Here is a 56,747-nt window from a genome sequence, read left to right on the forward strand (position 1 = left end):
CACTGTCACTTTCAACTGATGAGTCGCCGTGTTGCAGTGCACGTCGATAAACCATGCTGACACGCTCAATGATCAAGTGCCGATCCGGATCAAGGCCTGTGAACGGTTCCCCGCCGCTGGCGCGCAGCGCGTCTTCGAGTTGTTGATATTTCTGGGCCAGCTCATGGGCCTGTTCGCGTTGCGCCTGAGATGTTTGCAGGGCATCGGCGATTGAACCTGCCAGGCGCTCAAGCGGCCCGGTGATGAGGTGTGACAGCTGTTGCGTGCGACGCTGATATTCAACGGCCTGGCTGCAAGCCTCATCAAGCTGCGATACCAGCACTTGCTCAAGTACCGCGGCCCATTGCCCGGGGTCGTGCGCGAGCGCTGCCCGCACGGCGTCGACCCCCGCCACGCACGTCGAATAGGTGATGAACGGCCTAAGCATCTGCGATGCCAGGGTCGCCTTGAGTGAGGTCCATTGCTGGGCTGTTTCGATCAGCGCGTTGGTGACTTCACTCACCGCCTGCAGCGACGGGGACGAATGGGGCGCATAGGGCCTCGACAGATCCGTCAGCGCACTGGCGTAGCCATCAAATGCCAGGAACGAGATATAAGCGTCGACAAGATTCTGCTGACCTGGAGAAGACATCATGATTGCTTGCTCCGAGAGCAGCGGCTCCTCGTTCCAGGAGCCACCATTCTGTTCTGAAATGCCCGGTGCTGTTCAACGATGTTCGGCAACCGGGCACTGGCTTTTGCCGATTCAGGCTGCCTGGATGTTGGCAACTTCACCGCCAACTTTCATCTCGCCTACTGCAACCTGGACATCAGCCATGGCTAATTGCTCAGCCATTTTGGTTGCCGCTTGCCATTCCTTGCTGGCCGAGGACGCGAAAGCCCCCTGGATAATTGCACTGACGCTCAGCTCTGCCTTTTCGAGTTTTTCACTGACGCCTTTGAGCTCTCCAGCAAAAATGCTCCAGATGGTCCTGAGGTCGGACAGTGCGTCCAGCGATGTCTTGACATGCTCTTTGGCCTGGGTTGTTGCCATGGACAGAGCATGCAAGGCAACGATTTGTCTTTGATCAGCCGAAAGTTGCGCCTGCTTCCTGGTGATCTCTTTCATTTGATCGTTGATCTTGCTCTGGGTTAATGCCCACAGGGTAATGCTTGCACCTGCTCCAATGAGGGCAGGGATGCCGACGGTCAGGGACCAGCCTAAGCTGATCGGCGCCAGTGCCAGGGCGATGACCCCGACAAACAGCGAGACGCCAAGGCCGCCAGCTTCATAGGCGATCTGCCGATTCTCGGCTGCGATCATGGCATTCAATCCGCTGATTGCAGCATTCAACTCTTGTACATGACCCAGCAGCTCGGTTTCCGCGTTTTGAATGCTGCTGACACTTGATACCAATTCATTGTGCGAACGCTGCATCTTGTTACCCCAGGCGCGCAGACGCTCGGCGGTTGTATCCGCTTTGTGAATAGCCTCCTGAACTTCGTCGTTGAGCATTTTCACCAGCAGCGAGATCTTCACCACTGTTGGATCGCTGGCCCCCATCGCTGACGGGTTCGACTCGACCTGCTTGACGATAAGCCCCATCACCGAGTCGAAGGTGGTTCCAAAGTCGATGACTTGCAGCGGCACACCGCCGGTGAGTTCGGGAGCCAGATCGTCGATCCATTCCTGAGCGTTCAGTTTGGCTTGATCCAGAGACTTGGACAGGCCATTGAACCAGCTGTAGTGCTTTTCCGGAGTTTCGATGTGCGTATTGAGCACGCCGTGACAGGCCTGGGTAATCAGATTGAGACTGAAAAAAGCGGCTTGGGTCTTACCCGATACAGCCTGGGTATTTTTCACCAGCGATTGCGTAGCCATGTAAGCACCCTCTTTAACCTGCAGTTAATGAAATGTTCTGACTCAAAGGCTCAATGACAACGGTTTGTCCACGATCAATTTTCAATCCCGCCAAGTGGCTGGCATAGGCTTCCAGTTTTTTCCAGGAAGCAGCCACCAATTGGTAATTGGATAAATACAAGTGAGCGTCGGGGTCGGCACCTGCATTAAGTGCTTCAATGACCTGGCGCACCGTATTGGTCTCTTCACGCCAAAGCTGAGTGATGGCTGGAAGTTTGTTTTCAATGCTCAGAAACTCGCGTTCGAGTCGATAAAGAAGACTCAGCACGTTTTTGGTGGCCGCCAGGGCCTGCGCGGTTTGATCCAGGCTGACTTGTAACTGGCTGATGTCACGCAGTAACTTGTAGATTCGCTCCGAGCGCGCCCAGTTTTCGTACACCGCGTAGCTGGCCGTGAGCACTGCAAGCGTCAAACCCACGTACGAGATCCCGTTGGCTATCGCGGCCCCCATCATGATGCCTCGGGTCGCTGCATCAATATTGGATGTTTGAATATCCACCAGTTTGTAAATGACCTTTCCGTGGTTGGTGACCAGGGTGCTGGTTTTGCTCAGTGTACCGACGGTGAGTTTTTCCTGTTGGGAGATCAGGGCGTCCTGTAGTTCTTGCATTTTTTGCGCAAGTTCATTGGACTTGGCTTCCTGCGCTCCCAGCGAGCGCCAGCCAGCCTGGATACTCTCGTCGAGGCGTTGGTGCGCGGCACTGAACTCCTTGCGTAACCCTTTGATTTTATCTTCGCACTCAATGGCCTGGCGCAAGCCTTTGTTCAGTTGTGGCATCACAACCTGGTTCAGCACAGCCACCCACTGCGTGCGCTCGTTCTTGACAGCCAGCCGCATCATGTCTTCCACGCCGGAAACACACGAAGCGTACTGGATGAACTGCTTTAATAGCCCTCCCAGAAAGTCAGGTTTTAATGTCGGCCATTCCTGTGCGGTATGATTGAGCAGTTCCAGACGATTTCTTACATCATTCAGCCAGTCCGGATCATTGATCAGCTTTCCTACTGTCAATGTCGTAACCGTATGGCTGTAAGCATCCAGCTCAATAAAAGAAACAAAAGCATCAGTCAATGTTTGTTTCAACAGATCGACACGAGGATAGATCACAGCCGTCACTCCCGGACCTAAAAGATTAAAAAGAGTAGTTTCGATTCCGGCAAGCCGAACACTTCAGGCCTGAGCACTTCGCCAGGACCGGCAAGTGCCGCACATTTATAAACGATGATTTCGCAGGGCGATAAGGCTGGGGCGTGAAGTGGGCTTGGTCACGGCGAGGGAGAGAAAGGTTGCATCCAGCATCGTCGTATCATCCTTTGCATATCGAAATTATGATATGTGGCGCAATAACATCGCTTCGCCAGCCTAAGCGATCTCGATTCGATAGTGCAATAGGCTTGCGTGATGTTCTGGCAGGGATGATTCGATTCTGTTTATTGTCCTGCGCGAGTGGCCGACAACGCGGGCGGGCGGGAGCCCCCCGCAAGCCGTTGCCCGACAGCGCTGTGCCGGGCGGCGGGCGGGTTTTGATCGGCGATGCGTATCAAGCCACCGCGAAGTAATGCTTCACAAAACTTTCGCTGAGCACTTCCCACAGCACGGGCGTGCCCTTGGTCACGAACCAGCTGTCGCCGGCCTTGTAGCGGCTCACCTGGCCGGTGCTCTCGTCGGTCAGTACCAGCTCGCCGGTGACCACGGTGGCGTGCTCATTGAACGGGTAGACCATGCGGAACTTGCCCTGGGTGGTGCCGAAGTAGGCGCTGCTGACCGGTTCGGTCGGGGCGCCGAAGGTCATCTTGCCGAAGGCGTTGACCTCGCCTTCGAGAATCTGCGAACCCAGGTCGGCCACGGTGCCCCAGGCATCAAGCTGGCTGAGTTGAACATCTTTGTTGATTACGGTCAGGGTCATGCGGCAGTGCTCCTAAAGGATGGAATGAAATCAGCGGCGACCATTGAAGTAGCCGGACAACTGGTGAAAGGTCTTGCCGCCGCTGAGCAGCAGCGGGCGGATCTGGTCTTTGCCGATGATGTTGGGGTGGCGCACTGAACTGAGCAGCTCATAGCGCGCCGAGCCTTCGCTCATGCCTTCAGCAAGGATCTTGCAAATGATGTGGCTGGGGGTGACGCCAAAGCCTGAATAGCCCTGCACATAGAACACGTTGCGCCGGCCATTGAGGGTGCCCAGTTGCGGGAACAAGGTGGCGCCGGTGGCCATCGGGCCGCCCCAGGCCAGGTCGATTTTCACGTCTTTGAGGTACGGGAACACCTTGAGCATCAGGCGCCGGTTCCAGGCTTTGAGGTCATTGGGGATATGCTCGACAAACGGGGTGGCAGAACCGAACAGCAAGCGGTTTTCGCGGGTCACCCGGTAGTAATCGATCACCGGCCGGATATCGCTGTAGGCACCCCGAATCGGGCTGATGCGCTGGATCAGTTCTTCCGGCAGCGGCTCGGTCACCATCTGGAATGCGTACGTATTGATGGTCTTGCAGTGCAACTGCGGTTCGAGCTTGTTGAGGAAACTGTCGCAAGCCCAGAGCAGTTTGCTGGCCTTGACCGAGCCACGGCCGGTGCGCACAGTGATGCGCTCGCCGTATTGCACCTCCAGCGCCGGGCTGTGTTCAAAGATCCGCACGCCCAGCTCGCTCAGGGCCTTGGCCTCGCCAAGCAGCAGGTTCAGCGAGTGCACATGGCCACCGCCCATGTGCAGCAGGGCACTGCTGTAAACGTCGGAGCCGATGATCTGTTTGACTTCGGAGCCTGCCAGAAAGCGAATCTCGTCTTTGCTGTTGATCGACTTGAAGTCGCGCTCCCAGTTGCGCAGGGTCTGTTCCTGACGTTTGTTGAAGCCCATGTAGCCATAGCCATGGCTGAAGTCGGCGTCGATGTTATAGCGGGCGATACGCTCTTTGATGATGCCGGCGCCCAGCTCGCTGATCTCGAAGATCTCGCGGATGCCGCTTTCTCCGACGCTGTTGCGGATCTTCTCCAGGTCGTGGCCGATGCCGGCCATGATCTGCCCACCGTTGCGCCCGGTGCCGCCGAAACCCAGGTAGCGGGCTTCGAGCACCACGATGTTGGTGATGCCTTTCTCGGCCAGCTCCAGCGCGGTGTTGATCCCGGAGAAGCCGCCGCCGATGACCGCGACATCGGCGTCTATGTCCTCCTCCAGGGTCGCAAAACTCAAATTGTACTTTTTGGTTGCTGAGTAGTACGTGGGCGTTTCGATATTGATCATGGTGGCGACCGGCTCATGATTCTTGTCAGTTGCTTCATTAAACGCCCGGTCGCCGCATGTCGTCTTGCCTTTGTGTGCCGCCGGACTTGTTCGGCACTGCCAGTCTCAAGTGAGCGAGGCGAGGGTCTCCGGCAGGGTGGCACCGCCATCGACAATAATCGTCTGGCCGGTGACATAGGCTGCCAGCTCCGAAGCCAGGTAGAGCATCGCCCCGGCGATGTCCGCCGGTTGCCCGAGACGGCCCAGCGGCACGCCTTGGGCGATGCGCTGGCTGAGGCCAGGATCGCCCAGGTTGCCCATCGCCGGGGTGGCGATCATGCCCGGTTCCACGCCATTGACCCGCACCCCCAGCGGCGCCAGTTCCAGCGCGGCGCTGCGGATGAAGCCGTTGACCCCGGCCTTGCTGGCGGCGTAGTGACTCAGGCCCGGAAACGCCACTCGCGGGCCGGTCACCGAAGACGTCACCAGCAGGTTGCCGCGACCTTGCTGCCTGAACAGCGGCAAGGCGGCCTGGGTCAGCCAGAACAACGCTGCCAGGTTGACGTCCAGAGTCCGTTGCAAAATGGCCGGGGTGATCTGTTCCAGCGGCGTCAGTGGAAAGTAACCGGCGTTGTGCACCAGTACATCGAGGCGCGACAGGTCGCCGATCATGGCATTGATCGCGTCTCGGTCGGCCAGATCGATGCCCACCGCCTGCACATCCCGATTGAGCCGACTCAGCTCGCTGGCCAGGGCTTGGGCTTCAGGCAGGTTCAGGTCGGCGATCAGCACCCTGGCACCACGCTCGCTGAATGCCTCGACGATACCCCGGCCAATGCCTTGGGCGCCGCCGGTCACCAGTACGGTTTGTCCGTTGAAATCCAGCATCAGGCACCTTCCAGTTGTTCAAAGGCCAGGGTGGGCACGTCGACAATGCTCGATCCGCCATCGGCGACCAGGGTAGCGCCAGTGACGATGCTGGCCTCAGTGCTGATCAGAAACCGGCACAGGTTGGCGATTTCGTCGGGCAGCGCGGGCCTGCGCAACGGCACCGCGGCGGTGACCCGTGCATAAGCGGCGTCCAGGTCTTCTGCGTAATGCGCCATCAGTGGCTGCATCTCGGCATCGGCCATGGGCGTGCGCACCCAGCCGGGGCACACGCAGTTGACCCGTACACCCAGCGGGCCGTAGTCCTTTGCCAGTGAGCGGTTCAGGCCCAGCAGCGCGTGTTTGGCGGTGGTGTAGCCGCACACTTGTGGGCCTGCGGCCAAGGAGGCGATGGAGCCCAGCAGTACGATGCTGCCGCGCCGCTCGATCAGCAGCGGCAGGCAGGCCTGGGCGCTGAAAAAGGCGCTGTCCAGATTGCTGCGCAGCGCCGCCTGCCAGTCTGCGCTGCTGGTTTCGGTAGCGCTGCCCAGGCCATGCCCGCCTGCGCAGGTGAGCAGGGCATCAAGGCCGCCAAAGCGCTCGCGAACCTGCTCGATGAATTCGGCCCAGGTGTCGGCACAGGCGGCGTCGCCGACCAACACCAGGCCGCCGGTCTGGGCCGCGACCCGCTCCAGTGGCTCGCGGCGCCGGCCGACCAGCACCAGATTGGCGCCGTCGACCGCCAGGCGACGGGCGCAGGCTTCACCGATTCCGGTGCCGGCGCCGGTAATCAGTACGGTCTTACTCATCGCTGTCGTACTCGGTGACATTCAATACGCGGCAGTAGGAGGCCACCGGAAAATTGCTCAGCTCTTCGAAGCCGTCACCGGCATAGCCGAAGATCTTGCCGTCGCTGCGGTGCTGTTGCAGATCGATGACGATCAGGCCCAGGGTCGGCACGATCTTCTCGCGCCAGACGAACAGGTAGAGTTGTTCGGCGAGTTTGTAGTAGTGGGCCCGGTCGGTGTCGCACAGGCCCTGTTCCACCCCGCGCAGGCACTGCCAGCTGTAGTAGTCGCGGTTCAGATAGACATGCTCGTAAACTTCCGTGGGGCTGTAGCGGTACAGGTTGCGCAGGCCGACCAGTTCCTCGGTTGGCGCATGCGGGCAGGCGCCGTCTTGCCAGGGCTGGTCCAGGCTGCCGTGCAGGAACTCGACCTGGACACCGGTCAGTGGCTGGCCGGCCAGGGCACGATGATAAAGACCTTCATGGGTCTGGGCCTCGCCGGGCAGGCGGCCGATGACGGCCGTGAAGGCGCTGTTGAGTGTGTCGAGCACCAGGCTGATCGACCAGGCCTGGCCGGCTTCGTGTTTAACGAAATCCACCAGATAAATGCCGGCACGCAGTGACGTGGCGCGATAGGCTGCGCTGCCGCTGCTGTGGCCATCGGCGGCCTGCCAGTGCACCTGTTGGGCATCGAAGCGATGGCTGATCTGCCAGCCATTGGCAAAGTTCAGCTCGAAGCGCCGGTCTGCCAGATCGGCCAGGTTCGGCAAAATGAAAGACTCGGGGGCAAAACCGTCGGCCAGGGCGCCTACGGTGATCCAGTCGGACTGCTTGCTCATCGGGGTGTGCTCGTGTTGTGAGTGATGAGCACGATGGTGCGGCGCGGCGCGCCTGAGCGGTATCAACCAGATGGTTGAACCGGCTATAGAAACAGCCGGCTGACCAGCTCGGTACGGCTGCTGACCCCGACCTTGCGAAACAGGTTGATCAGGTGGGTCTTGACCGTGGGCAGGCCCAGGTCGAGCTGGCGGGCCAGTTGTTTGTTGCTGGCGCCGTCCTGCAACAACAGGGCGATTTGCCGTTCACGAGCGGTCAGCGTTTGCAGGCGGTCTGTTGGCGGCGCTGTCTGCAAGCCGGCGGCAGCCATTTGCATCAGCCCGTGTAAGGCCAGCAGGCTGTGCAGCTCATCAGGCTGGAATGGCTGCTGGCCCCGGCAGCGCAGCAATGACACGCCCAACGCCGGACGGCCGCCGAGGTGAGCGATGACCTCGACCACATCCACCACCTGATGGCGCTGCAGAAACCGGCGATATTCCTGGCTGCTGCCCGGGTCTTGATGCGCCAGCCCGTCGCGTAGAGCAATCACCGGCTGGTCGATGGCAGCGCAGAGTTTCGGTTGCAGAGGGTCGAGCCAGCGATAGTGCTCAAGGTAGGCGTCATGCATCGACGCCTGCATGCCCTGTAACTGGAAGTCGCAGGCCAGTAGCCCGGCGTCGATCCGGTAGAAGGCCGCCAGTGCGGCGGGGACCTGATGAGTGAAGGCACTCAGGCAGTGCCGGGCCAATTGATTGCTGTCGAGCATCACCACAACCTGCGTCTTTGCCCAATGGCTGCTCAGTATTGTCACGCAGTGCGTCCAGGTCTTGTCTGTGACTGCCAGCGATTGAATTGTTCCGGGTTGGTGGTTAACTTGTTAACGATGGCTTTTCAGCCTGCACACTCGATGTCTGTCGACCCTTTGGAGCTTGCGATGCCCGCCCCGCAACGTCTGATTGTCCTCTTGGCCATGCTGGTCGCATTCGGCCCACTGTCTATCGATATGTACCTGCCGAGCCTGCCCGCCATTGCCAATGATTTGCAGGCCAGCGAAGCGCAGGTGCAGATGACCATTGGGGTGTTTCTCGGCGGTCTGTGTCTGGGCATGCTCGTGTACGGCCCGCTGTCGGATCGCTTCGGACGTCGGCGGCTGTTGCTGGGCGGTATCGTGCTGTACCTGCTGGCCAGTGTCGGTTGCGCGCTGGCGTCGGCTGTCGAGCAGTTGCTGGTCTGGCGCTTTGTCCAGGCCCTGGGTGGCGCGGCGGCGGCGGTGCTGGCGCGAGCCATCGTACGTGATCTGTTTGCTCTGGAGGAGGCGGCCCGGGTGCTGTCACTGATGCATCTGGTGACCATGCTGGCAACGCTGGCGGCACCGTTGCTTGGCGGTTACCTGATGCTGCTGGCCGGCTGGCGCTCGCTGTTCGCGGCGCTGATCGGCTTTGCCGCTGTGTGCCTGATCGCGGTGGCCTGGAAAATCCCCGAAACCCTGGCACCGCACAAACGTGGCGAGTCGCTGGGCCAGGCACTTCGTGCCTACGCCCACATGGCAGTACAGCCGTTGGTGATCGGCTACAGCCTGTGCATGGGGCTGTGCTTTGCTGGCATGTTTGCCTTCATCACAGCATCGCCGTTCGTGTACATCGACTATTTCGGCGTTTCGCCGCTGGCTTACGGCTGGCTGTTTGCCCTGAATATCTTCGGCATCATCGTCACCACGCTGATCAATGCGCGGCTGGTCAGGCGGCTGGGGCCGGGGCCATTGCTCAACGCGGGCAGTGCCGTGGCGGCGCTGGCCGCAGTGTTGTTACTGCTGGTCGGGGCCAGTGGCTGGGGTGGTTTGCCGGCGGTAGTGGTGGGGGTGTTGCTGTACGTCAGTGTCACTGGGTTGCTGGGTGCCAATTGCTTGGCCAGCCTGCTGGCGGTGTATCCCCGCCAGGCCGGGGCGGTGGCGGGATTGGCGATATCAGGCCAGTTCGGCCTGGGGATGCTCAGCAGCGCCCTGGTGGGCCTGCTGTATGACGCCAGCCCCTTGCCGATGTGCCTGATCATGGGCGCTTGCGGCCTCGGTTCGTGGCTGGCGCTGCGCTTTGCCCGCAGCCGCAATTAGTTTCCATCGCTTTGGAGTGGGTACCCCTGTAGGAGCAGCTTTAGCTGCGAAGCCTTCGCAGCTAAAGCTGCTCCTACGGGGAGTGCGGCGCCGGTCTAACTGATCACTTTGCTATCAATGACCTCAAACTAACGGCGGCACACGCAACTGATTCGAGCACTCCAGCAACGAGCGGCGCTGGGTGTCGGCGTACAGTTGCAACTCGTTGATGGTTTCGCGGCCCAGGTCGTGCTGGAACTGCTGCTGGTTGGAGCTGGCGTTGTAGTGCGACTGCGCATCGTCACCGAGGTTGGACTGGAAGATCCCGGCAGCGCTGACCGGCAGGAAGTCTTCATAAACCAGCGGCTCGAAGTCGATGTGGCCCGCCTCGATCAGGGCTTCCAGATCCTTGAGCGGCAGCTCGCTGCTGCGCGCGGCGATGCCTTTATCGGTCGGCAAGTAACGGAAGTAGGCCAGGCCCTGCTGACGCATTGCCTGCAGGTCGTCCGGGAAGTCCTTGAATACCGCTTCCAGCAGTTCGGCGTAACGTACCGCGTTGGCTTCGTTGGGAAATTCCCCCAACTGCTCGCGGGCCGTGTTGAGCAATTGGTCATACAAGGCCCGGCCTTTGGGGGTCAACGCTGCGCCACGTTGTTCGATCTCGCCAAAGCGCGCCGAGTGGCTGCCCGATTCATTGGCGCCCTGGCCGACAAAGGTGATCGGCTCTTGCAGCGCCTTGAAGCTGGTCTGGCGCAGCAGGATCGGATGCTGGCGCCGTGGCGGGCCTTCGACCACCGCCTTGGGGGTAATGCCGCGCAGCGGCATGTTGCTTTGCACCGTATCGATGTCCAGCGTGCGCGGGGTCAGGTGGTTGATGTGCGGGCCACGGAAGGCCACCACATCGGCAATCAACCGGTGCTGGGCCAGCAGTTGCTGGTACTCGGCCAGCGACACCGTGGCGGTGTTGTGCCAGCGGAAGGTCTCCAGCGCCTGTTCGATGAACTCGTCGGCGTCGGCCTGGTTGAGTCCGCCATCACGCTCGCTTTGCTCAATCAGCTCCAGCACCCGTGGGGTGAAGATCGAGCGCTTGGCCAGTACTTGTTCGGCGAAGGCGCGCAGCGCGGCGTTGTCGATCAGTTCCAGGCGCAGCAGCGAAGTGAACACCCGGAATGGGCTGACCTGCAGCGAGTCTTCATGGACCGCGCGAAACGCCGTGGAGTGCACCGGCACGCCGGCCGGAGTCAGGTCGTAGTAACCCACCGGCTGCATGCCCATCACCGCAAACAGTCGTGCCAGGGTGGCCAGTTCCAGTGGTGTACCGACGCGAATCGCGCCATGACGTTCCATGTCCAGGCGTTCGATCTCGCCGGTTTTGTTCAGGCTGTCGAGCACCTGCGGGCTGTGCTTGAACACGCCCTCGTTGGTTTCGGCGACCAGTTCCATCAAGGTGCCGTACAGCGGGACTTCTTGCTGATACATGTGGGACATGGCGCGGGAAAAGCCGGCGCGAATCTGGTCGCGATTGGCGAAGCTTGCAGTGCTCATCTGGATCGGTTCTCCGAACAATTTCCAGTCAATCAACGGTGTCTTTTCAGTCCAGCGCGGCCAGGCAGCGCTCGAAAATATCCAGGCCCTGTTCAAGAATCTCGGGCTCGGTGGTCAGTGGTGGCAGCAGGCGGATGATGTGCCGCGACTTGCCGCTGGGCATCAGCAGCAGGCCGGCATCCCGGGCGCTGCCCAGCAGTTGCGCCAGTTGCCCTGTGGCCGGGTTGCCTTGCGGGGTCATCAGCTCGATGCCGCGCATGCAACCCACTCCGGTCAGACGCCCCAGATAGGGCGACAGGCGGGTTTCCTGCCAGTGCCGGTAACGGTTGACGATGGCCTTTTCCTGACGCTGACCCCAGTGGGCGAGATTGTCATCGCTCATCTGCGCCAGCGAAGCGATGCCTGCCGCACAGCCGATCGGGTTGCCCGAATAGGTGCCGCCCAAGCCGCCTTTAGGCAGGGTGTCGAGCAGCGTCTTGCGACCGACTACTGCGCCCAGCGGAATGCCGCCAGCGATGCTTTTACCCAGCAAGATCAGATCCGGCTCGATGCCCAGCCGGGTAAAACCGAAGCGTTGGCCGGTGCGCCCAAAACCGGACTGGATTTCGTCGGCGATCAACACAATGCCGTGCTGGTCGCACAGCGCGCGCAGCGCCACGGCGAACTCCGGCTCAAGCGCCAGGAAGCCGCCTTCGCCCTGTACCGGCTCGACGATGAAACAGCCAACCTCGTTAACGTCGATCTCGACGCTGAACAGCCGCTCGATGGCCTTGAGCGCTTGCTCGGTGGTCACCCCGGTGTCCTTGCTCGGGTAGGGCACATGAAACACCGGGCCCGGCAGCACGCCGATGCGTTGCTTGTAAGGCGCGACCTTGCCGTTGAGGTTCAGGGTTGCCAGAGTCCGACCGTGAAAGCCGCCATCGAAAGCGATCACCGCAGTACGACCGGTCGCGCCCCGGACGATCTTCAGGGCATTTTCCGCCGCTTCCGCACCGCTGTTGGTGAGCATGCCACTGAGTGGGTAGCTGACCGGCATGAAGGCTTCCAGGCGGTCCATGAACTGGATATACGGGTCATGGGGCACGGCATTGAAGGCATAGTGGGTGAGCTTTTCGGCCTGGGCCTGGATGGCCCTGACCACCGCCGGGTTGCAGTGCCCCAGGTTGAGTACGCCGATGCCGCCCATGAAGTCGATGTAGCGTTTGCCCGCAGTGTCCCAGACTTCAGCGTTACGGCCGTGGGACAGGGTGATCGGATGCACCGCCGAGATCGACTGGCTGATGTTCTCGCGGCTCATGGACGGCACCCCGCTACACGGCAGGGCAAAGGTTGCGAAGCAAAGGCACACGGGCCGGTCGGCAGAGGCATGGGGGCATCCTGAGGGGTGGACGTTTTGCACTATCTAAACGAACAACCGGTGCCCCCCGCAAACGAAATAAAATCGCCGTGTCATTCCATTAATTCTGGATGTGGCGTTGTGCCGGGTAGCAGGAATCAGGCGTTGGTCTGGCTCAGGCGCCCCTTGATCCATTCCACAAACGCTTTGACCTTGGGGACTTGTGCGGCATGTTCGGCGTGCGCAAGAAAATGCGAGCCGTCGCTTTGCAATGGATGATTCCACGGAATCACCAGCTTGCCCTCGGCCAGTTCTTCGTTGACCAGATACCGTGGCACCAAGGCAATGCCGCAGCCGGCCTGGGCGGCCCGGATGCACATATAGAAGGTGTCGAAGCGCGGTCCGTGGTAGCTGTTGTGCGAGTGCAGGTCCTGCTCCAGAAACCACTCATGCCAGGCTTCGGGGCGCGAGGTGCATTGCAGCAGGATATGCCCGCTCAGCGCCTCGGCGTTCTCGAATACGTGACGGGCCATGATTTCTGGCGCGCAGACCGGCACCACCTGTTCCTTGAACAACTCGATGCAGGTGGCGCCAGGCCAGGTGCCCTGGCCGAAGAAGAACGCCACGTCGGCCTTGGCCCGGACCAGATCGAAGGGCTCCAGCTCGCTGCGGATGTCCAGGTGAATGCCTGGATTCATGGCGCTGAAACCCTTGAGGTTGGGCACCAGCCAGCGATCGCCGAAGGTTGGCTGGGTGGCGATTTTCAAGACTTCGGTTTCACCGCCATAGGTGAGGATGTAGCGGCTGGAGATATCGACCTGGGTGAGGATCTTGTTCACCTCGGTCATGTACAACTCGCCGGCCGGGGTCAGGTGCAGGCGGCGGCGGATGCGCTGGAATAGCGGATGGCAGAGCATCTCTTCAAGTTGCGCGACCTGTTTGCTGACTGCGCTCTGGGTCAGGTGCAGCTCCTGGGCGGCGCGAGTAAAGCTCAGATGCCGGGCGGCGGCCTCAAAGCATTGCAGGGCGGTGGTCGAAGGCATCAGTCGCTTGGACATCGGGAGATTCCTGCCAGGATCGATAGAGGTCGAGAAAAAAACTACAGAGCCTATGCTGGTATTGGAACGTCGTCGAGCCTGCACGCTGATGCGCTTGATACATTCCAAAACGGAATCATGTTTTTCTAAATCGTCGTTTGTGGGGCTGGCCGATGCAGGTCAATACTGACCGGCATCAATGTTTTGAACCCGTATAGACGCAGGAGAATAAAAGTGGTTGCCAAACTGTTGGAAAGCCTGGGCGTAGACAAGAGTGCTTATACGGGCGGCAACCATGCCGTCTACACCCCCATCGATGGCAGCCAGATCGGTGCCGTCACCCTGGAGAGCAAGGAACAGGTCGCTGCCCGTGTGCAGAGCGCCCATCAAGCCTTCCTCAAATGGCGCAGCGTTCCGGCCCCACGCCGTGGCGAGCTGGTGCGTATTTTTGGTGAAGTGCTGCGTGAGCACAAAGCCGAGCTGGGCGAGCTGGTATCGATCGAGGCTGGCAAGATCACTCAGGAAGGTCTGGGTGAAGTGCAGGAAATGATCGACATCTGCGACTTCGCCGTTGGCCTGTCGCGTCAACTGTACGGTCTGACCATCGCCTCCGAGCGCCCTGGTCACCACATGCGTGAAACCTGGCACCCGCTGGGTGTGGTGGGGGTGATCAGCGCCTTTAACTTCCCGGTCGCGGTCTGGGCCTGGAACACCGCCCTGGCGCTGGTAGCCGGTAACGCCGTGCTGTGGAAACCGTCCGAGAAAACCCCGTTGACCGCCCTGGCTTCCCAGGCGCTGTTCGACAAAGCCCTGAAAATCTTTGGCAGCGATGCCCCTGAAGGCCTGGCGCAGTTGATCATTGGTGACCGTGAGGCCGGCGAGGTACTGGTCGATGACCCGCGCGTACCACTGGTCAGCGCCACCGGCAGCACCCGCATGGGCCGTGAAGTCGGCCCGCGTGTCGCGGCACGTTTTGGGCGCAGCATTCTTGAGCTGGGTGGCAACAACGCGATGATCCTGGCGCCGAGTGCCGACCTGGACCTGGCCGTGCGCGGCATCCTGTTCAGCGCCGTCGGCACCGCCGGCCAGCGTTGTACCACGCTGCGCCGCCTGATCGTGCATCGCTCGATCAAGGACGAGGTGGTGGCTCGGGTCAAAGCTGCGTACGGCAAAGTCCGGATCGGTGACCCGCGTGAAGGCAACCTGATCGGCCCGCTGATCGACAAACAGGCTTTTACCGCCATGCAAGACGCGCTGACCAAGGCTCGCGACGAAGGCGGCCAGGTGTTCGGCGGCGAGCGGCAACTGGCCGAGCAATTTCCGAACGGCTACTACGTCACTCCGGCCATCGCTGAAATGCCTGGGCAAAGCGATGTGGTGCTTCACGAGACCTTCGCACCGATCCTTTACGTGCTGGCCTATGACGAGTTTGAAGAAGCGCTGCGCCTGAACAACGAGGTGCCGCAAGGCCTGTCGTCGTGCATCTTCACCACCGACATTCGCGAAGCCGAAGCCTTCCAGAGCGCGGCCGGCAGCGACTGCGGCATTGCCAACGTCAACATCGGCACCAGCGGTGCAGAAATCGGCGGCGCGTTCGGTGGCGAGAAAGAAACCGGTGGCGGCCGCGAGTCCGGCTCCGATGCCTGGAAAGGCTACATGCGCCGCCAGACCAACACGGTCAACTACTCCCGCGAACTGCCGCTGGCCCAAGGCATCGTGTTTGATTGACAGGTGCTGGCTGTTCGCGGCTAACGCCGCTCCTGCCTTGCAGGAGCGACCTTGGTCGCGAAAGGACCGGTAAAACCACACCCTATGCTGTGACTCTACCGGCCTCTTCGCGAGCGAGCTCGCTCCTACAGTATCTCGCCGGGCCCGCAGGCGCGGCCGGGCGACAATTTGTTCCAGCCACGAAATCGATCACCTGATTCGTGCTTTTTCCAGCCATCGTTCTGGAGTTCTTGAATGGCGCAATTACAACAAGGGTGTCTCTGGGAACAACTCACCCCACAGCGCCCGATTCATCCGCCATTGATTGGCGAGCGCAGTGCCCAGGTGTGCATCATCGGTGCCGGCTTTACCGGTCTGTCCGCTGCCCTGCAATTGCTTGAAGGCGGCAAGTCGGTGGTGATCGTCGAGGCCCATCAGGTCGGCCATGGTGGTTCCGGGCGCAATGTCGGTCTGGTCAATGCCGGCACCTGGGTCGCTCCCGATGAACTGGAAAAGGTCCTCGGTACTGCCGAGGCGACCCGGCTGAACACCGCGTTGGGCGCAGCCCCGGCACTGGTGTTCGCGACCATCGACAAGTACGGCATCGATTGCCAGGACACCCGCACCGGCACCCTGCACATGGCGCACAACGCCAAGGGCCTGGCGGACCTGCGCAGCCGGGTCGAGCAGTGGCAGCGGCGTGGCGCGCCGGTTGAACTGCTGACCGGCAAGGCCTGTGCAGACGCCTGCGGTACTGACAAGGTCGCCGGCGCCGTGCTTGACCATCGTGCCGGTACGGTCAACCCCATGGCTTATGCCTCGGGCATGGCAGTCAATGTGGTCAACAACGGCGGCGAGCTGTACGGCGAGTCGCCGGTGACCGGCCTCAAGCGTACTGCCGATGGCTGGCAGGTGACCACCGAGCGGGGCAGCGTGCGCGCCGAGCAGGTGATTATCGCCTCCAACGCCTACACCGAGGGGCAGTGGACCGAGGTCAAGGATCACATCTTTGCCGGCTACTACTACCAAGTGGCATCGGTGCCGCTGTCAGGCGCCGAACAGGCCGAAATCCTCAAGGGCGGTCAGGGCTCCTGGGACACCCGAACCGTGCTGAGCAGCATTCGCCGCGATGCACACGGACGTCTGATCCTGGGCAGCCTGGGCAATGCCGGTCACTACCCGCTGTGGTTCATCCGCCAATGGGCCGACCGGATCCAGCAGCACTACTTCCCGCAACTGGGCAACAAGGTCGAGTGGGAATGCACCTGGACCGGCCGGATCGGCTTCACCCCTGACCATCTGCTGCGCCTGCTGGAACCGGCACCGGGGTTGCTGGCCGCGACCGGCTTCAACGGCCGGGGCGTGACCACCGGCACGCTGGTGGGCAAATGCTTCGCCGATTACCTGCTCAGTGGCAACGATGCCAAGGCCTTGCCGGTGTCGTTTTCCACCAGTGCGCCTGCGACCGGTAATGGTCTGCGCAGTCTGGGTTATGAGGCGGGTTTTACCCTGTATCACGCAGGGCAATGCTTGCGTGTAGTGCTCTGAGCGATTGAAAAACTACCTGCGTTGCCATTGCTACGTTAAAAACGGGCTCACAATGCTCATTGACCACTAGTCAACTCCGCTTGCTCGCTCGTTTTTGTGGGGCCGCCGTCGGTATTGCACTGGCTGCCTCGCCAACGTTTTTCAAAGGCTGGTTTTGGGCACTCACAACCCGGCCATACAACAATAAATCTCCATAACGTCGTTTTGAGGCGCGGCCTCGTGCTGCCCGCAAGATGGCGTTGACCTTGAGGGACACCCATGGCTACAGACAAGAAAAACGAGCACCGCTCACTCAAGCACGGCCTGACTTCACGTCAGGTATCAATGATTTCCATCGCCGGGATCATCGGCGCGGGACTGTTTATCGGCTCCTCCAATGCCATCGCCAAGGCAGGTCCCGCGATCCTGATTTCCTACCTGATCGCCGGTACGCTGGTCCTGCTGGTGATGCGTATGCTCGGCGAAATGGCCATCGCCAACCCGGACAGCGGTTCATTCTCGACCTACGCCGCGCGCGCCATCGGTCCACGGGCAGGCTTTACCATTGGCTGGTTGTACTGGTGGTTCTGGGTGCTGATCATTCCGGTGGAAGCGATTGCCGGCGCTGACATCCTGCACGCCTGGATGCCTTCGATACCGTCCTGGGCGTTGGCCTTTTTGATCATGATCGTGCTGTCGGCCACCAACCTGATCAGCGTGAAAAACTTCGGCGAGTTCGAATACTGGTTCGCGCTGGTCAAGGTCGTGGCGATCCTCGCGTTCATCGCTGTATGTTCGGCCGCCGTGCTGGGCTTCTGGCCGCTGGCCGAGGTCTCGGGTGTGCAGCACCTGTGGAACAGCGGCGGCTTCATGCCCAATGGCTTTGGCGCGGTGCTCGGTGGTGTGCTGGTGACCATCTTCTCGTTCTTTGGTGCCGAGATCGTCACCATCGCCGCCGATGAAACCGCCAACCCCAAGGAAAAGATCCGCCGCGCGACCAACCTGGTGGTCTACCGGATTGCGATTTTCTACCTCTTCTCGATCTTCTTCATCGTTTCTCTGGTGGCCTGGAACGACCCGCAACTGGTCAAGGTCGGCTCGTTCCAGCGCGTGCTGGAAGTGCTGAACGTGCCAGGTGCCAAGCTGGTGGTCGACATCGTGGTGTTCGTGGCGGTGACCAGTTGCATGAACTCGGGGCTGTATACCGCCTCAAGGATGCTTTACTCGCTGGCCGCCCGTGGCGAAGCGCCGGAGCCGGTGCGCCGGGTGTCCGGCAGCGGCGTACCGACCATCGCTGTGCTGCTGTCGACCCTGGCCGGCTTCGTGGGCTGCTTCGTCAACTACGCCTTTCCGGGCCAGGTATTCGGCTTCCTGCTGTCCACCACCGGCGCCATCGCCTTGCTGGTGTACCTGGTGATCGCCATTTCCCAACTGCGCATGCGCGCAATCATGGTCAGGGAAGGCACTGCGATCGAGTTCAAAATGTGGCTGTTCCCCTGGCTGACCTGGTTCGTCATCGGCCTGATCACGCTGGTGCTGGGCTACATGCTGGTCAGCCCGAGCTATCGCTACGAAACCCTGCTGACCGCCGCGGTAACCGGGACGATTCTGTTGATCGCATTTGTACGGCGCAAGCCAGCGGTCAACGTGTATGCGCAGCAGGGCGGGGCGGGGAACTGAGTTTTTATAAAGGCTGGGTTTATGTGGCACATTCAGTCTGTTACGGCGTTGCTGTTGCTGTTGCCGTTGATCTTGCTCTTCGAACAGAGATGGCACAGACGACGCAAATAGCGACTTTGGCGCTGGCCGAACGCAGGTGTCGATTTGGTGGGAAAGCCGGCAGGGAAGCCGCTGCTCTTTCTATAAGGAGCAGGTGCGCTGGGCAGGACGCCCATCGCGCCGGCCCCCAAATCGATGCCGGACGGAGGGTAGTTCGCCCGCAGGGCGGACCCAAGCCAGGAGCAGCGACGGTCTACTTTTGGGCGAAAGTGACCCGCCGTAAGGGCGGAACCTGACGAATAGACAACAGCGGCAAAGACCCATGCACCAATCTAAAGGCCAATTCGCGGCTAAAGCCGCTCCTACGGCGCCCCGCACACCGCCCCGCTCATGTCATCCGACAACTGAAGGTTGCAATTCTTTACGGTCGTATCTGATAATCACTTTCATTTCCGACTTGTAATGTCCCATGTCTGCCGACCCGCCATCCCTCAACGCTGCTGTCCAGCACCTGTATACCGAGCATCACTCTTGGTTACAGGGCTGGCTACGCATGCGCCTGGGTAGCCGCAGCGATGCGGCAGACCTCGCCCAGGACACCTTCGTGCGGCTGCTCAAAGCCCGCACCGCATTGCAGATCCGCGAACCCCGGCATTACCTGTCCACCGTCGCCCGTGGGCTGGTCATCGACCTGTTTCGTCGCCGCGCCCTGGAACAAAGCTACTTGCAATGGCTGGCCAGCGTGCCGGAAAGCGAACAGCCGTCGCTGGAAGACCAGGCGGTGATTATCGAGACCCTGGGCGAAATCGACCGCATGCTCGATGGCCTGGGCAGCACGGTCAAACAAACGTTCCTGCTGTCGCAGTGCGAAGGCCTGACCTACGCCGCCATTGCCGAGCGCCTTGGCATTTCGCTACGCACTGTCAACAACCACATGGCCAAAGCCATGGAGCATTGCTGCCTGATGCAGATGCAGCATTTTTCATGAGCCCCTCAGCCAACGAACGCGAAGCCATCCGCGCCGCGGCGCAATGGTATGCACGCCTGGCATCCGGCCAGGATACTGAGCGCGAGCAGCGCGCCTGGCAGTGCTGGCACGACGCCGACCCCTTGCACCGCCAGGCCTGGCAGCGCGTCGAGTCGGTCAGCTCACAGTTTGCCCGGGTGCCGGGGCAACTGGTTGTGCCGGTGCTGCGTGGGGGGCAGTCGCGGCGCCAGGTGTTGCGCAGCGTGCTGCTGCTGGGCGCCGCTGGCGGTTTCGCCGTCGCGGGTTGGCGCAGCGATATGGGCGGGCAACTGTTGGCTGACTATCGCACCGGGGTGGGCGAGCAGCGTGATGTGCAATTGGCTGATGGCAGCGTTCTCAAGCTCAATACCGCGACCGCGCTGGACGTGGATTTCAACGCGCAGCAGCGCAAGCTGACCCTGCGTTCCGGAGAAGTGCTGGTCAACGTTTCGCCTGACCCGCTGGGCCGGCCCTTGTGGGTGCAGACGCCCCATGGCCGGGTCCTGGCCAGTGAAGGGCGTTTCACGGTGCGGACCCTTGAGTCGTTGAGCCGGGTCGCGGTGCTGCGCAATCGGGTTGCCGTGCAGTTGCCCCAAGACCTGCGGGCACAGACCCTGGAGGCGGGGCAGCAGATTGATTTTGATTCGGCCCGCATGGGTATCGCCCAGGCCAGTAGCGCCGCCACAGCGGCCTGGGAGTACGGCAGCCTGATTGCCATCAACCAGCCGCTGGGCGAATTGCTTGAGGAGCTGGCGCGTTACCGGCATGGCTGGCTGCGCTGCGATCCGGGCCTCAAGGACCTCAAGGTCAGCGGCGCCTTTCCACTGGCCAATACCGATGTCGCGCTGGCCGCTCTGGAGAGTGGTCTGGGTCTGAAAGTAGTGCGCCATACCGCCCTGTGGGTCACCGTCACCCGCGCCTGAAACAGTCGGGTATGACCATCTGGGCGCGACAAGCCCCGCCGTTCAGGGCGGGGAAGGATAGCGCGGACGGCGTAGCCGTCCCTGGTTGCCGTGGGGTGTCTGCTGCTGTTCGGTGTACGCACCGCTACAGGATGATGCGCAGTAACACGGCGACACAGATGCCCTTCTACGGCGATCTTTCGTTACAAAGACCCCATGGGCATGCACCTTGAAAACACCGTGCCGTCCACGCCTAATGGCGTCTTCATTGCTCATGGCTCAAGAGCAGCATGCAACGACTTCAAGCCTTCAAGTACGAACTCATGCCAGACGGCCACCAGGAGCGGCAAATGCGCCTCTTTGCCGGCTCCTGTCGCTTCGTCTTCAACAAGGCGCTGGCGTTGCAGAAGGAACGTCACGAGCAAGGCGAGAACAAGCTCGGCTATGCGGGCCTGTGCAAGTTGCTGACCGAGTGGCGCCATAGCCCGCAAACCGCATGGCTGACCGATGCGCCTGTTCACCCGTTGCAACAGAGCCTCAAGGATCTGGACCGGGCCTACACCAATTTCTTCGCCAAGCGAGCCGACTTTCCCCGGTTCAAGAAGAAGGGGCAGAACAACAGCTTGCGCTATCCCGACCCGAAACAGATCAAGCTCGACCAGACCAACAGCCGCCTGTTTCTGCCAAAGCTGGGCTGGCTGCGCTACCGCAACAGCCGCGAGGTGCCTGGCACGGTGAAGAACATCACCGTGAGCCAGTCGTGTGGCAAGTGGTTCGTGAGCATCCAGACCGAACGACAGATCGATGAGCAGCCCACGGCACAGGGTGCGGCAGTCGGCATCGACATGGGCATTGCCCGCTTCGCCACGCTTTCGGATGGCTCGTTCTACGCACCCCTCAACAGCTTCAAACGCCATGAAACCGCGCTGTGCAAAGCGCAGCAGGCGATGAGCCGCAAGGTCAGATTCAGCCGCAACTGGAACAAGGCGAAAGCCCGCGTCCAGCGCATTCACTCGCGCATCGGCAATGCCCGCCGCGACTACCTGCACAAGTGCTCCACCACGATCAGCCAAAACCACGCGATGGTGTGTATCGAAGACTTGCAGGTACGCAATATGTCCAGGTCGGCGGCAGGTACGGCCGAGGCGCCGGGAAGAAACGTTCGGGCCAAGTCTGGCCTGAACAGGGCCATCCTCGATCAGGGCTGGTTCGAGTTCCGTCGCCAACTGGACTACAAGCTGGCGTGGCGCGGCGGCTGGCTGATTGCCGTGCCGCCGCGAGATACCAGCCGCACGTGCCCGTGTTGCGGCCATGTGTCGGCGGCCAACCGCCAGACGCAAGCGCTGTTCAGGTGCGTGGGATGTGGTTTTGAAGGCAACGCCGATGTGGTCGGCGCGATCAATGTACTAAGGGCGGGACACGCCCGGTTAGCCTGTGAAGTGAGCGCAGAGGTCATGGCGCCAGCAGCAGGAACCCACCGAAGCGACTCGGGGGCGGCTCGATGCCGCGCCTGAGCGCCGTAGGAATCTCCGGCCTTCAGGCCGGGGAGGATGTCAATGCGCCAATCAAGTAAATAAAAATGCATCGTCTTTGCATCAAACCTGTATCCCGTTCGGCTATCCCTTCGATATTGGTCATTACACACCCCGGGGGAGGGGATACATGAAACCTTGCTTGCCCATCCGCACCACCTTGAGCATTGCCATTCGCGTTTGTCTGTTCGGCCTGGGAAGCGCCTGCCTGATGCCCTCACTGCATGCCGTGGCCGACGATGCCGCGACCCAGGGCAGTGTGCGCAGTTATGACATTCCGGCCGGCAGCCTGACCGAGGTCCTGAGCCGTTTTGCCGCTTCGGCCGGTGCGGCGATTTCTTTCGATGCCGGGCAGTTGCAAGGCAAGACTTCAAACGGCCTGCGCGGGACTTACAGCGTGCAGCAAGGCTTCGTCACTTTGCTGGCCGGTAGCAACTTTCAGGTCGTGGCACAGGGCAACGGTAGTTACGTGCTTATCCCGCGACCTGTTGGCGTCGCCGATGGCGCTATCGAGCTGGGGGCCACCAGCGTTATGAGTAGTGGCCTGGGCAGCGTGACCGAGAACTCCGGTTCTTACACCACCGGCGCGGTGAGCATCGGCAAGGCGCCGCAGACTCTGCGGCGTACCCCGCAATCGGTCACGGTACTGACCAGCCAGCGCCTGCAAGACCAGAACCTGACCAGCCTGACCGCGGTGCTGGAGCAGACCCCCGGTGTGGTGGTGGACCTGTTCGACAGCGAGCGGGTCAACTATTACTCGCGCGGCTACCAGATCGACGCGATTCAGTTCGACGGCGCCACGGTGGTGCAGGGCAGTGGTGGCGGGTCGTTTATTCAAAGCGATTCAGCGCTGGTTGATCACATTGAAGTGCTGCGCGGCGCCACCGGTATGTTGCGTGGTTCGGGTAACCCGTCAGGCACGGTGAACATGGTGCGCAAGCGCCCGACCCGTGAATTCCAGGGTTCGGCCAGCGTGACCGCCGGCTCCTGGGATGCCCAGCGCTACGTGCTGGATGTGTCCGGGCCGCTGAACGAAGGCGGTGGCATTCGCGGCCGGATGATCGCAGTGCACGATGACCGCGACATGTTTCAGGACACCCGGATGGAGCGCAAGAATGTGCTCTATGGCGTGCTGGCTGCCGACCTTACCGACAGCACCACCCTGACCACCGGCATCGAGTACACCGAACTGGACGCTACCGGTGCCTGGGGCGGCCTGCCGGCGGACTTCAGTGGCAAACCCCTGGACCTGTCGCGCAGCACCTATCTGGGGACCAACTGGAACCGCTGGAACCGCAGCAACCTGCAAACGTTCGTCGAGCTGGAGCACATGTTCGCCAACGACTGGAGCCTGAAACTGTCCGGCACCCGCACCCATTTCCGGCTGGACGATCACGGTTTCAAACAGACCTATATTTCCAGGGCCAGTACCACCAACCCGTATCTGGTCAATGTGCAGACCACTGAAGGCGATGGGGGGGAAAGCGAGCAGAGCCACCTCGGCGCCACGCTCAATGGTCCGTTCAGTCTGTTCGGGCGTCAGCACGAGTTGCTGCTCGGCGTGGAGCGGATCAGAAACGACTCGACCGCATCGGCCACCAACTTCATGCCCAACCTGACCAATGTCGATGTGCGCACCTGGAACCCGAGCACCCTCCTGCCGGAGCCGGTCATCAACATCAGCGCCCGTCCGGTGCTGACCCGCACCACTCAGGAGGGCGCACATGCGACCTGGCGCATTTCCCTGGCCGATCCGCTGACCGCCATTGTCGGCGCCCGGATCAACTGGTGGGACTATGATCAGTCGACCAGCGCCACTGGCGACTACAGCGTGAATCAGGAGGTCGTGCCTTACGCGGCGCTGATCTACGACCTGAATGAAAATTTCAGCCTGTATGGCAGCTACACCGAGATTTTCAGCCCGCAGAGTGCAACTGACGCAACCGGGTCGGTGCTTGATCCGGTGACCGGCGAAGCTTACGAGATGGGCATCAAGGGTGAGTTCTACGAGGGGCGGCTGAACACCTCGCTGGCGCTGTTTCGTATCAACCAGGTTGGCAAGGCGCTGGACGACATCTCCGGGCCTAACCCGTGCCCGCCGTTGTACCCCAATGGCTATTGCCAGGCGGCCAGCGGCAAGAGCCGCAGCGACGGCTTCGAGATTGAGGTGTCCGGCGAGGTGCTGCCAGGCTGGCAGGTTTCCGGCGGCTACACCTACACCAGCACGGAGTTTCTTAAAGACACGGTGAGCAACACCGGTAATGTCCTGCGCTCTACCGACCCCAAGCGCATGCTCAAGCTGTTCACCAGCTATCGCCTGCCAGGCGCCTGGTCGGATCTGACCATTGGTGGCGGGGTTCGCGCGCAGAGTGATATCTATTCGCGCAGTGGTGCAGCAACGGCTACTCAGAGCGGTTACGCGATATACAGTGCAATGGCCAGCTATCGCTTCAATGATCACTACTCGGTACAGGTCAACGCCAACAACTTGTTCGACAAAGAGTACTACAAGAAGATCGGTGCCACGGCCACCGGGTACTACTGGGGCGAGCCACGCAGCCTGGAGGTGACGTTGCGCGGTACGTTCTAGTTACTCGGTTTAAAAGTTTCACTCAAATAGAGGTCATTTCCTTCAATCGAGGGGGTGGCCTTTTTTAAGGTGTGATCGAAAGCGGGATAAGTAGGCTCATTGAATAAGAGGTGCTGAAATAAAATTGTCATGAGTGTCCGGAAGTTACGCTTGGCGGGCGACTTGTTTTAGTAACTTAACCCGAAACTAATTGACAGTGTTGTAACATTTCTACATTCTTACTTCGCGTTACTGCTGGTCAGGAACGCTCAGGGGGCTTGTAGGACATTCCCTGAACGACGGAGTCCAACGCCACTTCACGATGTTGAAGAAAGAATGACGCCATGCAATTTCAGTGGCCGCTGCTGTTTCTCTCTCTCACATAATAATTCATGCCGGTGTCGTCTAACGCGATGTCGGACAGATTAAGTTTGTTTGTCTGCCTTTGATTGGGTGTTGTACGAAAACGGCCTGCGCTCGACCATGCGCTGCCAAGAGCGGCTCGTGCGCGAGTCCGATCGCGATGCTCATTGGCGCCAGTAACATCGACCGTGACCGTTGCTCGCCGGTTTTTGCCGTGCCTGTCCTTCGCCCGCTGACTTTTCGTACATCAACCTGGTTCGCTGCCCGTTTATGGGGCGCGAGAGTTTTAGGTGTATGGCACTGCAGAGTGCTGTCGTTTTCTTCCGCATGTACCTAAAGAGAATATGCATGGAACAGCATAGCCTTGTGGACTTTTCAAACCGTGGCGCCACACCCCCTGCCTATTGGTGGGCGGGTTCACCGAGCAGCTATCCTTTGTTCAAGGCGCGAATGCTCAAAACTTACCCATGTGCGCGCGAATGCGTCGATACCTTGTTGCCTGTGGGTTTTGCGTGCGCTGATGTCGGGCTGGCCGGGGCGATGACCAGCCTGGCATCGATCACCCAGAGTCTGAAAGCCAATCCGCAGCATTGGGCACGGCGCGCCCGACAATGGGGACGGGTGACCATGACCGGGCCTGTTCACCGCACCCTTTATGAGCATGCCTTACATGAAGGTGCCGGGTTGTTGTTCGAAACCTGGAAAGCCAGCCGCGCTGTCCGCGGCTGGATGGTGGTCGAGATTGAGCCAAGCGAAATTTACAGCGCTGCGAGCATGCTCAGACGAGCCCGGGAACTGGCCAACCTGATGCCCAACATCATGGTCAGCGTGCCACTGAGTGAAGAGGGCTGTGAGGTCATAGAAGAACTGGTCGCGAGCGGGCATGCGATCAACGCCAGCCTGTGCTTCAGCGTGGCTCAGGTGCAGGCCGGGCTGGCAGCGATCAACCGCGGTCGGCAACGCGCGATGATCCAGGGGGTCAACCTGGAGCGCACCCGTCACCTGATCAGCGTGCTGCCTGCCGGTGTGATGGAACATCCCGAGTTTGTCGCCCAGGCGGCCATGGTGGGCATTGAGTTATCGTCTCAGGAGCAGCGCTGGGCTGAAGTGGCCCTGTACCGGGCGTTGCAGGCGGCGCTGCGCGGTCAGGGCGAATCCACGCGGCTGATGGTGTGCGGTTTCGGTTCTTTCTCGCAATGGGCACCGCTGGCTTGTCAAGCCGAACCGGGTAAGCGAGGCGGCCTGTTACACAGTGTCGGCGAACAGCAACTCGAAAGCCTGATTGCTCATTGTGGTGCGGTCGCGACTGCCCGCCATGATCCGGATACGCCAGTGCCCGCGGAGGTCATGGAGCGCCTGCTGAAAATTCCCGGCTTTTGTCAGGTCTGGGGTCGCGACACCCTCGCAAGCGCCTGTTTTGCCCGTCATCCGGTCTATCTGCAGGCGATCGGCAAAAGCCTGCGTGCCTACACCCGGTTACTGGGGTTTGCGCGGCAGCTGAATCCGCCGCTGTTGGCTGACGTTCATTCTCCGGACAGAACTGCCGATGTGCATAACTGTTAGCGGCGCGCGCAGGCTCTTGAGATAGCGCGTGACGGGATCGACCGATCGGCACAAAAACCCTGTCGATCAAACGCTTGAGTCTGTATTGTGGCGGTTTATGTCGCTGGGATGCGTTTCGCAGTCCAATTCTCAGAGAGCCTTACCGGATGTCGGCAACTCCCCTCTGCCAGGCCTTGCCTTCGGTGCTTGCTGCACTGCGGGCGCAGACCGGCCAGATGCACTCCGGGCTGGAAAAACGCATGCCGTTTTTTTCAGCCCGTCTTGATCTCTCGCTCTATACGCGCCTGATTCAGGCCTATTATGGCTTCTATCAGCCGCTCGAAGCTGCCTTGCTGGGCTGTGCCTGGCTGCCGGCCGGGCTGGATCTGGGCGAGCGCCTGAAAGTCCCGACGCTGCTGCGTGACCTGCAAGCCCTGGCTGTCGACCAGCCGCACAGGCTGGCGCTCTGTACTCGCCTGCCTGCCATTGACAGCCCGGCCAGCGTTCTGGGGGTGCTGTATGTGCTGGAGGGGGCAACCCTGGGAGGCCAAGTACTGCGCCGCGAGATGCATGCGCGCCTGGGGCTGGATGAACACAGTGGCGCGGCGTTTCTTGATGTCTATGGCCGTGACACCGGGCGGCGCTGGAAGGCTTATCTGAGCCTGCTCGACGAGCAACCCACCGATGCGCAATTCTTGCAGGCTGCCGCGCTGGCTGCCGAATCCACCTTTGCCTGTTTCGAGCAATGGCTTGATTGCCAAGAGATCCTTTCATGAGTCATCCCGACCGCAGTGTCTTTGAACGCTTGCTGAGCAACTGCGCCAGCGAACCCATCCAGTTCCCCGGCGCGATTCAGCCGCATGGCGTGCTGCTGACCCTGACTGAGCCGGACCTTGTGTTGTTGCAGGTCAGCGCGAATATCGAGTCGCTGCTCGGTCAGCGCCCCGAGCAGGTGCTGGGCCAGCCTCTGGCCTGCCTGTTGGGTGAGGCCCAGGCGACATTGATTGCCCAGGCCCGCAGCGCACAGAGTTTCAGCGATGCACCGCGCCTGTTATTGACCAACAACGGTCGGGAATTCGAAGCGTTGCTGCACCGTCACGATGGCGTGCTGGTACTTGAACTGGAATGCCAGGATAGCAACGTGCTGGTTGCCAACGACAAGGCCCTGACCGGTAATCTGGGGCGCATGCTCCGTAATCTGCAGGCGGCGCCGACCTTGCAGGCGTTGTATGAAGCCAGCGTGCGCGAAATCCAGAAACTCACCGGTTACGATCGGGTGCTGGTCTACCGGTTCGAGGAGCAAGGCCACGGCCAGGTCATCGCCGAGGCATCCTCGCCGGACATGGAACTGTACAACGGCCTGTTTTTCCCGGCCTCTGACATTCCCGAGCAGGCTCGCGAGCTGTATCGGCGCAATTGGTTGCGGATCATCCCCGATGCCGACTATCAGGCGGTCGAACTGTTGCCGCGTCTGCGCCCCGACACCGGCCAGCCGCTGGACATGAGTTTTGCCACACTGCGCAGTGTTTCGCCGATTCATTGCGAATACATGCGCAATATGGGGGTGCTGTCGTCCATGAGTGTGTCGCTGCTCAAGGGCGACAAGCTCTGGGGCTTGATCACCTGTGGTCATCGCACACCGCTTTACGTGCCTCATGAGCTGCGCATCGCCTGCCAGACCCTGGGCCAGGTGCTGTCGTTGCAGATCAGCGCCATGGAAGCGCTGGAGGTCAATCGTCAGCGTGATGCCAAGTTGCAGACCCTTGCCTTGCTCAACGAGTCCATGGTGGCGGCGCAGGACGACGTATTCGACGGCCTGGCCGCGCAGCCTGAGTTACTGATGCAACTGGTCGACGCGAGCGGGGTGGCGATCCTTGAGGGCAATCAGTTGCACTGCTTTGGCAACTGCCCAACGCCTGAGCAGATCCGCCTGCTGCACGCCTGGTTGATGAAGCGTAACGAGCCGGTATTCTCCAGCCATCACCTGTCCAGCGTCTATCCGCCGGCCGAGGCTTACCAGAAGTCGGCCAGCGGGGTTCTGGCCATGAGCCTGCCCAAGCCGATCGACAACGGCGTGCTGTGGTTTCGCCAGGAGGTCAAGGAAAGCATCCCATGGAGCGGCAACCCTGAGAAGCCGCTGGACATGGTCGACTCCGAAGCCGGCCTGCGCCTGCGCCCGCGCACCTCGTTCGAGATCTGGAAAGTGGAGATGACGGGCATTGCCAGCCGCTGGAGTCATGGTGACCTGTTTGCCGCCAATGACCTGCGCCGCTCGGCACTGGAAGACGACCTGGCCCGTCAGGTGCGCCGTGAACAGCAGGCGGTGCGCGCCAGAGACGACCTGGTCGCTGTGGTGTCGCATGACCTGCGTAACCCGATGACCGTGATTTCGATGCTTTGCGGCATGATGCAAAAGTCATTCAGCTCGGATGGCCCGCATACCTCGCGGCGTATTTCGTCGGCGATCGATACCATGCAACAGGCTGCCAGCCGCATGAACGTGTTGCTCGAAGACTTGCTCGACACTTCCAAGATCGAAGCCGGGCGCTACACCATTGCGCCCAGGCCTCTGGAGGTCACCCAGATCTTCGACGAGGCCTATACCCTGCTGGCGCCCCTGGCGCTGGACAAGGGCATTGACCTGGTGTTCAGCCCCGGCGAGCAGCTCAGGGTCCATGCCGATCCCGAGCGGCTGTTTCAGGTGCTGTCCAACCTGATCGGCAACGCCATCAAATTCACCCCGATGCAGGGTCAGATCAGCGTCAGCGCCGAAGCGGATGGCGAGCGCGTACTGTTTTGCGTACGTGACTGCGGCGAGGGAATTGCACCCGAGCAACTGCCGTTCATCTTCGACCGCTACTGGACCCTCAAAGACAACAACCCCACCGGCACCGGGCTTGGGTTGTACATCTCCCAAGGCATCGTCAAAGCCCACGGCGGCACACTGAGCGCCGAAAGCGAAGTAGGCCAGGGCAGCGTGTTCCGTTTCAGCATGCCAGTAGCGGTGTAGCCACAAAAGGCACCGTTGCCGTAGATTTTGATTTTTGAGCCGAGATGGCACAGACGACGCGAATCGCGACTTGGGCGCTGGCCGAGGGTAGGCGTCGATTCGGGGGAGAAATCAGCATGGATGCTGCTGATTTTGAAATCGGGGGCAGGTGCGCTGGGCAGGGATGCCCATCGCGCCGGCCCCCGAATCGATGCCAGACGGAGGGGAGTCTGCCCGCAGGGCGAAACCTGCAGCCCAGTCACCGCGATAAAGGATTTTCCATCAGCCCAAAGGCTTGTTCGCGGCTCAAACCGCTCCTACCTGCTCAAATCAAACCCGCACAAAAAATCAAACCTGCACAAACACCGCAAACGCAAGCTGCCCGCCCTTGGGCCGCAGATCCTGCAGATAAGAGTCACGATCAGCCGACAACTCCAGACTGACACTCATATTGCGCTTGCCAGCATTACGAATCTCCAACTCATCACGATGCGCACGCAGAAAATTGCTCGGCACCTTCAAATGCAACAACTGATCAGTCTTTGGTGTGTGCAGCAGCAGATTGATCCACTCACTGGTCTTGATCTGACCAAACGGCAGATCAAACCACCAGATATTGCGCTTGGGGTCCAGCACCGCGAGGTGGCTGTTGTCGCGATTCAAGACGGTGCTACTCAATTGCTGATTGCGGCGTTCAATCGCCTGAGACTTGTCGAGCTTCATGGGACATTCCGGAAAACATAGCGTGGCGCGCATTCTCTCATGCCGGTCGCTGCCCCGACGAATGGAAAAACAGCCGGCAAAATAATTGAAACTCTCAAGCCGAGCGGCCAGTCCATCATTGTGTCGGGTTGACAACGACATCCTTCAGTCACGGGACCAGCGGTCCGGGAGAATCTTCATGAGCAGCACCAGCGATAAAGTCAAAGGCATGGCCAATGAAGCGGTAGGGAACGTTAAACAGGGCGTTGGCAAAGCAACCAACAACGACAAACTGCAGGCCGAGGGCAAAGCCCAGGAAATCAAAGGCCGTGGTGAACAGGCCAGAGGCAAGGCCAAGGACGCGATCAAAAAAGGCGTCGACAAGGCTTGACCCTGATAGCCCGGTCACGGAGCCCCAAGCCCGTGACCGGTGCGTTTTGCTGAAACCTTTTGCCGTTCTTCAAGTCCATGTCTGCGCCGGAACAAGTCGCCCGGTCTGGATAACTACACCGCGAATCGACGTGAAGACGTACAGTACTCAGGTAGCCGGGTATGATCGCGAAAGGAGACGCCATGATTTTTTCCCACCTGCGTGGTTTGCCGACGGGTAAGGTGCTGGTTCGCACCGTGACCGAATTCATTAACGACGAAATGTCGACCTATGCTTCGGCGCTTGCCTATCAGGCCCTGTTCTCGCTGTTTCCCTTTCTGTTGTTCCTGATCTCGCTGATCGGTTTCCTTCACCTGCCCGATTTCTTCTCCTGGCTGCGCCTGCAGTCGGAACTGGTATTGCCGCCCCAGGCGCTGGAGCAGGTCAACCCGGTGATCGACCAGTTGCAGCAATCCAAGGGCGGCTTGTTGTCGGTGGGTATCGTCATCGCGCTGTGGACCGCGTCAGCGGGCGTGCGCTTGATGATGAGCGCCATGAACGCCGCCTATGACGTGATTGAAGGCCGGCCGATCTGGAAGCGCCTGCCATTGTCGGTGTTCTACACCATCGGCATCGCCATGATGCTGCTGGCCGCTGCCGCATTGATGGTGACCGGGCCGCAGGTCATGAACTGGTTTGCCGCGCACCTGGGTATCGAAGACTTCATTGTCACGGTGTGGACCATCTTGCGCTGGCCACTGATCATCATCCTGATGATGGTCGCCGTTGCGGTGATCTACTACGTGATGCCGGATGTGAAGCAAGAGTTTCGCTTTATCACCCCAGGCTCGGTCTTGGCGGTGGTGGTATGGATCATCGCCTCGCTGGGTTTCAGTTTTTATCTGAAAACCTTTGCTGATTACAACGCCATGTACGGCAGTATCGGGGCGATCATCGTCCTGCTCCTGTACTTCTATATCTCGGCCGCCGTGCTATTGCTGGGGGCGGAAATGAATGCGGTGATCGAGCATATGTCTCAGGAAGGCAAGGACAGCGGCGAAAAAGAGCCGGGTGATGGCGGCGTCGAAGCCAGCGGGGCTGACGAGCCGGGCGTCGGTGGGGCGCATACCCGGGAGCCGGCGCGCCAGGCATGATGGCCTGACGTATGGAATGTGGCACGATTGCGCTTTGCCTTACAGGACGTCAGCTGATGATTCGCGAGATTTTGAAAATGGGTGACCCGCGCTTGCTGCGGGTCGCCCCGCCGGTGCCGGCAAGCCTGATTGGCACCCCAGAGTTGCAAACCCTGATCGATGACATGTTCGACACCATGCAAAGCGTCGGTGGCGTTGGCCTGGCTGCGCCGCAGATCGGTGTCGATCTGCAACTGGTGATTTTCGGTTTCGAACGCAGCGCCCGCTACCCTGATGCCGAGGCCGTGCCGCGCACCATTTTGCTCAACCCGGTGATAACCCCGCTCGATGATGCACTTGAAGGCGGTTGGGAAGGCTGTCTGTCGGTGCCTGGCTTACGCGGGGTGGTCGAGCGTCATCGGCGTATCCGCTATGAGGGCGTTGACCCGCAAGGTGTACCGATCCAGCGTATCGCCGAGGGTTTTCATGCCCGGGTGGTGCAGCACGAGTGCGATCACCTGATCGGCCGTCTGTACCCTTCGCGAGTGACTGATTTTCGTCAGTTCGGGTTTACCGAAGTGCTATTTCCAGACCTCGATCCCAACGCTGATGACTGATCACGCAGCAGGGCGACCAGTGCCTTGCTGCGTTGATAGCGAGCCAGCCGCTCAGCCAGCTCGGCCGGCAATTCAACGGCTGTGACGAACCCTAACGACTGATAAAAGCCCTGCAAGTCAGGGTGGCAGAACAGCCACAGCGGCCCGCTGCATTGGCTGTGTGCCTGGTCGATCAGGCGCCGGGCAAGCCCCTGACCACGCCATGAGGCGGCAACAAACAGCCCGGTCAGCCAGTGGCCATGACGAACCGGCGTCAAGCACAGCGCCGCAACAATCTGCGCCTCCTTCACGACCCAGGCCTGGCCTTGGGCGGGCAGGCGCATGGGCGAGCGATGGCTGCGGTAGAATTTTTCCAGCAACGGGCGCGCCAAGGCGGGTAACGGGTAAATGTGCAGGTCAGACATGGCGTAGCGATAGACAAAAGCAGGCATCATACCGGCTCAGGCCATCGATAATGGAATGACTGGATGCTTTATCCCTCAATGCCCCTCACAACGGAGCGCCTGCAACTGCGCGGTTTTGTCGGGTCTGACCTGGCTGAGCTGGCCGCGTTACTGGCTGATCCACAGGTGATGCGCTATTCGGTACGCGGGGTCATGAGCCGCTCAGCCAGTGCCGAGTTCCTCGAGCATTGCCGTGTCAGCCTGGCAGAAGAAGGCTTTGCGCCGCTGGCGGTGATTGAACAACGTAGCGCCCGGCTGGTCGGATTCTGCGGTTTGTGTAAAGAGCGCTTCGAAGAGGCAGAAGAGGTCATGCTCGGTTATCGGCTCAGCCCGGCGTTCTGGAATCAGGGCATGGCCAGCGAGGCGGTAAAGGTCGTGTTGGCCCATGGTTTCGGTACTCTGGCGGTGAGCTCGGTGGTGGCGGTAGTGGAGCCGCAAAACCAGGCATCGATACAGGTGCTGCACAAGGCCGGGTTTCAGGATTACCTGCATGCCCGTTACTTTGGCATGGGGGTTCGCCTTTACCGGATGACCCGTGAGCGCTGGCAGGCGTTGCTGATAACGGCATGTTGAGGCTGGAAGCGACCCCTGATCTGACAACGGGTCTTTTTAACTGCTAGGTTCAAAGTTGCTGTCTGTCAGCCGGGAGGGGCGATGAACGACTGCAAAGCCACGTCCTTGCCCGGCCTGATTGCCGGCGGGATGTTGATGATCGGCCTGGGGGGGGCGCCTTTGAGTGCCGCTGAGGTCGACGACACCGCACTGGCGTTCGTCCAGCAACGTCATCTGGGCGATGGTTTGGGCTGGCAGGGCTATCAGATGGCCTCACGCACCGCGGTGTTTGCCGGGCTGGTCGACGCCCTGGGCAAAACCCGGGCCCAGGTGTTGGTGCAGGGTGAATTGCAGCGCTTGCAGCCGCAGTATCAAGGCCGCTGGGAGCAGAACCTGGCGGCGGCCTATGCCCATTCGTTCAGTGTCGAAGAACTGCGCCAGCTTAACGACGGCAAAGGCTCGCCTGCGCTGATGAATCGCTTCAAGGCGCGCAACAATGAAGTCGGTCAGGAAATGAAAGCACGCTCTGCCGATCTGCTGGCCGAGTTCGTCTCCCGCGCGCTGGAAAGCGCCCGGAAAAACTACATGCCGTGAAGGAAAATCTATGGACCCATTCATGCAGGCAGCCATTGATGAGGCCCGCCAAGGCCTGGCCGAAGGCGGTATACCCATCGGTTCAGTGATTGTTCACGATGGCAAGATTATCGGCCGTGGACATAACCGTCGTGTCCAGCAAGGCAGTGCCATCAAGCATGGCGAAATGGATGCGTTGGAGAACGCCGGCCGGCAGCCGGCCAGGGTCTATCGTGAAGCGGTGCTCTACACCACGCTGTCGCCCTGTGCAATGTGCAGCGGGGCGATTCTGCTGTATGGCATCGGCAAGGTAATCGTCGGCGAAAACCAGACCTTCATGGGTGAAGAGCAACTGCTGCGAGCCCGCGGCGTGCAGGTCGAGGTGCTGAGTGACAGCACTTGCGAACACCTGATGCGCGACTTCATTGCTCGTCATCCGCAACTGTGGAATGAAGATATCGGCGAGTAGCCCCTGCCAGTGTCAGCTTGGTCAGATCACTCTGGTCGCCACGCCGAACAAGGCCACACCCCGCAGCACGCCGTCTTGTTCATCCAGCTTAAGCGGCGCGGTGCCGCCTGGCATCCTGACGTGCACGGCGCCGCCTTGTACCAGCCCGGCAGCCCAGGCCGCGCAGGCCACGGCGCTGGCGCTGGTGCCGGAAGATGCCGTGGGGCCTTCGCCGCGCTCGAACACTCGTGCTTCCAATTGTCCCGGTTCGCTCAGGCAGGCCCATTGCAGGTTGACCCCGGCCGGGCAGGGCTCACCGGCACCCAACTCGCCGGCGGCAAAGGCGATCCGGGTCAACGGTTGGTTCAGCGCTGGCTCATGCAGTGCAGCAAACGTCGGCAGTTGAGCGGCATCAGCCAACAGGGTGACGCAATGTGGATTGCCGACCCGCACGAACACGCTGTGCGCCCACGCAGGATTGACGGTGGCCAGAGGCGGCACCCGGTTGACCGGGCGATCATTGAAGCGGCTGGCTTGCACGGCAGTCTCGAGCGCGGCCACCGCCTGTGGCCCGAACTGCGGCGTACCAAGGTCCAGCCAGAAGCCTCGAACCCCATCCAGGGTGGCGGGCTCAATGGCGGTTTCCAGCGGCGCTGGCCCAGCGTCATGATGCACGCGCAAGGTAAATGGCTGCAGCGTTGCCAGGCCGCTCTCGGTCAGTGCCTGGGCAAAGATGGTCAGGCCGTTGCCGCTGCGTTCGGCCAGGGTGGCGTCGGTATTGACGATTAATACATCAAAGGGGGCCTGGCCGCTAAACGGACCGATCAGCAAGCCGTCGCTGCAGTGCGCTTTGGCGCCGGGTGGCGCCGTTCCTTCGGGCCAGGCACACACCGCAGCGATGGCGGCCGCAGCCCAGTGTGAGCGCCGCCGTGCGGCGTCGGCGGCGTCATCGGTGATTGCTACACCCAGGCGGCGTAGCTGATCGGGTGTGGTCACGGCGTAACGGTTACCGCGGGCGTCAAAGATTCTTGTCATGATCGTGCCTGGTAAATGGAATACCGTGCATTCTGCACTGTCTGAGGCTTGGAACGATGCTAATCTCGGCAATTGTTAGGTTGCGCAGCCCAAGTGCGCGCAGCACGGAGACTGGAGCGAGGGATGCAGCTACAACGGCGCAACAATATAAGAGTGATTGGCGAGGGCCCCGTTACCCTGATCTTTGGCCACGGGTTTGGCTGCGACCAGCGGATGTGGCGCTTCGTGGCGCCGAGCTTCAGTGATCGCTACCGGGTCGTGGCCTACGACCTGGTGGGCAGCGGTGGTTCGGACCTGTCCGCGTATTTCCAGCATAAATACGAGCGGCTCGACGGCTATGCCCAGGACCTGCTGGAGATTATCGAGCAGTTCGGCCAGGGGCCGGTGGTGCTGGTCGGTCATTCGGTCAGTGCGATGATCGGTGTGCTTGCCGACCGCCTCAAGCCGGGCTTGGTCAGTGCGCACATCATGGTCGGGCCGTCACCGCGGTATATCGATGATCAAGGCTACGTCGGCGGTTTCAGCCGCGCTGACATCGATTCACTGCTCGACACCCTCGACAGCAATTACCTGGGCTGGTCGAGCACCATGGCGCCGTCGATCATGGGCGCGCCGGACCAGCCGGAGCTGGGCGAGGAACTGGCCAGCAGCTTTTGCCGCACCGACCCCGACATTGCCCGGCATTTCGCCCGCGTGACGTTCATGTCCGACAACCGCGAGGACGTTCAGGGCCTGACCACGCCAGCTTTGATTCTGCAATGCACTGACGACCTGATCGCCCCGGTCGAGGTCGGTGATTACCTGCATGCTGCCATGCCTGGCAGCACCCTGCGGCTGATCGAAAACATTGGCCACTGCCCACACATGAGTGCGCCGGCGGCCTGCATCGAGGCCATTGAGCAATTTCTCAAGCCCTATGGAAACACCCCGCATGCCGCCTGAGTCACTGCCTGACGCGCAAACCCTGTTCGACAATGCCCCCTGCGGTTTGCTGTTGACCTGCGGCAATGGCGAAATCGAGCGCGTCAACCAGACCTTCTGTCGCTGGGTCGGGCGCGAGCAGCAGGCGCTGCTCGGTCAGCGCTTTCAGAGCCTGCTGACCATGGGCGGCAAGATTTTTCACCAGACTCACTGGTTTCCGTTGCTGCAGATGCAGGGGTCGGTGGCCGAGGTCAAACTTGACCTGTTGCACACCGATGGCCGTCAGATACCGATGATGCTCAACGCCGTGCGCCGCGAGCATGGTGGCGTGTTCCATCACGAACTGGCGTTGTTCGTGGCTGAAGAACGTAATCAGTATGAGCGCGAGCTGCTCGCGGCCCGGCAGATGGCCGAAGAGCTGTTGCAGCAACAGCTCATGGCCCAGAAAGAGTTGACCTCGGCGCAGAACCGTCTGCGTCTGGCGCACGCCGAAGCGCAGATCCGCGCCAATTTTGCCGAGCAACTGGTCGGTATCGTCAGCCATGACCTGCGTAACCCGTTGACGGCCATCAAGATGGCGGCAGACCTGCTGCAACGCGGCAACTTCGACCAGCGCCAGCATCGGGTCATGGGCCACATATCCCACTCGGTGGACCGCGCCAGCCGCTTGATCGGCGATCTGCTGGACTTCACTCAGGCCAGGGTTGGCCAGGGGCTGGCGGTCAGTCTGCAGCCCATTGACCTGCATGCCGTGGTGGCGCGGTGCGTCGAAGATTTGCGGCTGGCCTTTCCCGATCGGCGCCTGGTGCATGTGCGCGAAGGCGAGGGGCTTTGCAATGCCGATGCCGACCGGTTGTTTCAGGTGGTCAGTAATCTGGTCGGCAATGCGGTGAGTTATGGTGACCCGCAAGGCGAGATCCGGGTTATCAGCGCATTTGGCGGCAAGGGTGGCAGCCTGGCGGTACATAACAGTGGTCAAGTGATTCCTGCCGAGCAGCTCGAAGAGCTGTTTGAACCATTGGTGCGCGGGGCGGCCAACGATGACAGCCGCAGTGTAGGGCTGGGGCTGTTTATTGTTCGGGAGATCATGCGCGCCCATCTGGGCGATGTATTGGCGCAGTCCAGTCTGGAGCACGGCACCACCTTTACCGCACGATTTCCCAGAGCCTTTTAGACCCGCACAGGTTCAAGCGGGCACTCCTGACCAGCCTTGTTACAAACTCTGTCAGCGCATTTCTTGCCCATCTGCCATAGCTGGTCGAACCTGAGGCCTGATCCGGTTTCCAAGGTTTGAACCCCTATTTTCAGGCAGGCAGATAATGACTCGCTTCTTGCAAGGCCTCGCCATTGCAGCGCTGCTGGCTGGCGGACCGCTGGCCCATGCGCAGCAGCCGCTCGGCGCTGGTGCCGACGGCAACCCTTACAACAGCCCGATCAAACGCGCCAACCCCAACAGTCGACAAGGCACGGTACCTGACACGCCGCGCCCCAATACCTCGCCCGTGGTGCGTCCGCCGACCCTGGAAAACGGCGGTATCCGCAATGGCCAGCCGACCCGTCAGCAGGCGCCGGTACGGCCCGCCGAGCAGCCCCGCTTCAACCCGCCCGAACGCGGTACTCCATCCCGATGATCTCTACGTTATGCATAAGGAAACGCCCATGTTGAGAAAAACCCTGATCGCGACATTTTGCGCCAGTGCGCTGGCTGGCCTGCCATTGGCCGTTTCAGCGGCCGAGGCGGCCAAACAGTACAAAAGCGAATTGGGCGCTGTGACCGTCACCCAGTTGGCCGAAGGGCTGGATCACCCTTGGGCATTGGCATTTTTGCCGGACCAGCAAGGCATTCTGGTGACTGAGCGTTCCGGCAACCTGTTGCTGCTGGGCGTTGATGGCAAGGCCGGTAAGCCGATCTCAGGCGTACCGCAAGTCTGGGCCAATGGGCAGGGCGGCTTGCTGGATGTGGTGTTGTCGCCGGACTTCGGCAAAGACCGGCTGGTGTATCTGGCGTACGCCGAGGGCGATGGCAAAAGCGCCGCTGAAGGCGACAAGGCGGGCACGGCAGTGGGGCGTGGACGGCTGTCGGCAGACCTGAGCCGTCTGGAAGATTTCAATGTGATCTTTCGTCAGCAACCCAAGCTGTCGGTAGGCAACCACTTCGGCGCGCGGCTGGTGTTCGACCGTGAAGGCTATCTGTTCATCGCACTGGGCGAGAATAACCAGCGGCCCACGGCCCAGGACCTCGACAAACTGCAAGGCAAGGTGGTGCGGATCTTCCCGGACGGCAAGGTCCCGGATGACAACCCCTTTGTTGGGAGCAAGGGCGCGCGGCCGGAAATCTGGAGCTATGGTCACCGTAACCCGCAAGGCGCCGCGTTCAATCCGTGGAATGGCACGGTATGGGTCAACGAACATGGGCCTAAAGGCGGTGACGAGATCAACATCGCCGAGCGCGGCCAGAACTTTGGCTGGCCGCTGGCAACCCACGGTATCAACTATTCGGGCCTGAAAATTCCTGAAGCCAAAGGTGAACTGGTCGAAGGTACGGTCAAGCCCTTGCATGTCTGGCAAGTGTCGCCGGGGGTCAGCGGCATGGTCTTTTACGATGGCGGGCGTTTCAAGGCGTGGGATCACAGCGTATTCATCGGCGCACTGGCAACCGAAGAGCTGATTCGCCTGAAGGTTGAAGATGGCCGTATTGTTGATGAAGAACGGCTGCTCAAAGAACGCAAGGAGCGGATCCGCGACGTACGTCAGGGGCCGGATGGTTATCTGTATGTGCTGACCGATGACGGCAACGGAAAGTTGCTCAAAGTCGGCCTGGAATAATCGCGGGTAGTTGCGTAGGAAATAGCTGCGTAGGAAATAATTAGCGGCTCAATCCGCCCTGGCGTTTGCCAGCGTTGATTGAGCCGCTTGGTATCAGATTCAGGAATCAACGATCCTGTTTGTCGAGCAGCACTTCACCGGTCTTGGCATCGACATGGAAGTCCCACTCGGTACCCTGGGTATTGCGCAGTTCGATTTCGTAGACATAACGGCCGCCCTGCTGCTCCAGCTCGGTGTCATGGATGGTGAAGCCAGGGTGCTTGTCCAGCGCCTGCTTGTTGAACTTCTGCAAGTCGCCGATGGTGCCGGCTTTTTGCAGGTCGGCAAGCTGATCAGGGCGAACATCGGCCTGGGCCATGCCGGCAGCGGCGCTCAGAGTTACAGCAGCAAACAGGGCAGGGATGAATTTTTTCATGATCAATTTCCTTTCAGTGTGGAATCTGGGGTTATAGAGCGGTTAACAACCGAGGGGTTCAGTTGTTTTGTTGAAGCCAGATTAACCACCCATACTTAATTCACCCTTAAAACCTGAAGACAGAGAGGGGGCACTCGTTTATTGAAAAGACGGCCTCTCAGGGTTGTAAAAGTTCCGCCATAAACGTACAAAGTCGCCCCCCGCCCAATCCTGGAGTTGCCCCTTCATGAGTACGCCACACCGACTGGCCTGGCCCTTGCTGCCACTGAGCCTGGCCGTCGCCTCTGCGTTGCAGGCTGCCGAGCCCGTGAATCTTGACGCTGTGCAGATCAGGGACGTGGCTGACCAGCCGGGTGCCGAGGGTTACCAGGCCCGCCGCGCTGCCGTTACCGCCGCTGCTGATACGCCGCTGCTCGATACGCCTGCCTCGGTGGCGGTGTTCACTCAAGCGTTGCTGGAGGATCGCCAGGCCCGCTTGCTCAGCGAAGTGCTGCGCAACGACGCCTCGGTGGGCGAAGCCTATGCGCCGGTGGGCTACTACGAAAACTTCCTGGTCCGGGGCTTTTCGCTCAATGCCGGCAACAGTTATCGCATCAATGGCCGCAGCATTGCCGGCGAGCAGAACGTGGCGCTGGAGAATAAACAGCAAGTTGAGTTGCTCAAGGGCGTCTCCGGTCTGCAAGGTGGGGTGGCCGAGCCGGGTGGGGTTATCAACTATCAGACCAAACGCGCTGCCGATGTGCGTTCGGTAACCGTCGCCACCAATGAGCACGGTGAGCGTTACATTGCGACTGACGTCGGTGGCTGGTTCGGTAGCGAGCGGCAGTTCGGCCTGCGCGCCAATCTGGCTCATGAAGATATTCGCTCATATGTTGAACACGCTGACGGCCAGCGCGACTTCGCCTCACTGGCCTTCGACTGGAACATCAACGAGCGCGCCACGTTGCAACTCGATGCGGAGTATCAGACTCGCGAGCAACGTTCGGTGCCGGGCTATCAGTTGCTCGGCGGCAGCGAGCTGCCGCATGACGCGTCGCCCCGCAAGCGGCTGGGCCATCAGAGCTGGTCCAACCCGGTGGGCATCGACTCGCTGAACCTCAATGGGCGCTTCGAGTACCGCTTCAATGAGAGCTGGACCGGTAGCCTCAGTGCCTCGCGCAGCCGGGTGGTGATTGACGACTACAGCTCGTTCGCCTGGGGGTGCTATGGCGCTGCCAGTTGCGCCGGGCAAGCAGTGCCCAATTACTTCAGCGCTGAAGGCGACTACGACATCTACGATTTCCGCAGCCCCGATGACACCCGGCGTAACGACGAGGTTGAAGCGGCGCTGGCCGGGCGCTTTGCCACTGGCTCGCTGGAGCACGAGCTGACCATCGGCACCAGTGCCTTGCGGCGCACCGTCGATACCCGTGGCACATTCAACGAGTGGGTTGGCAGCGGTGACATCAATCAGACCCCGGACACGGTGACGCAGGCTGACAAGCTGCTGCCACACACTGAGCGTCGCCTCGACAGCCGCCAGTACGGGGTGTTCTTCACCGACCGGATTCGCTTCGACGACCACTGGCAGCTGGTGGCCGGTGGTCGCCAGGTGTATCTGAACGAACAGGCGTGGCGTGAAGACGGCAGCGACCTGCGCCATACCCGGCGCTCGTTGTTCCTGCCGCAGGCCGCGCTGATCTATAAACCACTGGCAAACCTGTCGCTGTACACCAGCTACAGCAAAGGCCTGAGCCTGGGCGGCACGGCGGCGTGGTTCAGTAACAACGCCGGTGAAATCCTCGCTCCGAGTGTGTCGCGGCAACTGGAAGCGGGGATCAAGTACGACCTGCAGCGCATGAGCCTGACTGCCGCGCTGTTCCAGATTCGTAAGGCCTATCAGTACTCGCAGCCGCAGGCCGACGGCACCTTCACCTATGTAGAGCAGGGTCAGCAGAAGAACCTTGGCCTTGAGCTGGGCGCCACCGGTCATCTCACCGAGCGGTTGCAGATTGCCGCCAGCGTCGCGGCGATTAGGGCGCGGGTCGAGGGCAGCGGCACCGAGGCCTATGAGGGGCATCAGGCGCTGAACGTACCCAAATACCGCGCCAGCCTGCAGGCCGACTACGCCTTGCCAATCCCGGGCCTGGCGCTGCTTGGCGGCATGCAATACAGCGCCAGCAAATTCGCTGACCGCCAGGGCCAGGTCAACGTCAACGACTATGCCTTGTTCAATGTCGGCGGCCGTTACAGCACCCGCCTGAGCGGCTACGACACCGTCTGGCGACTCTCGGTCGATAACCTGTTCGACAAGCGCTACTGGCGTGATGTGGGCGAGTACCTGGGCGACGACTACCTGTTCCCCGGCGCACCCCGCACCGCCCGATTGTCCGCGACGGTCAATTTCTGAGGCATTGCAGTCGCCAGCAGAGCTGCCTGTCACGGGCAGTATTTAATTCATTGATATATAGGCTTGTTTCGTAGGAGTGGCTTCAGCCGCGAATGCTTCGCCGCTTAAGCGGCTCCTACGATTCCCGCTTCTGTTACGTCACAGTGCCGAGGCGGCAACTGCTGGATGGCTCATGTCATTGTGCTGTCATTTTTTGGTCATATTCGGCTGGTTAACTGCGCCAGCACAGGGAGGTGCGCATTATCCAATGCTGCGCAGGCTGATCGCTGACGCAGTTCACGCTGTCGAGTGCCTGCCCACATGTACAAATCTCTCAAGCTGCAGATCCTCACCCTGCTTGGCGCCAGCCTGGCGTTGTTGCTGGTGATTGCCCTGGCCTGTTTTTACCTATTGTCGAATAACGTGCGCGACTATCGCGGTCTGCTGGATGGCCCGTTGCGGGCGTCGCAACTTATCGACGAGGCCAATCTGCAGTTCAAGATTCAGGTCCAGGAATGGAAAAACGTGTTGCTGCGCGGCAAGGCAGTGGCCGAGCGTGACAAGTACTGGAACCAGTTCGAAGCTCAGGAACGTCAGGTGCAACTGATTCTTGGCCAGCTTGCTCAGTGGCAGTCTATCGACAGCGGTATCCGCAGCCAGGTCGAGCGCTTGCGTGAAGAGCATCGCAATCTGGGCAGTGCCTATCGCAAGGGGCGTGATGCCTTCATTGCCGCCGGTGGCGACCCGGTCGCCGGGGATCTGGCGGTCAAGGGCGTGGACCGGGCCGCCAGTGAACAAATGAGCGCGCTGGTGGATAGCTTGCGCCAGCACAGCCAGAAACAGTCGCAAAGCCTTAGCGAGGCCGCCAGCAGCACGATCCTTTGGGGCGTGTTGATTATGTTGGCCTCGGCGCTGTTGGTGGGCCTGGTGACCCAGTGGATGGTCAGTCGCAATATTGCCGGCCCGGTACGCAAGCTCATCGACTATGTAGCGCAATTGAGTGAAGGCAGGTTCACCGAACGCGCCCGTGTCGAGCGCAAGGACGAATTGGGCCGCCTGGCCACGGCCGCCAACCTGCTGCGCGATTTTCTCGCGCAGACCATTACCAGCCTCAAGCAGGACAGTCAGGACCTGGACGGCGCGAGCATCCAGCTCAAGTCCATCGCCGCGGTGATGGCGCAAGGTACCCGCGAGCAATTTGATCGCACCGATCAGGTGGCGACCGCGATGCACGAGATGTCCGCGACGGCCCAGCAAGTTGCCCGCCACGCCGCCGAAGCGGCCAATGCCGCCGACGACGCTGACCGGTGTTCCCAGGAAGGTGAGCACGTCATGGCCGCGACCATTGAAACGATCAACCAGATGCGCACCGAAGTGGCTAACACGGCCGAGGTGATTCGCCGCCTGGAGAGTGACAGCGAGCGGATTGGCAAGGTCCTGGAGGTGATCCGCAGCATTGCCGAACAGACCAACCTGCTGGCCCTCAACGCCGCTATCGAAGCCGCTCGCGCCGGTGAGCAGGGCCGTGGCTTTGCCGTGGTCGCTGACGAGGTACGGACCCTCGCCCAGCGCACGGCGGCATCTACTGCCGAGATCAATCAGATCATCAGTTCGGTACAGACTGGCGCAATCAATGCCGCGCAAGCCATCGAAAACGGCCAGGCGCGCAGCCAGGAAAGTGTCGAGCAGGTCGCCCGGGCGAGCGATTCGCTGCACCGCATCACCGTGGCAGTGGAAGCGATCCGCGACATGAACCGGCAGATCGCTACGGCCGCTGAAGAGCAGACCTCCGTGGCCGAGGATATCTCGCGCAATCTCACGCAAATCAGTGCCATTGCGACCGTCAACCAGGACAACATCCAGCGCACCCAGGCTTCCAGCGATGATCTGCATGCGCTGTCACTGGACTTGAACAAGGTCATCGCCGGGCTGGCGGCATGATCTTGCGGTTTTGCCCGTAGCGTCGGGTTGTCGGTGCTGTAGCAGTTTGTAGCGCGCTCTGATGGGGCACTTTTGCTATTCTTCGCGCGCTTTCAAACTGTCACATACCGGGAGTGCCCATGACGGCCACTGCACGACCACGTCCGAAGCCATTTTCCCGCGCTGACTATCGGACCCTGGGCCTTGCCGCACTGGGCGGGGCTCTGGAGATCTACGATTTCATCATATTCGTATTCTTCGCCCTGACCCTCAGCCAGCTGTTCTTTCCGCCGGACATGCCCGAGTGGCTGCGCTTGTTGCAAAGCTTCGGCATTTTCGTCACCGGCTATCTGGCGCGACCGCTGGGCGGCATCCTGATGGCCCACTTTGCCGATCGGCTGGGACGCAAGCGGGTATTCAGCCTGAGCATCCTGATGATGGCCCTGCCATGTCTGCTCATCGGTCTGATGCCCACCTACGCGCAAATCGGTTTCTGGGCTCCGCTGCTGTTGCTGGCGCTGCGGGTGATGCAGGGCGCGGCGGTGGGGGGCGAGGTGCCGAGTGCCTGGGTGTTTGTCGCCGAGCACGCGCCAGCCGGGCATCGCGGCTATGCGCTGGGTGTGCTGCAGGCCGGGCTGACCTTCGGTTACCTACTGGGCGCGCTGACCGCGACCTGGCTGGCGCGGGTGTATACCCCGCAGGAAATCCTCGATTACGCCTGGCGTATTCCGTTTCTGCTCGGTGGCGTATTCGGTGTAGTGGGGGTGTGGCTGCGCCGCTGGCTCAGCGAAACCCCGGTATTCATGGCCTTGCATGCCCAGAAAGAAGACATGCAGCGCCTGCCGTTGGGCCAGGTGTTGCGTGAGCATCGAGCGTCGCTGCTGCCGGCGGCGCTGCTTACCTGTGTGCTGACCTCGGCGGTGGTGGTGCTGGTGGTTATCACCCCGACGGTGATGCAGCAGCGTTTCGGCTTCAGTGCCCGTGAAACCTTTGCCCTCAGTGCCTGGGGCATTGTGTTCCTGAACATCGGTTGTGTGCTGGCCGGCATGCTGGTCGACCGTATCGGTGCCTGGCGCTGCGTGTTGCTGTACAGCCTGCTGCTGCCGCTGGGGATCGGTATGCTGTACGCCAGCCTGATCCTGCAGTGGCTGGCGCCTGGCATCGCCTATGCGCTGGCCGGCCTGGCCTGTGGCATCGTCGGGGTCGTGCCGTCGGTGATGGTCGGGCTGTTCCCGGCCCGCATCCGGGTTTCGGGCATCTCTTTTACCTACAACATCGCCTATGCATTGTGGGCCAGTGTCACGCCGTTGCTGTTGATCGGCCTGATGCCCGTAAGCCCGTGGGTCTGCGTGGTCTACTGCCTGGTGATGGGCGCGGTGGGCCTGCTGACCGCTACCTGGTTTGCTGCCCGCCACGATCTGGGTTGTGACCAGCCCTGCCTGGGCAAGTGATGTTCCAGGCTGACAGCCGGGCAAACAACCGGCTGTCAGCTTTCACTGCAAGCGTCTACGCTGGATGTACATGAACCCGAGCCGGATCCGGCAGGAGTTGTTTCATGAACATCGAGAATCAGGACCCCCTCATCCCGGACCAGATCCGCACGTTGCTGGAAAACTGGTCGCTGGCCGTACGCAACAAAGACCTCGACGCGATCATGGCGGCATACCACCCCGATGTGGTCGCTTTCGACGCCATCATCGAGCTGCAATTCAAAGGGCGCGATGCCTATAGCAAGCACTGGGCACACTGTCTGAACCTGTGCCCGGGCGAGATGCTGTTCGAACAACGTGATCTGGTGGTGCAGGGGGCGGGCAACGTGGCGTTCGCTCACTGGCTCAATCACTGCGGTGCCACGGATGCCAACGGCGTCATCCAGGGGGCATGGATGCGTGGCAGCGCCGGTTACCTGCGCACCCCCGATGGCTGGAAAATCGTCCATGAGCACTTCTCGGCGCCTTTTGATATGGCCAGTGGCAAGGCGCTGTTTGACCTGCAACCCTGAGCTGGCCTGTGCCAGAGGAGAGACCAAATGAGCGTCAAAGCCATCCCCGAGGACTTTCATACCGTCACCGTCTACCTGGGCGTGCACGATGGTAATGCTGCAATTGATTTCTATAAGCGAGCGTTCAATGCCCGTGAGGAGTTCCGGCTGGACCGTCCCGACGGCAGGGTCGGCCACGCCGAGCTGTATATCGGGGATACGCGCATCATGCTGTCGGAACCCTGCGATGAGGGTGCTCTGAGCAGTCCGGTGCTGACGCCAACCGCTGATTGTTCGCACAAGGCCACGGTAGGCCTGCATCTCTATGTGGATAATGTGGATTTGACCTATGAGCTGGTTACCGACGAGGAGGACGTGGTGGTGGTGAGCGGCCTCAAGGATCAGTTCTATGGTGACCGGTCGTTCACGTTGTGCGATCCCTTTGGCCATCTGTGGTTCATTTCCAGCCACAAGGAAGACGTCAGCGCCGAAGAAATCAAGGCCCGTGCCCAGCGGCTGTTTCAGGGGCATGACCGGGAGCTTTGACGGATCCAATTGTAACAGCTGATTGTAATTAGCCAGGCGCAAGTTTATCTTGCGCCTGATTCGTTTTTGTAGCCGTATTGCCATCAGTTTCTTTGATGGGCGTACCGCTGTGGGCTGGATAGTTGGTTGTGTGGGATTTAAGTTTTGGAGGGGTTATATATGTCTTTAAGGTTTGTAGGAGTTTTCTACTTCGTTAACTTAAAGCGAATTCTCTTCGTTTTTTATCGGGTCGGCAGGTGCAGGCCGTGAAATATCTGTCTCTGTCATTTACCGCGTGAATCGCTGGATGAAAATAGTCAAAGCAAGAAGCGTCCTACGCGCTCCGTCATGAATCATGTAATAACGAGAGGAACCTCCATGTGCATGACCAGCAGGGAACGACAGGTTCTCGGGTTGCTGCTGCAAGGACGAACCAACAAGGAAATCGCCGAGCAGCTCAGCATCAGCGGCTATACCGTACGCGACCATGTCTCGTCGTTGCTGCGCAAGAGCCGGGTAAAAAGCCGTACCCAACTTATTGCCTGTCATTTATGGGCTCCACTGAACTGACCCCCTACATCTGTCGGATTGTTTTCGTCGGCGAACATTACATAATTGCCTTCATGCTTGTATTGCCACTGTTTGATTGCTGCATGCTCGTGGGGAGCGAGGCGGCATCACAGGCAAGCAGGCTCCACTTATGAGTCAGTGTTGTTCTGTGCCTATCAAAAAGACTGCTCTTGCCTGACGTCTTAAAGTTGTTGTGCAGAAAAGCCTGTGGAGCGTGTAAGAAAAGTCGGCAGACAAAGGTCAGCCACCCTGATAACGATAGGGCACCTCTAAAAACCTGGGCGAAGTAGCCAGCGCAGCGATGGCAACGCAGGTCGTTTTTAGAGGTGCCCGGATAAGGAGTCCATTCAATGGCAGCATGTTGTGAGTACCGCTCTGAACAAAATGAACAAGCGGACCGGCAAACGGTGATGATGTCCGAGGCCGATTGCCGACTGGCCTATGCAGCGCTGGCACGACAGCAGGCCATGCTGTCGTCCGTCCATCTCGTCCAGTTGCATGACTGTCTGTTGGGCCCCAGAGGGTTGTTTGCGCTGTTGGTCCGGGAGCTGGAAGAAATGGGGCGGTTGGCGCCCCTGCTCGAAGACGTGGCGGCCCTGGCCAACCGCGAACTGCGCACTCAGGCTGACAAGGCACTGTGCTTCGTCATGGGCCATCATCGCTGGCGTAACGTGTCGCCCAATCCTTTTCGGGCGATGAGCCGCGAACGGCTGTGTTGCCTGGTGTACGACGACACTGCTGGCTACACCCTGATCGAGCGCTACGCCGCGCTGCTGACCCTGCGCCAGCTCGACAGCCAGTTTTTCACCCGGCTGATCGACACCACTCGCAAGAGTGTGGAGCGGCGCGTAGTCTTCCAGGGCTTGCTGGAACATCATGATGCCTTGCTGCCGGTCGAGCGTTGCGTTTACCCGGATAATTACCGTGCATCGCAGCAACAGCATCTGGAGCGTGAACTGCAGCTGTATGGCGATTTGACGCTCAGTCAGCCGCTCAGTGTGATGGTGGCCCGCTACAGTACGGCGACCCTGCTGAAAAAGCTCGGGGTGCGTCAGACGCCGAGAGTCAGGCCCTGAAAATCAGCGCGGGTGCACGGCGCACTGACGACCCGGTTGCGCCCGGTGCTCTTGGCGCCGTATAGCGCCTTGTCGGCTTCATTGAGCCAGCTCGCGGCATCGACGATGTGCTGTTCATAGGGCGCAACACCGATGCTCAGGCTGATTCTGAGTTCAGGCAGCAGTGCATCGACCTGGTTTTCGACGATCTGACGCAGACGTTCCAGAATACCCACCGCCAGATCGAGGTCGGTATTGGGCAGGATTACACAGAGCTCGTCACCGCCATAGCGACCTGCCAGGTCGCTGGCGCGGATGTTGTCACGCAATGCCTGGCTCAGCGCCTTGAGCACCGAGTCGCCGACGATATGCCCGTACCGGTCATTGATGGTCTTGAAGTGATCAATGTCGATCAATGCCACACAGCAGGCGCGATTGAGCGTCTGGCTGCGGGTGAACTCCACCTGCAGGAGGTCTTTCCAGGTGCCATGGTTGATCAGCCCGGTCAGGCTGTCGGTGCGGCTCAAACGGCTGAGTACGTGTTTGTGCTCGCTGAGCTTGAGCGCCACCTTGTAGCCCATCCAGCCGATGAACGCAGGATAGATCACCAGCAATGGCAGGCAGGCGTAGATTTCCTCGGGCGTGCTGGCCAGCTGGATTTGCGGGGTAAACAGGACAAAGCCCAGCACAGCGCCCAGCAAATTGGCCTGTAAGCCTTGCCAAAGCAGGCGCAGGCCGTTGGCGGCGATATTCTGCATGGCCATCATGGCCAGTATGGCGACGCTCGGCAGCGCACTGAAGCCCATCAGGGCCACCCAGATACCGCCGGCAAACGAGTCGCCGAGCATGTTCTGCAGTTCGGCCTTGTAGGGGTTGCTACTGCGTCGGGCGCGCTGGTAAGCCAGGTGTGGCCAGACCCAGGCATGCATCACCAGCATGGCCCAGATCCAGTGCATCCACGGCAACGGGTACAGCGCGACCGCCACGCAAACCGATCCGACACTCAGGCCGATGGTGCGTGGCAAATAAATGCGTTTGGCAAAGGACAGGCCTCGGCCGTTCTGTTCCCCATCGTGGTGTGGCATCACTTCTTACCGGTAATCGCTTGCTGCCCGGTCAAAAGCGAACGCCTTGACCAAGCGCGGATTTTCGCTGTTCGATCAAGGCAAGGGAAGAGCGATATGCCATTATTGTTGAACTATTGGACGAACAGACAGTCGCCGTCTTCGGTTGTCATCAACACCCTGCGCCATGGCATTCACAGCAACTGCCTGGCCGTTGGCAGCCACGGTCGTTGTTACCAAGCTGACGCGAAAAGCCCCTTCCTTCAGGTGGGGGATGAAAGCGCCACCGCGAAGCGGTCATAGGGGTTAAAACCCCAAAAACCGCCCCTATTCTGTGTTTCATGACTGAAATGAAAGCGACCAAAACCCTCAAGATTCGAGTGCGAGACAAGCACGCAGCGCAGCTGCGTGAAGCGTCTCGCGCTGTGAATTTTGTGTGGAACTACGTAAACGAGTTGAGCAGTCGCACGATTCGTGAGCGTGGTCGTTTTCTGTCGGCGTTCGACATTCACAAGTACACCAACGGGGCCGGCAAAGACCTGGGGCTGCACAGCCAATCGGTGCAGGCTGTTGCCGACGAATATGTCACACGGCGCAAGCAGTTCAAAAAGCGCCAGCTACGCTGGCGCTGCTCGGGCGGCGCCCGGCGCAGCCTGGGCTGGGTGCCCTTCAAGGTCGGCGCTGCTGCCTGGAAAAACGGCCAGGTCGTCTTCAACAAACAGCACTTCAAGGTCTGGGACAGCTACGGCCTGGCGGGTTTTAAATTCAGATCCGGTAGCTTCAACGAGGACAGCCGTGGACGCTGGTATTTCAACGTCGTGGTCGAGGTCGATCGCCAGTTATCGCCAGGCCAGGATGCAGTGGGGATCGACCTCGGACTGAAAACCACCGCCACTTGCAGCGACGGTGACAGGCTCGAAAGCGGACGCTTCTACCGAGACCTTGAAAAGTCGCTGGGCACGGCCCAGCGCGCCGGCAAGAAGGCCCGGGTGCGGGCGATTCACGCCAAGGTTGCGAACCGCCGCAAGGATTGCCTGCATAAGTTCAGCAATGCGCTGGTAGCGCGTTGTGGCGTCATTGTGGTGGGCGATGTGAACTCACTGAAGCTCGCGAAAACCAGGATGGCCAAGTCGGTGCTGGACGCCGGATGGGGGCAATTGAAAACCATGCTGGAATACAAATGCGATCACGCAGGCACGGTTTTCAAGGTTGTTAGCGAGAGAAACACCACCCAAACCTGTTCGAGCTGCAAGCAATTGCCGGACTCGAGGCCGAGAGGTATCGCAGGGCTTGGAATAAGGGAATGGACTTGTTGTGGGTGTGGTGCCACCCACGACCGCGACGTCAACGCCGCAAAGAACATTCTCGCGCTCGGGCATGAGCGTCCAGTTGTGGGAATCCCCGCCCTTTAGGACGGGGAGGATGTCAATTGCCGATCACCGTCTTTAGCGTGTCGGCATGACCCTTCGGATCCTTGGCGCTGGAAATCACAGTAAGTACTGCCGAGCGTTTACCGGACGCCGCCACCAGGGTGCTGGTCAGGACCTTGCCACCGCCCAGCGTGGCGTAGGCATCAAGCTGGCGCACGCCCAGGCCATTTTTCTTGAGCACGCGTTGCTCGCCCTGTTTCTGAAAGTCATGAAAGCTGTTGCTTTGCTGGCTCAGCGCTGCGCTGCTCAGTTCATCGAGCACCTGGCTGTCGTTATCAGTGGCTTGGTCAGTCACCGGGTTCGGGGTTTCGGTCACGATCAATACCCGCCGGTTGGCTTCGTCGGTGTACATCGCGCCACTGATACCTTCAGCGATGGCCTTGGCATCGACTTCCTGCATCTCGCTTTTCTTGTAGGTGGCCGGCAGGTTAAAGGCCAGCTTGCCGCTGAGCAGCGATACTGGCTGACGGGTCTCGCTCTTGGCCGGTTTGGTGCGCGACTCGGCCTGGGCATTCATGGGCAGCAGTGTGACACTGAGCAACAGGGCAAGCAGCGTGCAGGTACGGTGGGCAGCGAACATGACAAAACCTGAGCAATTCAAGGGGCAGGTCGGCAGTGTGCCTGAGGAACCTGCAGGCGGCCACTGACAGGTTTTCGCAGCCTTGATAGCCGGGAGTGTCGCTGATGGCTGGCAAAGTGTCGCAGCAGCAATGCTGCCTCTGGGCTATTTGTGCAAGGCCGATAAAGAATGGAAATTTCCATTAATTCAAGCGTTTGAATGTTCTGAAAACAAATGTTTCAGATATGCTTGCAAAATGCCATCCATGACCATGATGATGAGTCGTTGGCAAGTCGGTAATTGTCGACTTGCTCCTCGGTTTTTCTTCGCTACGCTTGGATTTCAGGTGCGATGGGGCGAGAAATTGCCAGCGCCTGTCGGGCATTGCCAACCTTCAGGGTCCCTCTGAGGCAGTGTCTCCTGACGCAACAGGATGTGCTAAACCCTTACATAGCGTGCTTTCAATGCCGCATGACTCAATCGCAACGATTGTCGTGCAGTAAGTTCAGGTATGCCTGGATCTTTGCAGTTATCAGGAGAGGTTGCAGTCGATGCGTTTGAACATGCCGGTTACCCAAAATGAAAGAACCTTTTCTGCCAACGAGCGTTTGATCTCCACCACCGATCTAAGCAGCCACATTACCTACTGTAACGACGCGTTTGTCGCCATGAGCGGCTTTACCCGTGAAGAGTTGATCGGCCAGCCGCATAACCTGGTACGCCACCCCGATATGCCCCCAGCGGTGTTTGGCCATATGTGGGAAACCATCAAGCAGGGTAAACCTTGGATGGGGGTGGTCAAGAATCGTTCCAAGAACGGCGATTTTTATTGGGTGAGTGCCTACGTCACGGCGGTGTATGAAAACGGCCGCATCATTGGTTATGAATCGGTACGCTCGCTGCCAACCCGCGATCAGGTGCGCCGTGCTGAAGCACTGTATGCCCGCCTGAGGGCTGGAAAGCCGGCCGTGTCGAGAACCGGTAGTGCGATTTACCACCTCAGCCGCCAGTTACCGATGGTTGTAGCCACCCTGATTCTGGCTGTGGGTACCTACTTGCTCGAGGACACGCCGTTCGTGTTCTTGTTATTGGCGGTGCTGGTGGGGCTGGGTGGCTATCTGGAGATTCGTCACCGGCGTGGTCTGCAGAAAACCCTCGATGAACACCCCAAGGCGTTCACCAGCGCGCTGGTCGCCCTGACCTACAGTGATAACCGCGGCCCGCAAGCGCAACTGGACCTGGCGATGATCAGCGAAGAGGCCCGCCTGCAAACGGCTCTGACCCGGCTGGTGGACACCGGCGAGGGGGTCAAGTCGCGTGCCGGGCAGTCGGCGCAATTGTCGGTGCAACAGGCACGCTCTCTGGATCAGCAACGTAACGAAACCGAACAGTCGGCCACGGCGATCAACCAGATGGCCGCGACGATCCAGGAAGTCACGCACAACGTGCAGAGCACTGCCCACGCCGCTGAAGAGGCCGACAAACTGGCCCAGCAGGGTCGCAACCTGGCCGACGAAAGCCTGCTGGCGATCCGGCACATGGCCAACTCGGTCAATGAAATCGGCCACGCTGTTGGCGAGCTGGCGGGTGCAACGCAATCGATCGGCAGTGTGGTGGACGTGATTACCTCGATTGCCCAACAGACCAACCTGCTGGCCCTCAACGCTGCGATCGAGGCGGCTCGTGCCGGCGAACAGGGCAGGGGCTTTGCCGTGGTTGCGGACGAGGTGCGTTCGCTGGCGTCACGTACTCAATCGTCCACCGAGGAAATCCAGAAGATCATCACCTCGTTGCGTGATGGTGCTGACCGCGCCGTCGCCACCGCCAGCCGCGGCGAGCAGAACTCCCAGGAAAGCGTGGCCAGCGTCGAGGCCGTCCAGCAAGCTCTGGATGGCATCAGCAAGGCTGTCACACGGATTACCGGCATGAGCCAGCAAATGGCCTCGGCGTCGGAACAGCAGAGCCATGTGGCCGAGAACATCAGCCAGCAGATCACCCGCATCGCGCAACTGTGTGACCAGAGTGCAGACCAGGCGCAGCAAGGGTCTGCGATCAGCCGTGAGCTCGAAGAAATGGCCCAGTACCTGCACAGTCTGGCGGAACGGTTCAGTCGTTGAGGTCATGAGTGAGGGGAGGTCTTGCGGCCTCCCGGTTCACAGGCGGTCCTTGGCGCAGCTGTTATTGATCCGCGATCCACGACGCATAGCCGTTGGTGCTCCCCGCGTGATGGGTCCAGATAATGTCGCGGTAACTGATTGCCAGGTGCTCCTGCGGCTGACCGTCGTTGTGCAGCAGCGCGTGGGGCATGTCCTGGGTCAGCTCACGAATCAGTCCGCCGCGAATCTCGACGGTGTAGAACTTCTCCTGGGTACCGCGCGAGGAGGTGCGGTAGAAATCGATCATGCAATCAATCTGGTCTCGATTGGCCAGCGCCTGGCTCAACAGCGGGGTTGATTTGTCAACGTGCTTGGTGATGTACACCGGTTGGTGTGTGGCGTGGCGGGCGTTGTCGAGGTTGGCCATGTTGTGGGTGAAGGCCAGCACCATGATCTGGTCGGCGTGGCTGGTCTGGTTTTTGCCGCCCAGCGACTCCGGTGTGCAGCAGCCATTGGACATGAAGCCTTGCTTGTCGCTCTTGATGGTCATGTAACCGCAGTTGGCCATGGTCGCCCTCCTTGATAAATGGAGGGGCAGTGTATTTTCTGGCTCCCCGGCGATATGTAGGACGTTTCCGAAATTGCAGTTGTTTTAGCAGGCAAGAACAGCCTGCGGATACTGACGGTTCAGCATCCGCCGCTTCAGGTCTTGCTCAGTAGCGAATCATCACTGATTTAAGCTCGGTGTAGTCATCGATAAATGCCGAGCCAAATTCGCGGCCGATGCCAGAAGCCTTGATTCCGCCAAAGGGAACGGCCGGGTCGAGCAGGGTGTGCATGTTCACCCATACGGTGCCGGCCTCAATGCGTGGCACCATGCGCATGGCCTTGCCCAGGTCGTTGGTCCACAGGCTGGCGCTCAGGCCGTACGGGGTGCTGTTCATCAGCTCCAGCAACTGCTCCTCATCGTCGTACGCAAGGAACGTGGCGATCGGGCCGAAGGTTTCTTCGCTCAACAGGGTGTCGCTCAGCGAGTTGGCGAGGATCACGGTCGGCTCTACATAAAAGCCTTCGCGTTCGATCAAGCGTCCGCCGTGGACAATGGTGCAGTTTTCTGCGCGGGCGCGGTCGAAGAACTGGCCCAGCTTCTGTTGGTGAATGCGGTTGGTCACCGGGCCGAATTCAGTGCTTTCATCCAGCGGCGAGCCCACTTTCAGCGCGGCCAGGCGCTGGCTGAGTTTGTCCATCAACTCATCGATGCGTTGGCGCGGAGCAAAGAAACGTTCACCGGCGGCGCAGATTTGCCCTGAGTGTAAAAAGCCCGCTTCGATGGCGCCGTTGACCGCTTTGTCGATGTCGACATCGGCCAGAAACCCCACCGAGTTCTTGCCGCCCAGCTCCAGCGTCGCGCGGGTCAGGTTGGCGCCCAGCGCTGTTTTGCCCACGGCGATGCCGGTGGGCACGGAGCCGGTGAACGATACTTTGTCGGTGCCGGGATGTTCGATCAGCGCCTGGCCGACCTTGCCCAGGCCGGTCACTACGTTAAGTGCGCCGGCCGGCAGACCGGCTTCAATACCCAGCTCGGCGATGCGCAGAATGGTCAGTGGCGTGAACTCGCTGGGTTTGATGATCACGCTGCAGCCGGTGGTCAGGGCTGACGCCAGCTTCCAGATGGCGATCATCGTCGAGAAATTCCACGGCACGATACCGACCACCACGCCCACCGGCTGACGCAGGGTGTAGGCGGTGTATTGCTCGCCGTTGAACGAAGGCAGCGACGGGGTGATGGTCTGACCGGTGATTTTGGTTGCCCAACCGGCAAAGTAACGCAGGAAGTGCGCGGCCTGGCCCACTTCAAAAGCGCGGGATATCTGAATGATCTTGCCTGACTGCAAGGTTTCCAGTTGGGCAAGCTCCTCACCGTGTTGCTCCAGCAGGTCGGCCAGTTTGAGCAACACGGCGCTGCGCACGGCCGGGGCGGTCTGTGACCAGACCTTGAAACCCTGACGAGCCGAAGCGACCGCAGCATCCACATCGGCCTCGACGGCATCGCTGACCCGCGCGATGACCTGGGCATTGGCCGGGCTGACCACCTCGATCCGTCCGTTGCCCTGGGATGGCTGGGGGCGCCCGTCGATGAACAGGCCATGGTCGCGGTCCAGAAAGGCACGGACCTGGGGGAGCAGTTGAATGTCGGACACGAGCAGTACCTCAGGCAGAAAACGGGCAGAAAAAAGCGTGAACCACGCGTATTGCCTGAGGGTAACCAGGTGCGGTCAAACACGCTTGATCAGGGCTGACCAGCGCTTGTCTGTGCGTGCCAGCGACTGGGTGGCTTGAGCAGTGGGCCGGCTATGAAAAGTACAATCTTCCATCTGGAAGGTGCATTTTCCGCATCCGACGCCAGACCCATACTGGCGCTGTGTTCGGCTGACCGGCCTTTGACCCGAGGGTCATCAGTGCTGGGTCAGGCCGCTGGAAAATGTCCAATAATAAGCAGAGCCCCCTCATGAAAAAGCCAAATCCCCTGCTTGAAGACCTGCGTGCGATCCTGCCGGCCATTGCGGCCAATGCCGCTCAGGCAGAAAAAGACCGGATGGTGCCCGCCGAAAATATCGCCCTGCTCAAAAGCATTGGCCTGCATCGGGCCTTTCAGCCCCGTCCTTATGGTGGGCTGGAAATTTCCCTGCCGCAGTTCGGCGACTGCATCGCCTTGCTGGCCGGCGCCTGTGCCAGCACCGCCTGGGCCATGAGCCTGCTGTGCACGCACAGTCACCAATTGGCGCTGTTTCCGGCCCGCTTGCAGGAAGAGATCTGGGGGGCTAATCCTGATGCCACCGCCAGCAGCAGTATTGCCCCGTTTGGCCGCACCACTGAAACCGATGGTGGTGTGCTGTTCAGTGGTGAAATGGGCTGGAGCAGCGGCAGCGATCACGCCGAGTGGGCGATTGTCGGTTTCCGTCGTCAGAACGCCGAAGGCGGCCAGGATTACTGCTTTGCCGTGTTGCCGCGCAGCGATTATCAGATCCGTGACGACTGGTACGCCGCCGGCATGAAAGGCAGCGGCACCAAGACTCTGGTGATCGACAACGTGTTTGTGCCTGAGCACCGCATCCAGAAAGCCAAGGACATGATGGAAGGCAAGTCGGCCGGGTTCGGCCTGTACCCGGACAGCAAGATTTTCTATTCGCCCTATCGCCCGTATTTTGCCAGTGGCTTCTCGACGGTCAGCCTGGGAATTGCCGAGCGTATGCTTGAGGTCTTTCGCGACAAGACTCGCAACCGTGTGCGTGCCTACACCGGTGCGGCGGTAGGGGCCGCGACTCCGGCGCTGATGCGCCTGGCCGAGTCGACCCATCAAGTGGCGGCGGCGCGGGCCTTTCTGGAAAAAACCTGGCAGGACCACGCTGAGCACGGTGAGCGCCATGAGTACCCGTCCCGCGACACGCTGGCGTACTGGCGTACCAACCAGGGCTATGTGGTGAAGATGTGCATTGAGGCCGTGGATCGACTGTTCGCTGCGGCCGGCGGCACGGCCTGGTTCGAAAGCAACGAGATGCAGCGACTGTTCCGTGACTCGCACATGACCGGTGCGCATGCCTACACCGACTACGACGTCTGCGCGCAGATCCTCGGTCGCGAGTTGATGGGCCTGGAGCCGGACCCAAGCATGGTCTGACGGACCCTGTGATATCGGCA

General features: G+C 60.4%; 51 protein-coding genes and 1 pseudogene (1 of these 52 cut by a window edge). 32 read left to right on the forward strand and 20 right to left on the reverse strand.

The genetic code is table 11. The features are described from left to right. The 9 genes from NJC40_RS14400 to NJC40_RS14440 all read right to left on the reverse strand — a co-directional run. Positions 1–634, reverse strand: the 5' portion of a protein-coding gene (locus tag NJC40_RS14400) for a hypothetical protein (protein WP_253140049.1). The gene continues 470 nt to the left of window position 1, outside the view; 634 of the gene's 1,104 nt are visible here — the first part of the coding sequence; it begins with the start codon at positions 632–634; its stop codon lies off the left edge, out of view. Between the two features lie 111 nt (positions 635–745). Beyond that, on the reverse strand, positions 746–1,861 hold the full coding sequence (gene makA / locus NJC40_RS14405; RefSeq protein WP_253140050.1) for an alpha-pore-forming cytotoxin MakA: 1,116 nt from the start codon (positions 1,859–1,861) through the stop codon (positions 746–748). Between the two features lie 13 nt (positions 1,862–1,874). Next, positions 1,875–3,008 (reverse strand): alpha-pore-forming cytotoxin subunit MakB, encoded by a 1,134-nt coding sequence (gene makB, locus NJC40_RS14410; protein ID WP_253140051.1) that lies wholly within the window; start codon positions 3,006–3,008, stop codon positions 1,875–1,877. Positions 3,009–3,441: 433 nt separating this feature from the next. Further along, the gene (locus NJC40_RS14415) at positions 3,442–3,807 is read right to left on the reverse strand and encodes a cupin domain-containing protein (protein ID WP_253140052.1); all 366 of its coding nucleotides are present in this window, start codon (positions 3,805–3,807) and stop codon (positions 3,442–3,444) included. A 30-nt stretch (positions 3,808–3,837) separates the two neighbouring features. Further along, the gene (locus NJC40_RS14420) at positions 3,838–5,136 is read right to left on the reverse strand and encodes an NAD(P)/FAD-dependent oxidoreductase (RefSeq protein ID WP_253140053.1); all 1,299 of its coding nucleotides are present in this window, start codon (positions 5,134–5,136) and stop codon (positions 3,838–3,840) included. A 105-nt stretch (positions 5,137–5,241) separates the two neighbouring features. Then, on the reverse strand, positions 5,242–6,003 hold the full coding sequence (locus NJC40_RS14425) for an SDR family oxidoreductase (protein ID WP_253117914.1): 762 nt from the start codon (positions 6,001–6,003) through the stop codon (positions 5,242–5,244). Next, the gene (locus NJC40_RS14430) at positions 6,003–6,791 is read right to left on the reverse strand and encodes an SDR family NAD(P)-dependent oxidoreductase (protein ID WP_045489156.1); all 789 of its coding nucleotides are present in this window, start codon (positions 6,789–6,791) and stop codon (positions 6,003–6,005) included. Before NJC40_RS14430 ends, NJC40_RS14425 begins: the two co-directional genes overlap by 1 nt. Next, positions 6,784–7,608, reverse strand: a complete 825-nt coding sequence (locus NJC40_RS14435; RefSeq protein ID WP_045489159.1) for a molybdenum cofactor biosynthesis F family protein — start codon at positions 7,606–7,608, stop codon at positions 6,784–6,786. Before NJC40_RS14435 ends, NJC40_RS14430 begins: the two co-directional genes overlap by 8 nt. An 83-nt stretch (positions 7,609–7,691) precedes the next feature. After that, positions 7,692–8,351, reverse strand: a complete 660-nt coding sequence (locus tag NJC40_RS14440) for a helix-turn-helix transcriptional regulator (RefSeq protein WP_045489161.1) — start codon at positions 8,349–8,351, stop codon at positions 7,692–7,694. A gap of 168 nt (positions 8,352–8,519) precedes the next feature. Between NJC40_RS14440 and NJC40_RS14445 the strand changes: the two genes are divergently transcribed. After that, the gene (locus NJC40_RS14445) at positions 8,520–9,692 is read left to right on the forward strand and encodes a Bcr/CflA family multidrug efflux MFS transporter (protein ID WP_253140054.1); all 1,173 of its coding nucleotides are present in this window, start codon (positions 8,520–8,522) and stop codon (positions 9,690–9,692) included. A gap of 123 nt (positions 9,693–9,815) precedes the next feature. On the opposite strand, the gene hglS is transcribed toward NJC40_RS14445, so the two are convergent. The 3 genes from hglS to NJC40_RS14460 form a co-directional block, all read right to left on the reverse strand. Then, entirely contained in the window at positions 9,816–11,216 is a 1,401-nt protein-coding gene (gene hglS, locus NJC40_RS14450; RefSeq protein ID WP_253140055.1) for a 2-oxoadipate dioxygenase/decarboxylase HglS, read from the reverse strand. Between the two features lie 46 nt (positions 11,217–11,262). Then, a complete protein-coding gene (locus NJC40_RS14455; RefSeq protein WP_045489163.1) occupies positions 11,263–12,513 on the reverse strand; it encodes a 2-aminoadipate transaminase in 1,251 nt (416 codons plus the stop codon). 197 nt (positions 12,514–12,710) lie between these two features. Further along, on the reverse strand, positions 12,711–13,610 hold the full coding sequence (locus NJC40_RS14460) for a LysR family transcriptional regulator (RefSeq protein WP_045489166.1): 900 nt from the start codon (positions 13,608–13,610) through the stop codon (positions 12,711–12,713). 213 nt (positions 13,611–13,823) lie between these two features. Here NJC40_RS14460 and amaB point away from each other — a divergent pair, with 213 nt between their 5' ends. The 10 genes from amaB to NJC40_RS14510 all read left to right on the forward strand — a co-directional run bounded on the left by amaB (position 13,824) and on the right by NJC40_RS14510 (position 29,466). Further along, positions 13,824–15,317 (forward strand): L-piperidine-6-carboxylate dehydrogenase, encoded by a 1,494-nt coding sequence (gene amaB / locus NJC40_RS14465; protein ID WP_253140056.1) that lies wholly within the window; start codon positions 13,824–13,826, stop codon positions 15,315–15,317. Between the two features lie 234 nt (positions 15,318–15,551). Further along, on the forward strand, positions 15,552–16,844 hold the full coding sequence (gene amaA / locus NJC40_RS14470; protein ID WP_253117908.1) for an L-pipecolate oxidase: 1,293 nt from the start codon (positions 15,552–15,554) through the stop codon (positions 16,842–16,844). Positions 16,845–17,102: 258 nt separating this feature from the next. Beyond that, on the forward strand, positions 17,103–18,503 hold the full coding sequence (locus NJC40_RS14475; RefSeq protein ID WP_253140057.1) for an amino acid permease: 1,401 nt from the start codon (positions 17,103–17,105) through the stop codon (positions 18,501–18,503). A gap of 508 nt (positions 18,504–19,011) precedes the next feature. Then, a complete protein-coding gene (locus NJC40_RS14480; RefSeq protein ID WP_045489172.1) occupies positions 19,012–19,530 on the forward strand; it encodes a sigma-70 family RNA polymerase sigma factor in 519 nt (172 codons plus the stop codon). Then, complete coding sequence (locus NJC40_RS14485) at positions 19,527–20,471, forward strand: FecR domain-containing protein (RefSeq protein WP_253140058.1); 945 nt, start codon at positions 19,527–19,529, stop codon at positions 20,469–20,471. The genes NJC40_RS14480 and NJC40_RS14485 overlap by 4 nt, the downstream gene beginning before the upstream one ends. Before the next feature lie 269 nt (positions 20,472–20,740). Next, entirely contained in the window at positions 20,741–21,964 is a 1,224-nt protein-coding gene (locus NJC40_RS14490) for an RNA-guided endonuclease InsQ/TnpB family protein (protein WP_492180330.1), read from the forward strand. 148 nt (positions 21,965–22,112) lie between these two features. Then, positions 22,113–24,572: a TonB-dependent siderophore receptor gene (locus tag NJC40_RS14495; RefSeq protein WP_253140060.1), complete on the forward strand. Its 2,460-nt coding sequence runs from the start codon at positions 22,113–22,115 to the stop codon at positions 24,570–24,572. A gap of 792 nt (positions 24,573–25,364) precedes the next feature. Continuing rightward, positions 25,365–26,477 carry a transaldolase family protein gene (locus NJC40_RS14500; RefSeq protein ID WP_253140061.1) on the forward strand — a complete coding sequence of 371 codons (1,113 nt, stop codon included), beginning with the start codon at positions 25,365–25,367 and terminating at the stop codon, positions 26,475–26,477. A gap of 146 nt (positions 26,478–26,623) precedes the next feature. After that, complete coding sequence (locus tag NJC40_RS14505) at positions 26,624–27,232, forward strand: biliverdin-producing heme oxygenase (protein ID WP_253140062.1); 609 nt, start codon at positions 26,624–26,626, stop codon at positions 27,230–27,232. Next, entirely contained in the window at positions 27,229–29,466 is a 2,238-nt protein-coding gene (locus NJC40_RS14510) for an ATP-binding protein (protein WP_253140063.1), read from the forward strand. Before NJC40_RS14505 ends, NJC40_RS14510 begins: the two co-directional genes overlap by 4 nt. 327 nt (positions 29,467–29,793) lie before the next feature. Here NJC40_RS14510 and NJC40_RS14515 read toward each other — a convergent pair whose 3' ends face one another. Continuing rightward, positions 29,794–30,168, reverse strand: coding sequence for a hypothetical protein (locus tag NJC40_RS14515; protein WP_253140064.1), 375 nt, complete (start codon positions 30,166–30,168; stop codon positions 29,794–29,796). A 178-nt stretch (positions 30,169–30,346) separates the two neighbouring features. Between NJC40_RS14515 and NJC40_RS14520 the strand changes: the two genes are divergently transcribed. From NJC40_RS14520 to def, 3 genes are all read left to right on the forward strand, one after another. Continuing rightward, positions 30,347–30,538, forward strand: a complete 192-nt coding sequence (locus NJC40_RS14520; RefSeq protein ID WP_045489193.1) for a CsbD family protein — start codon at positions 30,347–30,349, stop codon at positions 30,536–30,538. Between the two features lie 182 nt (positions 30,539–30,720). Next, positions 30,721–31,671, forward strand: coding sequence for a YihY/virulence factor BrkB family protein (locus tag NJC40_RS14525; RefSeq protein ID WP_253140065.1), 951 nt, complete (start codon positions 30,721–30,723; stop codon positions 31,669–31,671). A gap of 56 nt (positions 31,672–31,727) precedes the next feature. Next, positions 31,728–32,267 carry a peptide deformylase gene (gene def, locus NJC40_RS14530; RefSeq protein WP_253140066.1) on the forward strand — a complete coding sequence of 180 codons (540 nt, stop codon included), beginning with the start codon at positions 31,728–31,730 and terminating at the stop codon, positions 32,265–32,267. On the opposite strand, the gene NJC40_RS14535 is transcribed toward def, so the two are convergent. Then, complete coding sequence (locus tag NJC40_RS14535; RefSeq protein WP_045494485.1) at positions 32,210–32,671, reverse strand: GNAT family N-acetyltransferase; 462 nt, start codon at positions 32,669–32,671, stop codon at positions 32,210–32,212. The two genes, def and NJC40_RS14535, sit on opposite strands and share 58 nt — an antisense overlap. A 78-nt stretch (positions 32,672–32,749) precedes the next feature. Between NJC40_RS14535 and NJC40_RS14540 the strand changes: the two genes are divergently transcribed. The 3 genes from NJC40_RS14540 (at position 32,750) to NJC40_RS14550 (ending at position 34,304) form a co-directional block, all read left to right on the forward strand. Beyond that, positions 32,750–33,283, forward strand: a complete 534-nt coding sequence (locus tag NJC40_RS14540; protein WP_253115470.1) for a GNAT family N-acetyltransferase — start codon at positions 32,750–32,752, stop codon at positions 33,281–33,283. Positions 33,284–33,412: 129 nt separating this feature from the next. Then, complete coding sequence (locus NJC40_RS14545; protein ID WP_045494487.1) at positions 33,413–33,856, forward strand: hypothetical protein; 444 nt, start codon at positions 33,413–33,415, stop codon at positions 33,854–33,856. A 10-nt stretch (positions 33,857–33,866) separates the two neighbouring features. Then, positions 33,867–34,304: a nucleoside deaminase gene (locus NJC40_RS14550; protein ID WP_253140067.1), complete on the forward strand. Its 438-nt coding sequence runs from the start codon at positions 33,867–33,869 to the stop codon at positions 34,302–34,304. Between the two features lie 21 nt (positions 34,305–34,325). Here the strand turns inward: NJC40_RS14550 and NJC40_RS14555 are convergent, their stop codons facing one another. Further along, positions 34,326–35,318, reverse strand: a complete 993-nt coding sequence (locus tag NJC40_RS14555) for a diaminopimelate epimerase (RefSeq protein ID WP_253140068.1) — start codon at positions 35,316–35,318, stop codon at positions 34,326–34,328. Between the two features lie 123 nt (positions 35,319–35,441). Here NJC40_RS14555 and NJC40_RS14560 point away from each other — a divergent pair, with 123 nt between their 5' ends. The 4 genes from NJC40_RS14560 to NJC40_RS14575 all read left to right on the forward strand — a co-directional run bounded on the left by NJC40_RS14560 (position 35,442) and on the right by NJC40_RS14575 (position 39,065). Then, positions 35,442–36,260: an alpha/beta fold hydrolase gene (locus tag NJC40_RS14560; protein WP_253140069.1), complete on the forward strand. Its 819-nt coding sequence runs from the start codon at positions 35,442–35,444 to the stop codon at positions 36,258–36,260. Further along, positions 36,250–37,413 (forward strand): PAS domain-containing sensor histidine kinase, encoded by a 1,164-nt coding sequence (locus NJC40_RS14565; protein WP_253140070.1) that lies wholly within the window; start codon positions 36,250–36,252, stop codon positions 37,411–37,413. The genes NJC40_RS14560 and NJC40_RS14565 overlap by 11 nt, the downstream gene beginning before the upstream one ends. A gap of 145 nt (positions 37,414–37,558) precedes the next feature. After that, positions 37,559–37,870, forward strand: a complete 312-nt coding sequence (locus tag NJC40_RS14570; protein WP_045489212.1) for a hypothetical protein — start codon at positions 37,559–37,561, stop codon at positions 37,868–37,870. Positions 37,871–37,898: 28 nt separating this feature from the next. Then, positions 37,899–39,065, forward strand: coding sequence for a PQQ-dependent sugar dehydrogenase (locus NJC40_RS14575; protein WP_253115465.1), 1,167 nt, complete (start codon positions 37,899–37,901; stop codon positions 39,063–39,065). Between the two features lie 106 nt (positions 39,066–39,171). Here NJC40_RS14575 and NJC40_RS14580 read toward each other — a convergent pair whose 3' ends face one another. Then, positions 39,172–39,480 (reverse strand): PepSY domain-containing protein, encoded by a 309-nt coding sequence (locus NJC40_RS14580; protein ID WP_045489216.1) that lies wholly within the window; start codon positions 39,478–39,480, stop codon positions 39,172–39,174. A gap of 226 nt (positions 39,481–39,706) precedes the next feature. On the opposite strand from NJC40_RS14580, the gene NJC40_RS14585 reads away from it, so the two are divergent. The 7 genes from NJC40_RS14585 to NJC40_RS14615 all read left to right on the forward strand — a co-directional run bounded on the left by NJC40_RS14585 (position 39,707) and on the right by NJC40_RS14615 (position 47,920). Further along, positions 39,707–41,869, forward strand: a complete 2,163-nt coding sequence (locus NJC40_RS14585; RefSeq protein ID WP_253140071.1) for a TonB-dependent siderophore receptor — start codon at positions 39,707–39,709, stop codon at positions 41,867–41,869. Positions 41,870–42,169: 300 nt separating this feature from the next. Next, on the forward strand, positions 42,170–43,789 hold the full coding sequence (locus tag NJC40_RS14590; protein WP_253140072.1) for a methyl-accepting chemotaxis protein: 1,620 nt from the start codon (positions 42,170–42,172) through the stop codon (positions 43,787–43,789). A gap of 119 nt (positions 43,790–43,908) precedes the next feature. Next, positions 43,909–45,219, forward strand: coding sequence for an MFS transporter (locus NJC40_RS14595; RefSeq protein WP_045489222.1), 1,311 nt, complete (start codon positions 43,909–43,911; stop codon positions 45,217–45,219). 104 nt (positions 45,220–45,323) lie between these two features. Further along, positions 45,324–45,770: a YybH family protein gene (locus tag NJC40_RS14600; protein WP_253140073.1), complete on the forward strand. Its 447-nt coding sequence runs from the start codon at positions 45,324–45,326 to the stop codon at positions 45,768–45,770. 27 nt (positions 45,771–45,797) lie between these two features. Next, positions 45,798–46,295: a VOC family protein gene (locus NJC40_RS14605; RefSeq protein WP_253140074.1), complete on the forward strand. Its 498-nt coding sequence runs from the start codon at positions 45,798–45,800 to the stop codon at positions 46,293–46,295. Positions 46,296–46,622: 327 nt separating this feature from the next. Then, positions 46,623–46,844 carry a response regulator transcription factor gene (locus NJC40_RS14610; RefSeq protein WP_045489231.1) on the forward strand — a complete coding sequence of 74 codons (222 nt, stop codon included), beginning with the start codon at positions 46,623–46,625 and terminating at the stop codon, positions 46,842–46,844. A gap of 350 nt (positions 46,845–47,194) precedes the next feature. Further along, the gene (locus tag NJC40_RS14615; protein ID WP_253140075.1) at positions 47,195–47,920 is read left to right on the forward strand and encodes a hypothetical protein; all 726 of its coding nucleotides are present in this window, start codon (positions 47,195–47,197) and stop codon (positions 47,918–47,920) included. Here NJC40_RS14615 and NJC40_RS14620 read toward each other — a convergent pair. After that, the gene (locus NJC40_RS14620; RefSeq protein WP_253140076.1) at positions 47,896–48,984 is read right to left on the reverse strand and encodes a diguanylate cyclase; all 1,089 of its coding nucleotides are present in this window, start codon (positions 48,982–48,984) and stop codon (positions 47,896–47,898) included. The two genes, NJC40_RS14615 and NJC40_RS14620, sit on opposite strands and share 25 nt — an antisense overlap. Before the next feature lie 329 nt (positions 48,985–49,313). Here NJC40_RS14620 and NJC40_RS14625 point away from each other — a divergent pair, with 329 nt between their 5' ends. Further along, entirely contained in the window at positions 49,314–50,375 is a 1,062-nt protein-coding gene (locus tag NJC40_RS14625) for an RNA-guided endonuclease InsQ/TnpB family protein (RefSeq protein WP_253140077.1), read from the forward strand. 13 nt (positions 50,376–50,388) lie between these two features. On the opposite strand, the gene NJC40_RS14630 is transcribed toward NJC40_RS14625, so the two are convergent. Continuing rightward, positions 50,389–50,973 (reverse strand): DcrB/PsbP domain-containing protein, encoded by a 585-nt coding sequence (locus NJC40_RS14630; RefSeq protein WP_253140078.1) that lies wholly within the window; start codon positions 50,971–50,973, stop codon positions 50,389–50,391. A gap of 647 nt (positions 50,974–51,620) precedes the next feature. Between NJC40_RS14630 and NJC40_RS14635 the strand changes: the two are divergent. Together NJC40_RS14635 and NJC40_RS14640 are read left to right on the forward strand one after the other, a co-directional pair. Then, positions 51,621–51,785: pseudogene (locus NJC40_RS14635) on the forward strand (PAS domain-containing protein); the annotation flags it as partial. Positions 51,786–52,046: 261 nt separating this feature from the next. Further along, positions 52,047–53,069 (forward strand): methyl-accepting chemotaxis protein, encoded by a 1,023-nt coding sequence (locus NJC40_RS14640; protein ID WP_492180565.1) that lies wholly within the window; start codon positions 52,047–52,049, stop codon positions 53,067–53,069. Positions 53,070–53,130: 61 nt separating this feature from the next. Here NJC40_RS14640 and NJC40_RS14645 read toward each other — a convergent pair whose 3' ends face one another. Both NJC40_RS14645 and NJC40_RS14650 read right to left on the reverse strand, forming a co-directional pair. Continuing rightward, positions 53,131–53,616, reverse strand: coding sequence for an Hcp family type VI secretion system effector (locus NJC40_RS14645; RefSeq protein WP_253140080.1), 486 nt, complete (start codon positions 53,614–53,616; stop codon positions 53,131–53,133). Between the two features lie 145 nt (positions 53,617–53,761). Beyond that, a complete protein-coding gene (locus NJC40_RS14650; RefSeq protein ID WP_045489246.1) occupies positions 53,762–55,249 on the reverse strand; it encodes an aldehyde dehydrogenase family protein in 1,488 nt (495 codons plus the stop codon). A 308-nt stretch (positions 55,250–55,557) separates the two neighbouring features. On the opposite strand from NJC40_RS14650, the gene NJC40_RS14655 reads away from it, so the two are divergent. Beyond that, on the forward strand, positions 55,558–56,727 hold the full coding sequence (locus NJC40_RS14655) for a p-hydroxyphenylacetate 3-hydroxylase oxygenase component (RefSeq protein WP_253115444.1): 1,170 nt from the start codon (positions 55,558–55,560) through the stop codon (positions 56,725–56,727). Positions 56,728–56,747: the final 20 nt, after the last annotated feature.

Origin of the sequence: Pseudomonas sp. 21LCFQ02, assembly GCF_024129895.2 — a bacterium.
Lineage (GTDB): Bacteria > Pseudomonadota > Gammaproteobacteria > Pseudomonadales > Pseudomonadaceae > Aquipseudomonas.

Excerpts from the sequence above, each read along its gene's own strand:
- NJC40_RS14520 (WP_045489193.1), top strand. The coding sequence starts at position 30,347 with ATGAGCAGCACCAGCGATAAAGTCAAAGGCATGGCCAATGAAGCGGTA.
- NJC40_RS14495 (WP_253140060.1), top strand. The coding sequence starts at position 22,113 with ATGAAACCTTGCTTGCCCATCCGCACCACCTTGAGCATTGCCATTCGC.
- NJC40_RS14615 (WP_253140075.1), top strand. The coding sequence starts at position 47,195 with ATGGCAGCATGTTGTGAGTACCGCTCTGAACAAAATGAACAAGCGGAC.
- NJC40_RS14440 (WP_045489161.1), bottom strand. The coding sequence starts at position 8,351 with ATGCTCGACAGCAATCAATTGGCCCGGCACTGCCTGAGTGCCTTCACT.
- NJC40_RS14590 (WP_253140072.1), top strand. The coding sequence starts at position 42,170 with ATGTACAAATCTCTCAAGCTGCAGATCCTCACCCTGCTTGGCGCCAGC.
- NJC40_RS14535 (WP_045494485.1), bottom strand. The coding sequence starts at position 32,671 with ATGTCTGACCTGCACATTTACCCGTTACCCGCCTTGGCGCGCCCGTTG.
- NJC40_RS14555 (WP_253140068.1), bottom strand. The coding sequence starts at position 35,318 with ATGACAAGAATCTTTGACGCCCGCGGTAACCGTTACGCCGTGACCACA.
- NJC40_RS14460 (WP_045489166.1), bottom strand. The coding sequence starts at position 13,610 with ATGTCCAAGCGACTGATGCCTTCGACCACCGCCCTGCAATGCTTTGAG.
- NJC40_RS14425 (WP_253117914.1), bottom strand. The coding sequence starts at position 6,003 with ATGCTGGATTTCAACGGACAAACCGTACTGGTGACCGGCGGCGCCCAA.
- NJC40_RS14500 (WP_253140061.1), top strand. The coding sequence starts at position 25,365 with ATGCTCAAAACTTACCCATGTGCGCGCGAATGCGTCGATACCTTGTTG.
- NJC40_RS14475 (WP_253140057.1), top strand. The coding sequence starts at position 17,103 with ATGGCTACAGACAAGAAAAACGAGCACCGCTCACTCAAGCACGGCCTG.
- NJC40_RS14620 (WP_253140076.1), bottom strand. The coding sequence starts at position 48,984 with ATGCCACACCACGATGGGGAACAGAACGGCCGAGGCCTGTCCTTTGCC.
- NJC40_RS14485 (WP_253140058.1), top strand. The coding sequence starts at position 19,527 with ATGAGCCCCTCAGCCAACGAACGCGAAGCCATCCGCGCCGCGGCGCAA.
- NJC40_RS14505 (WP_253140062.1), top strand. The coding sequence starts at position 26,624 with ATGTCGGCAACTCCCCTCTGCCAGGCCTTGCCTTCGGTGCTTGCTGCA.
- NJC40_RS14455 (WP_045489163.1), bottom strand. The coding sequence starts at position 12,513 with ATGAGCCGCGAGAACATCAGCCAGTCGATCTCGGCGGTGCATCCGATC.
- NJC40_RS14525 (WP_253140065.1), top strand. The coding sequence starts at position 30,721 with ATGATTTTTTCCCACCTGCGTGGTTTGCCGACGGGTAAGGTGCTGGTT.
- NJC40_RS14595 (WP_045489222.1), top strand. The coding sequence starts at position 43,909 with ATGACGGCCACTGCACGACCACGTCCGAAGCCATTTTCCCGCGCTGAC.
- NJC40_RS14515 (WP_253140064.1), bottom strand. The coding sequence starts at position 30,168 with ATGAAGCTCGACAAGTCTCAGGCGATTGAACGCCGCAATCAGCAATTG.
- NJC40_RS14630 (WP_253140078.1), bottom strand. The coding sequence starts at position 50,973 with ATGTTCGCTGCCCACCGTACCTGCACGCTGCTTGCCCTGTTGCTCAGT.
- NJC40_RS14545 (WP_045494487.1), top strand. The coding sequence starts at position 33,413 with ATGTTGATGATCGGCCTGGGGGGGGCGCCTTTGAGTGCCGCTGAGGTC.
- hglS (WP_253140055.1), bottom strand. The coding sequence starts at position 11,216 with ATGAGCACTGCAAGCTTCGCCAATCGCGACCAGATTCGCGCCGGCTTT.
- NJC40_RS14420 (WP_253140053.1), bottom strand. The coding sequence starts at position 5,136 with ATGATCAATATCGAAACGCCCACGTACTACTCAGCAACCAAAAAGTAC.
- NJC40_RS14605 (WP_253140074.1), top strand. The coding sequence starts at position 45,798 with ATGAGCGTCAAAGCCATCCCCGAGGACTTTCATACCGTCACCGTCTAC.
- NJC40_RS14435 (WP_045489159.1), bottom strand. The coding sequence starts at position 7,608 with ATGAGCAAGCAGTCCGACTGGATCACCGTAGGCGCCCTGGCCGACGGT.
- NJC40_RS14560 (WP_253140069.1), top strand. The coding sequence starts at position 35,442 with ATGCAGCTACAACGGCGCAACAATATAAGAGTGATTGGCGAGGGCCCC.
- NJC40_RS14565 (WP_253140070.1), top strand. The coding sequence starts at position 36,250 with ATGCCGCCTGAGTCACTGCCTGACGCGCAAACCCTGTTCGACAATGCC.
- NJC40_RS14580 (WP_045489216.1), bottom strand. The coding sequence starts at position 39,480 with ATGAAAAAATTCATCCCTGCCCTGTTTGCTGCTGTAACTCTGAGCGCC.
- NJC40_RS14600 (WP_253140073.1), top strand. The coding sequence starts at position 45,324 with ATGAACATCGAGAATCAGGACCCCCTCATCCCGGACCAGATCCGCACG.
- makA (WP_253140050.1), bottom strand. The coding sequence starts at position 1,861 with ATGGCTACGCAATCGCTGGTGAAAAATACCCAGGCTGTATCGGGTAAG.
- NJC40_RS14645 (WP_253140080.1), bottom strand. The coding sequence starts at position 53,616 with ATGGCCAACTGCGGTTACATGACCATCAAGAGCGACAAGCAAGGCTTC.
- amaA (WP_253117908.1), top strand. The coding sequence starts at position 15,552 with ATGGCGCAATTACAACAAGGGTGTCTCTGGGAACAACTCACCCCACAG.
- NJC40_RS14550 (WP_253140067.1), top strand. The coding sequence starts at position 33,867 with ATGGACCCATTCATGCAGGCAGCCATTGATGAGGCCCGCCAAGGCCTG.
- NJC40_RS14655 (WP_253115444.1), top strand. The coding sequence starts at position 55,558 with ATGAAAAAGCCAAATCCCCTGCTTGAAGACCTGCGTGCGATCCTGCCG.
- NJC40_RS14575 (WP_253115465.1), top strand. The coding sequence starts at position 37,899 with ATGTTGAGAAAAACCCTGATCGCGACATTTTGCGCCAGTGCGCTGGCT.
- NJC40_RS14490 (WP_492180330.1), top strand. The coding sequence starts at position 20,741 with ATGCAACGACTTCAAGCCTTCAAGTACGAACTCATGCCAGACGGCCAC.
- NJC40_RS14585 (WP_253140071.1), top strand. The coding sequence starts at position 39,707 with ATGAGTACGCCACACCGACTGGCCTGGCCCTTGCTGCCACTGAGCCTG.
- NJC40_RS14510 (WP_253140063.1), top strand. The coding sequence starts at position 27,229 with ATGAGTCATCCCGACCGCAGTGTCTTTGAACGCTTGCTGAGCAACTGC.
- NJC40_RS14610 (WP_045489231.1), top strand. The coding sequence starts at position 46,623 with ATGAATCATGTAATAACGAGAGGAACCTCCATGTGCATGACCAGCAGG.
- NJC40_RS14445 (WP_253140054.1), top strand. The coding sequence starts at position 8,520 with ATGCCCGCCCCGCAACGTCTGATTGTCCTCTTGGCCATGCTGGTCGCA.
- NJC40_RS14480 (WP_045489172.1), top strand. The coding sequence starts at position 19,012 with ATGTCTGCCGACCCGCCATCCCTCAACGCTGCTGTCCAGCACCTGTAT.
- NJC40_RS14430 (WP_045489156.1), bottom strand. The coding sequence starts at position 6,791 with ATGAGTAAGACCGTACTGATTACCGGCGCCGGCACCGGAATCGGTGAA.
- NJC40_RS14415 (WP_253140052.1), bottom strand. The coding sequence starts at position 3,807 with ATGACCCTGACCGTAATCAACAAAGATGTTCAACTCAGCCAGCTTGAT.
- def (WP_253140066.1), top strand. The coding sequence starts at position 31,728 with ATGATTCGCGAGATTTTGAAAATGGGTGACCCGCGCTTGCTGCGGGTC.
- NJC40_RS14570 (WP_045489212.1), top strand. The coding sequence starts at position 37,559 with ATGACTCGCTTCTTGCAAGGCCTCGCCATTGCAGCGCTGCTGGCTGGC.
- NJC40_RS14540 (WP_253115470.1), top strand. The coding sequence starts at position 32,750 with ATGCCCCTCACAACGGAGCGCCTGCAACTGCGCGGTTTTGTCGGGTCT.
- NJC40_RS14625 (WP_253140077.1), top strand. The coding sequence starts at position 49,314 with ATGAAAGCGACCAAAACCCTCAAGATTCGAGTGCGAGACAAGCACGCA.